The organism is Salinicoccus sp. RF5 (assembly GCF_020786625.1).
Taxonomy (GTDB): Bacteria; Bacillota; Bacilli; order Staphylococcales; family Salinicoccaceae; genus Salinicoccus.
In genome coordinates, this window is sequence record NZ_JAJGRC010000001.1 from 744,484 (window position 1) to 802,154 (window position 57,671).

Sequence of the window (57,671 nt, forward strand, 5' to 3'; positions counted from 1 at the left end):
TTGGTTCCTGTTTTATTTCTGCCATTTTACAACACTCCCAGCAAGTAAACTATTGTGAAGATGAACACCCACACAACGTCGATGAAGTGCCAGTACAGGGCTGCAGTGTTTACTTTCGCAGCAGTGTATACGGAAAGTCCGCGTTTTGCATTACGGATGATGAGCAGCGTGATCCAGATGAGTCCCACTACAACGTGGAACCCGTGGGTTCCAATCAGGAAGTAGAATGCACTCCCGAATGCGCTGGATCTGAATGTATGTCCAAGGTGGGTATACTCGATGAACTCATAGATCTCGAGCGCCAGGAAGCCAAGGCCGAGAAGGACTGTAATTCCCAGCCATAGCTGCATTTTCGCAAAGTTGTTGTTCCTCATGTGGTAGACTGCGTAGACGCTTGTCAGTGACGATGTCAAAAGGAACATCGTCATGACGAACGCAAGCGGCAGATGGAAAAGGTCCGATGCCAGCAAGTGGTCATCTGATGGTACCGAATCCTTCAATGCAAGATACGTTGCAAAGAGGGAGGCGAAGAGTGCAGTCTCACCTGCAAGGAAGATCCAGAAGCCGACAAACTTGTTCTTCCCTTCCATCGTTGCGGTTTCGGGATGTGCCGGCCATCTTTCACTTGGTACGTTATACTCCATGTGAGCCATTAGTTCTCCCTCCTTTGTTCTTCTTCAAGGTCTCTCAGTACTTCTTCTTTAGTTACATAGTATCCGAGGTCATCCTTGAGTGAACGTGTGATCATTGCACCGAATGTGATCGCAAGACCAAGGATGAGTACCCATAGTGCCCAAGGGTGCTGCGGCAGGTCGGCTACTGCATCGATCGCCCACTCTTTGCCGGATGCGAAGTACAGTGCACCGAAGGCTGCTACGAACAGGCCGAAGGACATTACGAATGGAATGAATGAGTTGTTCGGCATGTGGAAATCTTCCAGTGATTCAGCCGGCATCATCCTGCCATTGTTCGCCTTCTTCTCGATCCAGTAGGCATCCAGGCCACGTACAAGTGGTGTCTGTGCGAAGTTGTAGTAAGGTACCGGGATCGGCAGGGACCATTCAAGCGTACGTCCGTCGCCCCATGGGTCGCGGCCCACTTTCTGGTTCTTCGCAATCGTCATGATGATGTTGACGACAAGTATGATTACTGCGATGGCCATCAGCAGTGCGCCGATCGAAGATATCATATTCGCGGTGTTATAGCCCTGTCCATCAAGGAACGTGAATACACGTCTCGGCATTCCCCAAAGTCCGAGGAAGTGCTGGATCAGGAATGTCGTATGGAAACCGATTACGAATAGGACGAATGTAATTTTTCCGAGCTTCTCGCTGAGCATCGTTCCAAACATCAGTGGCCAGTAGTAGTGCAGGCCTGCCAGGAGGGCAAAAACGACCCCGCCGACGATGACGTAGTGGAAGTGTGCAACGATGAAGTATGAATCATGGTACTGGTAGTCGGCTGGCGCAGCGGCCTGCATGACACCTGTAACCCCGCCCATAGTGAACGATGGGATGAAGGCGAGTGCGTAGAGCATCGGTGTTGTGAACTCGATGCTTCCGCCCCACACGGTGAGTACCCAGTTGAATATCTTGATACCCGTCGGAACGGCGATCGCCATTGTCGCTACTGCGAAGATTGCGTTTGCTGTCGGTCCAAGACCAACTGTAAACATGTGGTGTGCCCATACCATGAATCCGAAGAATCCGATCAGTACGGTCGCAAACACCATTGCTGAGTATCCGAAGAGACGCTTACGTGCAAATGTCGCAAAGATCTCGGAGAAGATACCGAATGCCGGAAGGATCAGGATGTACACTTCCGGGTGACCGAAGATCCAGAACAGGTGCTCCCAGATGATTGTATTACCGCCGGTTTCAACCAGGAAGAAGCTGGAACCGAACATGCGGTCGAACATCAGCAGGAAGATGCCGATTGTAAGCGGCGGGAAGGCGAATACGATGAGTACTGAAGCCACGAGCGTCGTCCATGTCATCAGCGGCATCCTCATGTATGTCATGCCTGGAGCCCTCATATTAATGATCGTTGTTACAAAGTTGATACCTGAAATCAGTGTACCTGCACCACTGATCTGCAGGCCGAGTGCATAAAAGTCGATACCGTGTCCAGCAGATGCGATGGACAGTGAAGCATAGCTTGTCCACCCTGCGTCAGGTGCTCCACCGAGGAACCATGAGAGGTTCAGGAAGATACCACCGAAGATGAAGAGCCAGACCCCCAGTGAGTTCAGAAATGGGAATGCAACGTCCCGTGCCCCGATCTGAAGGGGCACCGTCGCATTCATGAAAGCAAACAGCAGCGGCATGGCTGCCAGGAATATCATCGTCGTACCATGCATCGTGATTACTTCGTTGAACAGTCCTGCAGAGAGGAAGTCATTGTTTGGTACTGCGAGCTGGATCCTGATGAGCATCGCTTCAATACCACCAAGAACGAAGAAGAAACCACCAGCAATCAAGTACAGTATTGCTATCTTCTTATGGTCCACTGTAGTCAGGTATTCCCAGATTACAGAACCGACACCTTGCTTTTTAGCTGTGGATGCCATTACTAGTTACCTCCTTCTTCAGATTCTGAGGATTCCTCTTCAGAACCTTCAGCGCCTTCTTCAGCGCTTTCTCTTAACGTTTCTACATCGCCTGCGCCTTCCTCGACCTTAAGTTCCATCAGGTAGGCTGCGACAGCATCGATTTCCTCATCAGTGAGATCGTATTGGCCTGTCATCTTGTTGTCCGGCTTGTAGGATTCAGGGTCCTTGATCCATTCGACGAGGTTCTCTTCATTATGTTCCATGAAGCCTGCGATCAGGTCGCGGTCCCCGAAGTTCGTGAGGTTCGGTCCCTGCGCTCCAGTACCTGTAGGTGTAACTGCGTGGCAGCCGATACAGGAATTGTTGAAGATTTCCTGACCGTCTGCCGCATCATCAGCAGAAGCCTGTACAGGTTCTTCTATGTTCTTCATGTCTGCGAGCCATTGATCATATTCCTCTTCCGGCAATGCTTTGACCTTGAAGTCCATGAGTGCGTGGGAAGGTCCGCAGAGCTCCGCACACTTACCGTAGAACAGGCGGTTGGAATCCTGTGCCTTGTCTTCATCGAATATAAGGTAGAAGCTGTTGATGCCATCGACGTTTGTATCGAGCTTACCGCCGGCTGCCGGTACCCAGAAGGAGTGTTTTACATCTGCAGCCTTGAGGTTGAAGTATACTTTCTTGTCTGTAGGGACAACGAGTTCCTGGCCTGTGACTACCCCTTCATTCGGATATTCGAATTCCCACCAGTACTGGTTGGCTGTAACATTGATTACTGTTTCTTCGCTGTTTACTCCGCCATCTTCGTTTTCCATCGCCTGTGTATCCGCCTGCTTGAATGTCAGGTAGACGGTAGGTACAGCAAGGATGATAAGTAAAAGAATCGGAATCGCAGTCCAGATTACTTCCAATGTATGGTTTCCGGCTACATCCTTGGGTTCGAAATCTTCACCCAGGTTCTTTCTGCGGCTTTTGACCACTGCTATCGTAAATACAACGGTGACTACTGCAACCACCAGCAGCATTATGATGATGGAGAGCAGCATCAGATTGAACTGTTCCTGCCCAACTTCACCTGCCGGCTTCAAAGTGCTGAGATGATTCTTGCCACAGCCTGAAGCAAATACAGCCAGGAGGGTGATGAGTCCAAGCCATTTGGCATTCATCCAACGATTTTTCATTTAAATAGACCTCTCTTTCATTCTTAAGCTTTAGAAATTCCCTAGTAAGCCAGCAACAATAATCATTACAAAGAATACAATAATGTAATTCAGCGAGAAGATGAATACCTTGCCGGCATGACGGTTATCATCTTCGACCGGACGAAACCTGTTGAACGAAATGACGAGCCACATTATGTTAAGTGCAGTTGCCATCACTACAAACCACGTTCCAAGTTCCGTCATCATGATCGGGGTAAAGAGAAGCAGTGCCACCCAGAAGATAATCGATCTCCTCGTACGGTGATTTCCTTTCACGGAAGGAAGCATAGGCACTTCTGCCGCGCTGTATTCATCGCTCCTTCTGATTGCCAATGCATAGAAATGCGGCGGCTGCCACAGGAACATTACGACGAACATCGCCCAGGCCAGAAGGTGAAGGTTCGGATCTATCACGGCCCAGCCGATCAGCGGCGGCATCGCTCCGGGAATTGCACCGATGATCGTATTCGACAGCAGATGGCGTTTCGCGAATATCGAGTAGACCACTGCATAGCCGAAAGCGGCAATCAGTCCCAATGTGCCCGCCGTCGGATTGATTGAAAACAGCAGTATTTCCCCGATGATCAGAAAAGTGTAGCCGATCAGTAGAATGTCACGTCCGGAAAAAGTGCCATCCACACTGGGTCTGGACTGCTTCGATGTCATGACGGAGTCGATATCGCGGTCATAGTAGTTATTCAATGCTGCAACGCCGCCTATGACGAGACCGGTGGCTACAACCATCAGTAGCAGAAGTGGAACATTGTAGAAGAAGGATTGGTTGTGGTACATTACAGCAAGAAAACCTGCGGCAAAAGCCGGAATCAGGTTTGACTTGATGATACCATCCTTGACCAGTGTCTTCACTGCCTTGAAGGTGATTCCCTTACTGTCATGATGCACATCATTCCCATATACATCACTTTGCATCCATACGCCTCCTTTCACCACAAACACATTTACAGATAATAATAAATTAAAAATGACACATTTACTATACATTTCTGAAATAAAATCGTTACATTTTATATTGTTCAAAAATTGTTCATTAATGTGCCACAATCTCATTCCCCATGTGTTCTATACTGGGAATAGTTGTTTGTTGTACATTTAGATTTTACCATATATTCAGGAATTGTTAAGGGTAATACGGCATATTGATGATTGCCTGCACCTGTCCTTTCCTATATATTGGTATTCTGTGGCTACATACAGTATAAGAACTATAGAGGTGTTACCATTGTATAAAAATTTAAAGATACTGGCCGTCATCACCACACTCATGATGATTTTCGTACAGATCGGTGGCGCCCTGGTAACTAAAACCGGCTCAGCCGATGGGTGTGGACAGTCATGGCCGCTGTGCCATGGCCAGATCATCCCAAGCTCATGGCCGATAGAGACGATCATAGAACTTGCCCACCGCGGTGTCTCGGGACTCGCCATCATACTTGTAGGCCTGGTCAGCTGGCTTGCACTCAAGCTGCTCTCCCATAAGAAGGAAACGCGCTTCCTCGTCGCAACCAGCATCGGCTTCATACTCGCACAGGCGCTGATCGGTGCGGCTGCAGTCATGTGGGGACAGAACGACTTCATTCTTGCGGCGCATTTCGGCATTTCCCTGATCAGTTTCGCATCCGTCTTCCTCCTCACGCTGCTCATCTTCGAAGTCGACCAGAAGTTTGAGGCACAGGAACTTGTAATCGGATCCTACCTGAGGTACCACACGATATTCCTGACCATCTACATCTATCTTGTGGTGTACAGTGGCGCCCTCGTCAGACATACCGACTCCTCTCTTGCCTGCCTGGGCTGGCCGCACTGCGGACCAGGCCAGTTGTGGGCGGGGAACTTCTATCAATGGGTGCAGATGAGCCACCGGGTGCTTGCAGGCATCATCGTAATATGGATTTTCATCATACTGATCCATGTCCTGAAGAATTACAGCCAATACAGAATACTCAAATACGGCTGGCTGACCGCCTTCATCCTGGTGCTGCTGCAGGCATTGACGGGAATGCTGAGTGTCCTCACACTCGTCAACATCTTCATCGCCCTGCTCCATGCCCTATTCATCACATTGCTTTTCGGACTGCTGTGCTATTTCATCCTGCTGCTGTCCAGAGCGAAATAAATAAACCCACACCAAGGTGTGGGTTTATTTTTATGCTTTTTCAATGGTCATCATGAGATCCATCGATTGGACTTTGTCACCGGCATCCACAAACACTTCGGATACCTTTCCATCAAATGGTGCTTTGACTGAATTCTCCATTTTCATGGCTTCGGTTATGATGATGACTTCACCTTTCTTGAAGGACTCACCCGCCTTGTACTTCACAGTGCTCACCGTGCCCGGCATCTGTGCACCGATATCTCCGATTGCAGTCGGGTCCGCTTTCTTCAGACGGGCTGTTGCTGACTCGACGCTCTCGTCGTTGATGTAGACCTTCCTCGGGAAGCCGTTCAGTTCGAAGTACATCCAACGGAATCCGTCCTCATGGACATGGCCGATGGAGAGGAGATTGACGATCAGCGTCTTGCCTTTGTCGATCTCGATCTCAAGCACTTCATTCTTCCTCATGCCGAATAGGAATGTCGGCGTATCCAGCACTTCAACGTTGCCGAACTTGTTGTTCGTAGTGATGAAGTCCTTGAACACTTTCGGATAGAGCGCATAGGACAGTACGTCCTTGTCAGTGACATTGTCGCAGAATGCAGAAATCTCCTCTTTGAGCGCGTCGAAATCGATCGGCTCCAGCACCTTGCCCGCACGTTCCTTCAGCGGTTCTGCACCTTTTAGGACGACCTTCTGCAATTCTGTATTGAAGCCGTTGGCCGGCTTGCCGATCTCACCCTTGAAGAAGCTGACGACGGAATCCGGGAAGTCCAGGTGTTCACCGCGTTTGATGACGCTCTCTTCATCAAGGTCGTTCTGCACCATGAACAGGGCCATATCCCCGACAACTTTTGAGGACGGCGTCACCTTTACGATGTCGCCGAACAGCATGTTCACCTTCTGGTACATCCGCTTCACTTCACCATAACGGTCTCCAAGACCCAGTGATTTGGCCTGGCTGAACAGGTTGGAATACTGTCCACCCGGCATTTCATGCCTGTAGATTTCGGTGTTCGGGCTCTTGATGTCACTTTCGAAGTCAGTGTAGTACTTCCTGACATCTTCCCAGTACTCGCTGAGACGCTCGAGACCGTCTATGTCGGCGCGGATCTGGCGCTTCTGGCCGCTCTGCGCATAGTAGAGGCTGTTGGCACTTGGCTGGGATGTCAGGCCGCTCATTGCGCCGAGTGCGGTATCCACCACATCGACGCCCGCTTCGATGGCCTTATGGTACATCAGAACGCCGTTTCCACTCGTGTCATGTGTGTGGAGGTGGATCGGGATGTCCACTGTGGCCTTCAGCTCGCCGATCAGTTCATATGCTGCCTGCGGCTTGAGGAGTCCAGCCATATCCTTTATCGCAAGGATGTGTACACCTTCCGCCTCAAGTGCCTTCGCCATCTTCTTGTAGTATTCGATCGTGTAGACGTCAGAGCGTTTCGGGTCGAGGACATCCCCAGTGTAGCAGATGGCACCTTCGGCCACCTTGCCGGTCTTCAGTACCGCTTCAATCGGCTGTTTCATCGCTTCCATCCAGTTGAGGGAATCGAATATCCTGAATACATCGATGCCTGAGTCCGCACTTTCCTGCACGAACTTCTCGACGACATTGTCCGGATAATTCTTGTAGCCCACTGCATTGGATGCACGAAGCAGCATCTGGAAGAGTACATTCGGGATCTCCCTGCGCAGAGTCTCGAGCCTTCTCCACGGATCCTCCTTCAGGAAGTTATAGGCCACATCAAATGTCGCCCCGCCCCACATTTCAAGGGAGAAGGCATCCTTGAGGTCATGCGCCGTATATGGTGCAATCTTCTTCATGTCGTACGTACGGACACGTGTCGTCAGCAAGGACTGGTGCGCGTCGCGCATCGTCGTATCCGTAATCAGTGCGTCATCCTGGGCCTTCAGCCATTTCGCCAGCCCTTCCGGTCCTTCACGGTCCAGTATCTGCTTCGTACCGTCTTCTATGACTGGTTCATAGTCGGGCATCCTTGGCGGATCGAAGTGCGGCTTCTGGCGCTTCTCGACACCCGGGAATCCGTTTACGGTAATCGTAGAGATGTATTCCAGAGTCTTCGTCCCTCTGTCCTTCGGCTTTTCGAATTCGAAGAGGGATGGTGTCGTATCGATGAATTTCGTCGAATAGTCGCCTTTCTGGAAGTCCTCGTTGCTGATTACATTCGTCAGGAACTGAAGGTTCGTCTTGATTCCGCGGATCCGCATTTCCTTCAGGCTGCGGATCATCTTCTCATTCGCATCCTTGTATGTCAGACCATGGGTCGACAGCTTCACAAGCAGGGAATCGTAATATGGCGAGATGACCGCGCCCTGGAAGCCGTCTCCAGCATCCAGACGGACGCCGAAGCCGCCGCTTGAACGATAGGCCATGATTTCACCCGTGTCCGGCATGAAGTCGTTCAAAGGATCCTCGGTCGTGATGCGGCACTGTACCGCAAATCCCATCAGAGGGACATCCTCCTGCTTCGGAAGGTTGATGACTTCGCCGAAGAGTGTGTTGCCGTCAGCAATCTGGATCTGCGTCTTGACGATATCCACACCAGTGACCATTTCGGTGATCGTGTGCTCGACCTGCACGCGCGGATTGACTTCGATGAAGTAGTATTCGCCATCTGCCACGAGGAACTCGACGGTTCCTGCATTGACATAGCCGACCTGTTGGGCCATATCCTTGGCGGCTTCACAGATTTCCAGACGCAGTTCATCGGTGAGGCCTACTGAAGGTGCCACCTCGACCACTTTCTGGTGGCGTCTCTGCACTGAACAGTCACGCTCATACAGGTGAAGGATGTTGCCTTCCGTATCTCCAAGGACCTGTACTTCTATATGTTTCGGGCGGTCGATGAACTTCTCGAGATAGACCTCGCTGTTGCCGAAGGACTTCGATGCCTCACTTTTCGCACGATCATAGCTGTCCCTCACATCATCGTCTTCATCCACGATGCGCATGCCTTTGCCGCCACCGCCGGAAATCGCCTTGATGATGATCGGGAATCCGTGCTTTTCAATGAATGCTTCAACTTCCTCGAAGGACTGCACTGCCCCGTCCGTCCCGGGAATGACCGGGAGGCCTGTAGAGAGTGCCGTCTCGCGTGCCTTGACCTTGTCACCGAACATATCCAGGTGACGCAGTTCAGGGCCTACGAAAATGATGCCCTCCTCTGCACAGCGTCTTGCGAATTCCTTATTCTCACTCAGGAAACCATAGCCCGGGTGGATCGCATCCACACCGGCATTCTTCGCGACCTTGATGATCGCTTCTATATTAAGATAGCTTTCCGTCGGTGAAAGGTCTTCCCCGACAAGATAGGCTTCATCTGCTTTATATCTATGTAAAGCACCTTTATCTTCATTACTATAGATCGCCACAGTCGTAATATCGAGCTCTGTACACGCCCGGAAAATGCGGATTGCTATTTCTCCCCTGTTGGCGACGAGCAACTTATTGATCTTATTCATAGTGTTCCTCCTTTGCTATAATTATCAATTATAATAAATATTCAAAAAATATACAATAATATTAATAGTTTAAGTGTGTATTCCTATATTATACAGGAATATGAAAGCGATTTCCGTATATTATGAAGGGTGAAAAATAAATTGGTCATACATAAAGAACCGGGTATCATAGATACCCGGTTCACGTATGGCCCAATGCTTTTGATTTTTTGACGTGCTTGGCTGCGATGATCAGCAGCCCGACGGCAATCGAAATGCTCAGGAATGAGGAGCCGCCATAGCTGAGCAGCGGCAATGGCACACCTGTAAGTGGAATCAGCTTCGAAATGCCGCCCAGATTTATGAAGAGCTGGAACGAGATGTATATGGCCACACCAATGCAGATCAGCCGATAGAACATATCCTGTGACACTGCTGCATACCTGAGTGCCTTGATGACGATGATGAGGTACAGGCACAGTATGAAAATCACACCGATCAGCCCCAGTTCTTCGGCAACGACGGCAAAGATGAAGTCGGTATGCGGCTCCGGCAGATAGCCGAGCTTCATGACCCCGTCCCCGAGTCCGTTTCCGAATATGCCCCCGTGCGAAATCGAGACCAGCGCATTGGTCAGCTGATACCCTGTCCCCGTCGGATCGTTGAAGGGGTGCAGGAATGTATCGATGCGCGCCTGCTGGTGCGGGGAGAGGATGCTCCCCTTGACCATATAGATGATGACGCCCACTGCACCGGCGGCAACTGCAAGCGCCCCGCCGACCTTGGCGAGGAAGCGGATCGAAATGCCGGAATAGATGAATATGCCGGCGATGATTCCCGTGATGACCAAGCCTGTACCGAAGTCATTGGAAATGACGATCATCGTACAGAAGCCGATGAAGGCGAGCGGGACGAGATGCCCCCCTTCAAGCTGCTTCAGACGATCCTTCTTGCGGTCGTATATATACGCCAGATAAAGGATGGTCACGATCTTGAAGAACTCCGAGGTCTGGAAATTGAACCCTGCCAGGCGGATCCAGTTCCGCTCCCCGTTCACTTCTGTCCCGAAGAATGCAGTGAAGACAAGGAGGATGAATATCCCGACCGTCGCCGCAATCTGGAAGTACTTGTTCCTCAGAAATTCCCCTGACATGAAATAGGCCATGATGAATACGACAGTGAAACCGAGTAATATGGAAATCAGCTGGCGTATGTAGAAATGCTCGGGATTCCCTCCGGTGATTCCGGGTGTTCTTGATGCCATCACCATGCTGGCGCTGTAGATCATGACGAGTCCAATCAGACTGAGCAGTACATATGTAATGACTATGGTGAAATCGACATACCTTGAGTATGTCCTTACGTAATTAAAGAAATCTTTTATGAATGACAAAGAACCGCCTCATTTAAAAAAAGCCTAAAGATCACATTTCTTTAGACTCGAATTTTTCATCTTCCATATATGCATCGTGTACTTTGGATACTTCCTTCTCGAGTTTCTCCAGAAGTGCACGCCCATCTTCCGGGTCGATCAGGCCGAGCCTGGCAGCAAAATGAACTTCTTTAGAAAGCCCAAACATCTGTGTGTCCAATACTTCTTCATAGACTGGGCATTGGGGCATCGTCAAATTGTCCATCTGCACTTCGATCAGCTGGACAATCTTTTCTGCATCTTTCTCCAGCTGTTCATAAGCCTGTTTACTCAATTCATCTAATGTGGACACGAAATAACCCCTTTCTATAAACTCTCTATAAAATTTTATATCACAGACCATAAAAAAGCAAGCAAAGACGAGTGCGTGAAAACAGCAAAGAGGATTTATTTATAACATGCAAGTCTGTTATAATTACGGGGTAAGGAGAGAATGAATATGATTATACAGATTATGGGCAATGTACGTTTTCAAATCACACTCGATCCATCCACCTGGATCTTCGATGACCGCAAGGAGGAACTCGACAAGGTCCTCGCCAACGATGCCGACGAGGAGCAGATCGAGTTTTCCGATTCCAGGGAGTGGAGCCGGCAGATCATAGAGGGTACGACGAAGCCGCCTACGCTGAAGTCGGAAAAGAAATTCAAGAAGCAGGAGCTGCTCGATGGCACTTTCGTCATATGCCTCAAGCCATTCCTCGAATATACGGAACCTGAGCGGGGGGAAGATGCGATGATCACCTTCACCCATGACGACAGCACGACGATCCTTCCATACAACCAGCGCCATAAGTTCTATGCACACTTCAGCAAGGACGGAAAGCGGCTGTATGATGATGGATTCATCGATATACTCGTCATCGATGGTGGAAAAATAGAAAACCGCCTCGAGCATGTCACCGGCATATCATTTGAATAATCGAAGTTCAAAAAATAAGCTGCTCATCCATATGGACGAGCAGCTTATTTTCTATTTTTCGGAAGTCTTTATATTGCCGGCCTTGCGCTCCTGATGCAGTCTGAACCGATACAGCGCCAGTATGATGGCGGCAACGACGAGGCTCTCTGCCACAGGCAGGAATGCCCCGAAGAATGTCAGCATCACACAGCCGAAAAACATGACGATGTAAATGATCACGTTCTGCCATAGCTTGATTTTACGGGCAAAACCAAGATTGTAGACGATGATGGAAAGGATATATATCGTCAGGAACAGATACCACATCCCCGCCTGGGGGTTGGTATCCAGCCCGAACACCCTGCCAAAAAAGGTCAGGCGTTCCGTAACATTTACACTCATCAGATCAGGGAGAAACAATTAGACTCACTCCGCTTCAAGTTTAAACTTTTCTTTCTTCTGTGACTTTTCCCTTTCACTCTTGCCGAGGATCTTCTTCCTCAGGCGGACGGTTTCAGGTGTCACTTCCACCAGTTCATCTTCATTGATGAATTCCAGTGCCTCTTCAAGTGTCAACGCACGCGGCTTTTTCATCGTAGTGGTCTGTTCCTTCGTTGCGGAACGGATGTTGTTCGCCGCCTTCACCTTGGTGATGTTGACTGTGAGGTCATTTTCCCTGGAGTTTTCTCCAACGATCATGCCCTCGTAGACTTCTGTCCCGGGCTCCATGAAGTTCGTACCACGGCCTTCAAGCTGCAGTATCGAATAGGTGGATGCCGCCCCCTTGTCGATGGAGACGAGCACACCATTGCGTCGGCCGCCGATCCGTTCCCGGATGACGGGTCTGTAGTCCTCGAATGTATGGTTCAGTATACCATATCCCCTTGTCATTGACATGAACTCTGTACGGTAGCCGATCAGACCCCGTGCCGGCACATGGAAGATGATGCGCGTCTGGCCATTGCCGGTATTCGACATGTCGACCATTTCACCTTTCCGCTGGCCGAGGGATTCGATGATGCTGCCTGTATGCTCTTCAGGCACATCGATCTGAACGCGCTCGAATGGTTCACACTTCACGCCGTCGACTTCCTTGACGATGACTTCAGGTTTCGATACCTGGAGTTCGAATCCTTCACGCCTCAAGTTTTCGATCAGTATCGAAAGGTGGAGTTCGCCCCTGCCTGATACCTTCCAGGCATCCGGCTGGTCCGTCGGCTCCACTTTCAATGAAACGTCCGTTTCAAGCTGCTGGTCGAGCCGCTCTTCTATTTTGCGCGCAGTGACATATTTGCCTTCCTTGCCCGCAAACGGTGAATTGTTCACAGAGAAGGTCATCTGCAGCGTCGGCTCATCGATGTGGAGGATCGGCAGGGCTTCCGGTGTATCCACTGGTGTGACCGTCTCGCCCACGTTGATGTCCTCCATACCGCTCAATGCGATGAGGTCGCCTGCTTTGGCATAGTCGATTTCAACACGGTTGAGGCCGAAATAGCCGAACATCTTCGTCACCCTGAAGTTCTTGATTGTGCCATCCGTCTTGATAAGGGAAACCTGGTCCCCCACTTTCATCTCGCCCCTGAAGACACGGCCGACGCCGATCCTTCCGACATAGTCATTGTAGTCGAGGAGTGCCACCTGGAACTGGAGCGGTTCACTGCTGTTGTCGACTGGTGCCGGTACATGGTCGATGACCATTTCGAAGATGGACTCCATGTTCTCATCCTGCTGGTCCATTTCAAGGCTAGCTGTACCATTGATGGCAGAAGCGTATGCAACCGGGAATTCCAGCTGTTCGTCATTGGCATCAAGTTCGATGAAGAGTTCCAGCACTTCGTCGATGACCGCTTCCGGACGTGCTGTATCCTTGTCGATCTTATTGACGACGACAAGCGGCTTCAAGTCCTGTTCCAACGCCTTCTTCAATACGAAGCGCGTCTGCGGCATCGTCCCCTCATATGCATCCACGACGAGGATGACACCATCCACCATCTTCATGATGCGCTCGACTTCACCACCGAAGTCGGCATGTCCTGGAGTGTCCAGGATGTTGATTCTTGTATCTTTATAGGCAAGGGCTGTATTTTTTGCGAGGATTGTAATCCCGCGTTCACGTTCAATATCGTTCGAGTCCATTGCACGTTCTGCAACCTGTTCATTCTCCCTGAACATGCCGGATTGCTTGAGCAGCTCATCCACCAATGTGGTTTTCCCGTGGTCGACGTGCGCAATGATTGCGATATTACGGATATCATTTCTTAAATTCATCAAGACTTTCCCTTCGTTTTTAGAATCGCTATTTCACAACTAGTTTATTATAGCATGAAACCCGTGTGTTTTTCCACTATGTATTGCATGGGCCGGATGTAATGGCACACGGTTTATGATATAATGGTCCAAACATGACTTTGGAAAGGATCGTAGCCCATGGAACCAAGAAAATCTAAAGCCATATTTGCTGTACTTGCAGTGCTTGCGGTAATGATGATGATTGCATTTTCCGTCTTCATCGCTGAAGCGATGCCTCTGATGGCAGTGGCCTCCGTCCTCATATTCATCGCAATATTCGGGACCGGCTTCACCCTGAAGAAGAAATACCGGGAAAATGGCTGGCTATAGGACAGCAGATTTTGAGTTTCCGTCCAACCAAAGCAGGATGAATGGGAATCGGCCCTCCGATTCAGCCATTTATCCTGTTTTTTTATGCCATTTTAAGGTTTCGGCGCTTTGACATCCAGCTTCCGATGCCAGACAATGAAGCCATCAAAGCAAAGGGAGATGTGCCATGAGACAGAAACCCGACCGATTGAAAGTATATGAGTTCCTTTATAACAGACTGCCTTTTTCGGATAACGAAACCAGCGAATATGAAGCGATGCAGAGGATGGAGAAGCTGGAAGAGAAATTCGAACACCATCTGATGAAGGTAAATACAACAAACATGCGGATTCACTGGCATGCTGAAGTTCTGGTCGACAGGCAGGTGGAAATAGTGAACGTACTGATCGTGACCGATTACTGCTACTATCTGTTCATACTCCACGACCTTGAAGGCGAGCACTACATCAATCCGTTCAATATCCTGTGCAGCAGCACGCATGAAGCGGTCCTCGACCTGAACCGCAGCAGGCGGATATTCGAAATGTTCCGCAACCAGCTGATAGATGCCGGTACATATCAGCGGCCCGTCATACTGAAATATGTGCTGATGAACGATGCCTTCCAATTGAAGGGAAAGCGCTCGGACATCTTCCTGGAGGAGCAGAACCTCCCCTACTATCTGAAGGCCATCGAACATTCCGCTGTGGTCAGAAAAAAGAACCATCGCCCCGCCTCGACTTGATGCTCGGGGCGCGGGCGCCGCTTCCGATCGGTACCGGAAACTTCCGTCGGGGCATAAAATGCAGAAGGTGCCATGCCTTCGGATGGGAGGCGATCGGCGGGAAGATCGGAAAATGCTGCATGTGCGGCCAGGTCGAATCGGTACAGGTCATCGCGAGGGACTATTTCACGCAGTTCGACCGCCTGTTTCCCCATGAGACCTACAAGCGCCGGGACATCATCGACCATCTGCGCATATCGGTATCTGAATACACCCTGCAGAAAATAATACGGTCCAACTTCAAGAAGCTGGACCATAAGGAAAGAATCTATTATTTTTCGCCATGTGTGCGTCTATGGGATTCGATGAAAGATGCATCGGAGTCGAAATAGCTTACAAGCTCTCCGTGGATCGCCTGGTTGCCTGCCAATATGCTGTCTTTTTTCAGAATATCTATCTCTTCACCAAGCAGATTCGTCGTCCTGCCCCCAACCTCCGAAATGATGATCATTCCGGCAGAATAGTCCCAGGGGTGCAGGCGGTAGAACAATGTTGCACTTACTATCCCTGTTGCGGTGAATGCCATATCAAGTGCAGCAGAGCCGTATGAGCGCGTACTGCGCGCTTCCCTGACCACTTTCGTGAAAGCCTGGCCGATGCCTTCCCTGACCACCCAGTTCGAATTCAGGCTGACGAGCGAATGGGCAAGGTCCGTATCTTCCAGCGGCGCCAGACGGATGTCATCCTTGAACGCCCCCTCCCCCGCCTTCGCATGATAGAGGTGGTCATTCATCACATCAAGTATCATCCCGCAATGCGGTCTGCCATCAACATACACACCGATCGAAACCGCAAAATTCTGAAGCTGATGCACAAAATTCAATGTGCCATCAATCGGGTCCACTATCCATAGGACCCCTTCAGTATCTTCAATATCGGTTCCATGACCCTCTTCACCGATGATCCGGTGGTCGGGATACCTTTCAAGTATTCGGTCGTATATATATGTTTCAGTCTCGCGATCCACGTCGGTCACGAGATCATTCGGATTCAATTTAGCATCGATACGGAAGTCCTTTTTCATACGCAGCCGGATGAAATCCCCGGCCTCTCTTATCAAGCGTTGTCCAAACTCGTATATTTCCATTGCATCCACCCCAAATAATTGATTGACATCATTACTTATTCTATCATATAAGTAGTCATTTGAAAGGAGTAGTAAAATGTCCAAATACCATTTTACCAAAGATGATTTCAAAGTATTTGAAATCGATGGCCTCGAGCCGCGGATGGATGCGCTCAAGACCACCATACGTCCAAAGCTCGAAAACCTGGGTGAATACTTCAGTGAATACCTGACAGAGATCACCGGGGATGAGCATTTCGCACATGTCGCCAAGCATGCAAGACGCAAAGTCAATCCGCCCGATGACACGTGGGTGAGCTTCAGCACCAACCCGAGAGGCTATAAGATGATGCCGCATTTTCAGATCGGCCTCTTCGGCGACCATGCCTTCTGCATGTATGGCACCATCTATGAATCCCCAGAGAAGGCGGCAACCGCAGAAAGGTTGCTCGACCAGATTGACATCATCCGCTCCATACCTGAGGATTACGTCGTCTCCCTCAACCATATGAGACCGGAAAAGACGGCCCTCAGGGACATGAGCGAGGAAGATCTGGAATCGGCACTTGTAAGGCTCCGGGACGTCAAGAAGGGTGAGTTCCTCGTCGGCAAGAAATACCTCCCTTCAAACAGCGTCCTCAGCCACGATGACATCTTCATCAAGGAGCTCGAAACTGTCCTCCAGGAACTTGTCCGTCTGTACTAGGATGGAACAGAACTTTACATCGGCACGAAACAACCCGTCATCTGGATAGATGACGGGTTGTTTCGTTGATCCCAAGTATGGCTACAATACCACGGTGTTACGGGACCGTTCGGGCTTCAACTGATTTGCGAGCGACTGGACATCACCAATCTTGCCGATGTCGAAGTTGCCGCCGCTGACGATTACTCCACAATGTCTGGAATCTATCTGATCATTATGTGACAATAATCCCGCCAATGCAGCTGCACCAGCGCCTTCGACCAATGTCTTGCCGCGTTGGAGCATAGTCACCATGGCGTTCGCAATTTCGGCTTCGCTCACTGTAATCACATCATCCACATAATGCCGGATGAGCGGAACCGTCTTTTCGCCTGGCTGCTTTACGGCTATGCCCTCTGCGATGGTGGAGACCTTATCCAACTTTTCCACGACGCCCTTGTGGTAGGCGGTGTACATCGCTGCAGCTGATGCTGCCTGGACACCGATCACCTTGATATCCGGATTTACGGATTTGGCTGCGACAGCGATGCCGCTGATCAATCCCCCGCCGCCGATCGGTACGATGATCGTATCGATCCTGCTTTCCTGCTCGAGCATCTCGAGGGCGATTGTTCCCTGTCCGGCCATGATGTCATAATCGTCGAAAGGATGGACGAAGGTCGCACCGCACTTCTTTTGATGCTCAAGTGCTGCTTCATAGGCCTCCTGGAAACTTTCTCCCGTGAGTACGACTTGGGCGCCATAGCCCCTTGTCGCCTCGACTTTCGCTTCAGGTGTCGCCTCAGCCATATAGATCGTCGCCTTCACTCCAAGTTTGTGGGCGGCCAAAGCCAGTCCCTGTGCATGGTTGCCTGCAGACGCGGTGATTACCCCGCATCCCAGCTCTTCATCGGTAAGGCGCATGAGCTTATAGCTTGCCCCCCTGAATTTGAAAGCCCCGGTCTTCTGCTGGTTCTCCATTTTGAAATAGACATTTTTCTCTGTGCGCTGATTCGTTGTAGCTGACGTACGTAACGGTGTGTGATGGACAACATGATCCAAACGCTTCCAGGCGTCATGGACTAATCCACCAGTTAGGAAATCCCCATGTGGTCACACTCCTTGAATGATTTATTTGGATATAATCTATGTTTTTGATTACTCCCTGTTCCAGCGAGGAGTCAGGCTTTCGCAGCCTGCTTCTCCTCATATTCCCTGATCTTGTCGTCGAGCAATAATGTCAATGCGATGTCGTCCCAGCCGTTCAGGAGCTTCTCCTTATGGTAGGATGGAATATCGAACGGGAGCTGCTTCGTTCCGTCCGAAATGGTCTGCTCTTCAAGGTCGACATTAAGATGGAACGTGCCTTCCTTCGCCTGCTCCATCCATTCATCCACTTGGCTTTCATCCGCCTTGATGAGGATGATGCCGTTCTTGAATGCATTGTTGTAGAATATATCCGCAAAACTTGGTGCAATGATGACCTTGAATCCGAAATCGAGCAGCGCCCAGGGTGCATGCTCCCTTGAAGAGCCGCATCCGAAGTTCTCTCCAGCTATGAGGACCGATGCATCCTTATAGCGCGGACTGTCCAGTTCGAAATCCGGTTTCGGATTTCCATCATCATCAAACCGCCAGTTGTGGAAGACGAACTGGCCGAAACCTGTCCGTTCCACACGCTTCAGGAATTGTTTGGGTATGATCTGGTCCGTGTCCACATTGCTGCGGTTGAGCGGAAAGACCTTCCCTTCATGTTCTTTGATCGCTTCCATCCGTTCCCCCTCCTAACTCGGCACTCCAGCCTGGAATTTTCTTACGTCTGTAAAGTTGCCTTCGATTGCAGCTACGGCTGCCATCTCCGGACTGACGAGGTGTGTACGTGCACCGCTGCCCTGCCGTCCCTCGAAGTTCCGGTTGGAAGTGGAGGCACAGCGTCCACCGGCAGGTACGACATCATCATTCATTGCAAGACACATGCTGCATCCTGATTCACGCCATTCGAAACCGGCTTCCTTGAATATTTCATCGATGCCCAGTTCCTCCGCCTGCAGTTTGACACTGAAGGAGCCTGGAACGACAATCGCCCTGACACCATCCTTCACTTTGTGCCCTTTGATGATGTTCGCAGCGTTCACCAGATCCGGAAGCCTTGAATTTGTGCAGGAACCGATGAATACGTGATCGACTTCGATGGAAGTGATCGGCTGGTTCTCCTCGAGTCCCATGTACTCCAGTGCACGGCTGACTTCATCCTTGTTGTCGACTGCATCGACCGAAGGGGTCATCCCGCTGATTGGAACGACCATGCTCGGGTTCGTGCCCCATGAAACTTGCGGTTCAACTTCCTGAGCGTCGATTTCAAGCGTCTTATCATATTCTGCGTCTTCGTCTGAAGCAAGTTCGAGCCACTCGGCCGCCTTGCGTTCGAATGCTTCGCCTTCCGGCACATATTCCCGGCCGCGCAAATATTCCACGGTCGTTTCATCCGGGCTGATCAGCCCTGCACGTGCACCGCCTTCAATCGACATGTTGCAGACCGTCATCCGGCCTTCCATCGACAGGTTGCGGATTGCATCTCCAGTGTATTCAATGACGTGGCCCGTACCGAATTTGACGCCGAATTTTGCTATGATGGCAAGGATGAGGTCCTTTGCTGTCACGCCCGCCGGCAGGTCACCATTGACTTTGACGTTCATCGTCTTTGGACGGCTCTGCATCAAAGTCTGGGTAGCCAATACATGTTCCACTTCACTTGTACCGATGCCGAAGGCGAGTGCACCGAAGGCACCGTGGGTGGATGTATGGCTGTCTCCGCAGACGATCGTCTTTCCTGGCTGGGTCAGACCAAGCTGAGGACCGATGACATGCACGATGCCCTGGTCCGGGTGGAACATATCGGCAAGCTTGATGCCGAACTCCTCACAGTTCCTTCTCAACGTTTCCATCTGGGTCTTGGAGATTTCATCTTTGACGACTTCCCTGTTCTTTGTCGGAACATTATGGTCCATCGTGGCATATGTCAGATCCGGACGACGCACTTTCCTGTTTTTGAGCCTGAGTCCTTCAAACGCCTGCGGAGAAGTCACTTCATGCACCAGATGCTGATCGATATAGATCAGGTCCGGCTTTTCCTCCTGGCTGTGGACCACATGAGTTTCCCAGATTTTTTCAATTACTGTTTTTCCTTTTCCCATATCCGACACACCTTTTCCTTACATATAAGAACTGCAGATTGCATTAGAAATACTTTTCGTGGATAGATTCTCGACGACCCGCTTGATCATTTCATCCGTACCGACGACCTTGCCGCCTTGCACATCCAGATCGCGCGTATGATATCCGTCTTCGAGGCATTCCTTGACGGCCCGCTCTATCTCCGCCGCTTCCTCTTCCATGCCGAATGAATACTTGAGCATCATTGCAGTGGAGAGGATCATGCCAAGTGGATTGACGACTCCTTCACCGGCAATGTCCGGCGCCGATCCATGGACCGGTTCGTAGAGGCCGACACCATCTGCCCGCAGACTCGCTGAAGGGAGCATTCCGAGGGAACCGGTGAGTACGGAAGCCTCATCACTGAGTATGTCGCCAAAGAGGTTTTCCGTGACGATGACATCAAACTGCTTCGGGTTCGTAATCAGTTTCATCGCTGCAGAATCGACGAGCTGGTGTTCCACCGTCACATCCGGATAGTCCTTTGCCTTTTCCTCAACGACTTCCCTCCACACCCGGCTGGACTCGAGCACATTCGCCTTGTCGACGGATGTCAGTTTGCCGCTCCGCACTTGTGCCGCTTCGAAACCTTTCTCTACAATCCGTTCAATCTCCTTACGGGTGTAGCGGAGTGTATCGACCACTTCTTCACCGTCAGCGCTGCGTCCGCTCGGCTTCCCGAAATAGAGGCCGCCGGTCAGCTCACGGACGATGAGTATATCGCAGCCGTCGACAAGCTCCGTTTTGAGTGGAGAGGCATGGACAAGTGGTCCGAACCCCTGCACCGGACGCAGGTTTGCGAAAAGTCCAAGGGACTTGCGGATGCCGAGCAGACCTTTTTCAGGTCGTTTGCCGGCAGGTATGCCGTCCCACTTCGGACCGCCCACAGCCCCAAGAAGTATCGCGTCGGCATTTTCGCATGCTTTCACCGTCTGTTCCGGTAAAGGTGTATCATATCGGTCGATGGCATCTCCACCGATTGCATGTTCATGGACAATGAATTCATGGTTGTATTCGCCTGCTATGGTATTCAGTACTGCTTTTGCACCTTCCATGATTTCCCGACCGACTCCGTCACCGGGCAATAGGATCACTTGTTTTCTCATTTTGTACCCCTCCATCTCACTTTATCTGTTGGCTACTTCCTCTTTCTCCACCTGCATCTTCAGGATATACCTGTTGACTGCGTTGATGTATGCATTTGCCGATGCTTCAATGACATCCTGTGCCGTACCGCGTCCGTTGACCGTTTCCCCTTCAACAGCCAACTGCACATGTGATTCCGCAAGGGCATCCTTCCCGCCGCCGACCGAATTGATCTGATAGTCGAGCAGCTTCTGATCGTAGTCGATCAGTTCGGAAATCGTGCGGTACAGTGCTTCGACACTGCCATTCCCTGTAGCAGCGGTCTGGACCGTCTCCCCTTCCGGAGTATTGAGCGCCACTGTCGCAGTAGTGATGTTCTGTGTGCCATAATTGACCTGGAATGTTTCAAGCGTGTATTTGTTCATCGCAGACTGGTCGGTCTTGACTTCCATGATCAGCGTATAGATGTCGTCGTCAGTCACTTCCCGTTTGTGGTCGGTAAGCGTCTTGAAGTTCTTGAACGCCGCCTTGATTTCATCATCCGTCATTTCTACGCCGAAGGCCTTGACCTTATCCTTGAAGGCGTGACGTCCGGAGTGTTTGCCCATGAACAGTGTATTGGATGAAACACCCACGAGTTCCGGCGTAATGATTTCATATGTTTCCGCATTCTTCAGGACGCCATCCTGATGGATCCCGGATTCATGTGCGTAGGCATTACGGCCGACGATCGCCTTGTTCGCCTGCACGTACATGCCGGTCAGTTTCGCAACAAGATCGCTGGAACGTTTGATCTCATTGAGTTTGAGTCCCGTTTCGTAACTGTAGCGGTCATTGCGTATCTTCAATGCGATGGCCACTTCCTCAAGTGCCACGTTGCCTGCACGTTCGCCGATGCCGTTGATTGTGCCTTCAACCTGGGTCGCACCATTTTCAATGGCTGCGATCGTATTGGCTGCTGCCATCCCAAGGTCGTTGTGGCAGTGGCATGAGAGGTCGACACGATCGATGTTCGGAACACTTTCCTTCATATACTTGAACATGTTTCCATATTCATCAGGCGTCGTATAGCCGACCGTATCGGGAAGGTTCACGACTGTTGCTCCGGCTTCGATGACCTGTTCGATCACCTGGGCCAGGAAAGGCCACTCGGAACGTGTCGCATCTTCTGCGGACCATTCCACTTCCTCGAACTTTTCCTTGGCGTACTTCACCATATCCACCGACTGCTGGATTACCTGTTCCGGCGTCATCTTCAGCTTGTATGTCATATGGATCGGGGAAGTTGCCAGGAATATATGGATTCTTGGGTGCGGTGTATTCTTCAAAGCCTCATAGGCACGATCGATATCCTCTACTCTCGTCCGGGCAAGTGCTGTTACTGAAACATCCTTGATAGTGTCCGCAATCAGCTTGACTGCCTGGAAGTCACCTTCGGAGGCGGCTGGAAAGCCTGCCTCCATGACATCCACGCCAAGACGTTCAAGCTGCTTTGCGATTTCAAGTTTCTCCATCTTATTCAGATTCACGCCTGGGGACTGCTCCCCATCCCGAAGGGTCGTATCAAATATCCTAATTCGTGACATGGACTTTCCCTTCTTTCTTTTTATCATTGACAGGCTGCTTGACGAATGGCATCAGATCACGCAGATCCTGTCCGACTTTTGTAATCGGGTGGTTGTATTCGTTGTTGTTGATTGCATTGAATTGTGGACGTCCAGCCTGGTTTTCAAGGATCCATCCTTTGGCGAACTGGCCATTCTGGATTTCAGTCAGTACATCTTTCATGCGTGCTTTCGTTTCATCATTTACAACGCGTGGTCCGGATACGAAGTCACCCCACTGTGCAGTGTCGGAGATGGAATATCTCATGTTCTCCATGCCGCCTTCATACATGAGATCTACGATGAGCTTCATTTCATGCAGGCACTCGAAGTATGCCACTTCCGGCTGATAGCCTGCTTCAGTCAATGTTTCGAAACCTGCTTTCACCAGGCTTGTCAGTCCGCCGCACAATACAGCCTGCTCTCCGAAGAGGTCCGTTTCCGTCTCTTCCTGGAATGAAGTCTCAAGCACGCCTGCCCTTGCAGCACCGATGCCTGCAGCATAGGCCATCGCCACATCGGTCGCTTTGCCGGTGACATCCTGGAAGACGCCATATAGTGCAGGTACGCCGGCTTCCTCTTCGTATGTTCTCCTTACGAGGTGGCCAGGTCCTTTTGGAGCGACGAGGAATACATCGACGTCTTCCCTAGGCACCACCTGGTTGAAGTGGATGTTGAATCCGTGGGCGAAAGCTAAGGCGCTGTTCGGCTTCATGTTGTCCTTGATGCTTTCTTCATATACTTTCGGCTGGTTCTCATCCGGCAGCAGTACCATCGTGACATCTGCTTCTGCAACTGCATCGGCAACTGCCTTCACTTCGAAACCATCCTCTTTGGCCTTGTCCTGGGATTTGCCTGGTCTGAGTCCGACTACGACCTCGTATCCGCTGTCGCGCAGGTTCTGCGCATGTGCGTGGCCCTGGGAACCATAGCCGACGATTGCGATTTTCTTTCCTTGGAGCGCCTCTTTGTTGATGTCTTTGTCATAGAATACTTTAGTCATTATAATCTTCCTCTCATTTGTGTGAATTGGTTTTTTTGGTTTTTGATGCTAAACGCTTAGTGTAAACTCCTGAATCTGCCTGGGCTGCTTTCCTCTTGGGAAAGCAGTCACTCCTGTCCGTGTCATGTCTTTGATGCCGTAGGGCTGGAGCAGATCGATAAGTGCCTCGATCTTATCCGGCTTCCCTGTCACTTCTATTACCAGGCTGTCCCTCGATACATCGAGGACTCGGGCCCTGAAGGGCTCGATGACCCCCTGGATTTCCGCCCGGGAAGCGCTTGTACTGCCCACTTTGATCAGTGCAAGCTCCCTCTGGACGATCGCCTTTTCGGTGATATCATTCACCTTCAGCACATCGATCTGCTTGTTCAGCTGTTTTGTCAGCTGTTCGATCTTGTTCTCATCAGGTATCTCAACTACGAATGTCATTTTGGATATGCCTTCTATTTCAGTTGTACCGACTGTGATGCTTTCTATATTGAAAGCCCGTTTCGACAGCATGCCGGTGATCCTGTTCAACACGCCGCTCGAATTCTGGACGGTGGCTGTAATTATTCTTCGCATCGTTTCACCCCTATCATTTCATGGTTTCCCTTGCCCGGAGCAACCATCGGGTATACTTTGTCGAGCTTCTGTACTCTGGCATCCACAAGCACCGGGCCGTCATGCTGGAAGACTTCCTTGATTACGGAAGGGACATCGGTCTCCTTTGAAACCCGGATGCCCTTGACCCCGAAGCCTTCGGCAAGTTTGATGAAATCCGGATTCTCGGTCAGCAGTGAAGCGGAGTAGCGTTCCTCATAGAAACTTTCCTGCCACTGCCTCACCATGCCAAGTGCTTCGTTGTTGACGATGATGACTTTGATCGGGAGGTTGTGCTGCTTGATGACCGCCATCTCCTGCATGGTCATCTGGAAGCCGCCGTCCCCGACGATGGCCACCACCGTCTCTTCCGGCCGGCCGAGCTGTGCACCGATTGCTGCCGGAAGGCCGAAGCCCATCGTACCGAGTCCCCCGGATGTCACCCATTTGTGCGGAGAATTGAACTGATAGAACTGGGCTGCCCACATCTGATGCTGGCCGACGTCCGTGGTGACGATCGCATGGCCATCCGTTTCACGGTGGACCGATTCGATCAGCCACTGGGGTGAAATCAGGTCATCGGAACGTTCGAACCAGAATGGGTATTCCTTCTTATTGCGCATCGCATTTTCACTCCAGCTGGAGTGGTCGGTGCATTCGATGTCGATATCGAGCAGTGCATTCAACGCTTCCTTTGCATCCCCGACGACCGGAATCTTCGTTTCGATGTTCTTGCCGATCTCGGCAGGGTCTATATCGATGTGTGCGACTGTTGCTTCCGGTGCAAAGTGCTGGATGGCTCCTGTGAGCCGATCATCGAATCTTGCCCCGATATTGATCAGCAGGTCCGCTTCATAGAGGGCCATGTTCGCACTGTAGGAGCCGTGCATCCCGGCCATCCCGAGTGCCTGTTCATGTCCTCCCGGGAAGCTGCCGAGTCCAAGCAATGTCGTCGTGACCGGCAGTTCGAACCTTTCCGCGAAAGCCTTGAGCTCAACTGAAGCATCTGCAAAATGGACACCAGCGCCGGCAAGAAGTACCGGTTTCTTCGCCTGTGCAAGTGCTTCAGCAAGCCTTCTGATCTGCAGCGGGTTCGGCTTGATCGTCGGCTGGTACCCTGGGAGATGGAAGGATGTATCGAATGTCTTATCCGTGATCTCCTGGGCGATGTTCTTTGGAATGTCGACGACCACCGGCCCCGGCCGGCCCGTCGTAGCAATGTGGAATGCTTCCTTCGTTATCCTTGGAAGGTCCTTGATGTCCGTAACCTGATAGTTATGCTTTGTTATTGGAGTTGTCAGGCCGATTACATCCGCTTCCTGGAAAGCATCGGAACCGATGACTGCTGTGGATACCTGGCCGGTGAAGATGACGACCGGCAGTGAATCCATCATTGCATCAGTGATGCCCGTAATCAGGTTGGTTGCACCCGGTCCTGAAGTGGCAATGACGACACCCGGTTTGCCCGTCACCCTTGCGTAGCCTTCCGCAGCGTGGATGAGACCCTGTTCGTGTCTGCATAGTATATGCTGAAACGGTGCTTCCGCCCGGTATAGTGCATCGTAGATCGGCAGCACGGCACCGCCAGGGTAGCCGAATACTGTTTCAACATTCTCTTCAACAAGTGACTGGACGAAAAGGTCAGCCCCAGTTCGCAGTTTCTGTTCAACTGGTTGTGTGTGCATTTCAGTTTGTGTTTTCATTACCACTTACCTCCTTATGGATCTTGAGCAAGATACGCTTCATTTACTTTTGTTATAAAAAAATAGCCCCTTCTTCCCACGTTCTGCTCCCAGTCGGACTGCGAGCATGTCATGGGGCGAAAAGAGCTATTTCACGGTACCACCCAGTTTTGCATCCTTCTCACGAAGAATGCCTTATGGACTTGTAGAAGTCCGTTTTGGTAACGGGTGGCATGCACCCGGCCGAGCCTACTCAACTTTTCAGTCCGGCACTCAGGGTCGAGATAGAAGAAAGTGTCAATCCCGGTTTCCAGCATCCCGGGTCTCTGGTGATCGACTTGCCTTTCCTCTACGTTCCCATCGTCGTTTTTCATTGATTTATATTTATCTGACATTTCTGATATGTGATATTGAAAGTAATCTTATAACGTTTGGAGGAAGAAATCAACCACCTGTCGGTAAATAATTTTAAATTATCAAACATTTCAGAATATGTAACCGTTTACAATGGCTACATGAGGGGATTCCATGTTTCTGATTTTTTTCTGATTTTTTTGATTTAATCTTCCATATCCGTCCAAATGAAAAATGCACGGCATGGATATGCCGTGCATGCATGTTCTATTTGGTCAGGTAATCTGTCACTGCACCTTCGGAGGAGCATGTGACATTATGTGCATATTTGCCGAGCACACCTTTTTTGTAGAGCGGTGGCGCTTCCCACGCGCTGCGGCGCCTGTCCATCTCCTCTTCCGATACTTCACAGGAGATTTCCTTCTTCGTTGAATCGATCGTCACCATATCCCCCTCCTGGAGGAAGGCAATTGGTCCCCCGCTTTGTGCTTCAGGCGAGATGTGACCGACGACAAGCCCATGTGTACCGCCTGAGAAACGGCCATCCGTGAGCAGCGCCACCTTCTCACCGAGGCCCTTGCCGACGAGCAGGCTCGAGATGGAGAGCATTTCCGGCATGCCCGGTCCGCCTTTCGGTCCGACATAGCGGATCACGAGGACATCGCCCTCATTGATCTCGTTGGCCAGTACGGCATCGGATGCTTCCTTCTCATTGTCGAATACCCTCGCTGGCCCCACGTGACGGGCGACCTTCACTCCGGAAACTTTCGCTACTGCGCCTGTCGGTGACAGGTTTCCTTTCAGGACGATAAGTGGACCATCTGCACGTTTCGGGTTATCGAATGGCATGATCACATCCTGACCTTCCACAAGGTCATCCACTTCTTCAAGGTTTTCTGCTACCGTCTTGCCCGTTACCGTCATGCAGTCCCCATGGAGGTAGCCTTCCCTGTGCAACATCTTCATTACGCCCTGAACGCCTCCGGCCTTATACAGGTCCTGCATGACATAGCGTCCGCTTGGTTTCAGGTCCGCCAGATGCGGGACCTTCTCCTGGATGCGGTTGAAGTCGTCGATGGTGAGATCCACTTCAGCCGCGTGCGCGATGGCAAGGAGGTGCAGGATGGCGTTTGTCGATCCACCCAGCGCCATGACGACAGTGATCGCATTTTCAAATGCCTTCTCCGTCATGATGTCCTTCGGATAGATACCCGCCTCGAGCAGTTTGTAGACAGCTTCGCCTGCAGCTTTGACGTCTTCCGCCTTCTCCTTCGATTCAGCCGGGTTGGATGCACTGCCGGGCAGGCTCAGTCCAAGCGCCTCCATCGCCGATGCCATGGTGTTCGCAGTATACATGCCGCCGCACGCTCCTGCCCCAGGACATGCATTGCATTCGATCTGATTCAGTTCCTTCTCATCGATCTCTCCGGCATTCAGTTTGCCGACGCCTTCAAACACACTGACAAGATCGATGTCACGACCTCTGTGCTGTCCGGGTGCAATTGTGCCGCCATAGACGAATACTGCCGGAACTTCTGCATTCGCAATCGCGATGGCACAGCCCGGGATGTTCTTGTCACATGCACCGATCGCTACAAGTCCATCCAGGTTCTCGGCCCCTACGACCGTTTCGATGGAGTCTGCGATGAGATCGCGTGACGGCAGGGAATAGCGCATGCCCTGTGTACCCATGGAGATCCCGTCGGATACTGTGATCGTATTGAACTGGAGCGGCACGCCGCCCGCTTCCCTCGCTCCGGCCTTCGCTTCCAGAGCAAGGTCGTTCAGGTGGATGTTGCATGGTGTCACCTCAGCCCAAGTGCTGGCGATTCCGATCTGCGGCTTTGTGAAACTTTCATCCGTCAGTCCGACCGCACGGAGCATTGCTCTGTTCGGCGCCTTTACATCACTTTCCGTATATACTTTACTCTTGATTCTTAGATCCTTTTCAGTTTTTCCTTCTGTTGACATTTTAAAACCACCCTTCATGATTATGACCCATTATACACGTACTTCTTCATTTTTGACCGATTCCGCTTCTGTTTCATCTCCATGGTATTTGCTCATCCACGTAGCAGCCATAGATCCGGAAATATTATGCCAAACGCTGAACAATGCAGCAGGCACGGCGGAGAGTGGAGAAAAATGCGCTGCAGACAAGGCTGCTGCAAGCCCTGAATTCTGCATTCCTACTTCAATTGATACCGCCTTCTGGTCGGCAAGGTCGAACCTCAGCACTTTGGCCAGGCCGAATCCGATGAGGTAACCGAGCACATTGTGCAGTATGACCACACCGAATATCAGCAGGCCGGACTGCATGATCGCTTCCGTATTGTTCGATACGACCGCTGCGACAACGCCGACGATGCCCACCACTGAGATGAGCGGCAGTATGGTGATGCCCTTCTCGACATGGTCACCGAGCAGCATCCGCACAGCCAGACCAAGTGCGATCGGAACCAGGACGATCTGTATGATCGAGATGAAGAGGTCCATGAAAGAAACCGGCAGCCACGCACTTGCAAGCAGCAGCGTAAGCGCAGGCGTCAGGATTGGAGCCAGGACCGTCGAAACGGCTGTTGCGGTTACGGACAGTGCCGTATTCCCTTTTGCCAGGAAAGTCATGACGTTGGATGACGTCCCTCCTGGTGTGCACCCGACCAGGATGACACCGACCGCAATTTCAGGTGGCAGCTGGAACAGTACGACCAGCCCGAGTGCCAGAAGCGGCATGATGGTGTACTGTGACAGCACTACGATGAATACCATCTTCGGTGCTTTCAGTACCCTTTTGAAGTCCGTAAGCTTGAGCGTCAGGCCCATGCCGAACATGATGATGCCGAGCAGCAGGTTTATGTATGGTGCAATCCATGTAAATCCTCCCGGGAGTACAAAGGACAAGATCGCAAAAATGATGACCCATATACCGAACGTACTTCCGATGAATTGACTCAGCCTTGCCAAAGCATTCATTGAAAATCCCCTCCTTATTGGATAAAGCTTGAAACTATAGAAAGTATCTTAACAGATAAAAGTGCAATATCCTAGAGTTTTTATTAAAATTTTTAGAATCTTTGAAATTATATTTTCACCCTATAATGCTGCATCCGTTGATGCATTTGAATGAAAACGATTACACATTTTGACATGAAACAGCCCCCGGCTCAAAAAGCCGGAGGCATGTATTATTCATTCAATTACAGGGTGTCATTATTGCGTCGGTTGACGTTATCCCTGCGTTCTCTCGTTGCATCGTAGCCATAGTCATCCCCGCTCCGGTCAGCGAGATTTCCGTTCCGAGTGTTCCTCTCGACATCGTCCCTTTCGGCTCCGATGCCGCCACGGCGGGCATACTCTTCCTCTGTAACCGGTTCAGTCGCTTCCTGGGAATCTATGTTGCGGTCGACGTAGCGGTCGTCATCCCGTCCAACATACTCGCCTTCCCTGTCCGACTGCGCGTCGCTGGCGACGACACCGGAACGGCCGTCCCTGCCATTATCGTCCAGGCTTCGGAATGTGCGTGTCCGCTCCAGATCATCATCACCGGTACGCTCCCGCTCATCGATTTCGTCTGCGTAGCGCTGTTTTTGCCGATCATCTTCATATCTTCCTACAGGATCGTCTCCACGGCGGTTCACCTGATTGTCTTCCAGGTCCCTCTCCATGTCGCGACGTCGATCATATGCTGCATCATCATCTGATGCCCTGCGCCTGTCCTCCTGCACTCCATCTCTTCTACGGGCATCTGCATCCCTTCTGCCTTCAAGTGGTTCCATATCGTCATCATGGGTGATGACACGATCTTTTCTGACGAACAGAAGAATCGCTGCAATGACGAAGAACAGTGGAATCAGTCCAGTGATGACAAATGCAATCATCGGTGCAGTGAGGATACCTGCAATGAGCAGCAGGAATCCCGCGAGTATCCTGCGTCGCATCGTAAGCAGGCCGAAAAGTCCAAGAATTAGTGGAATGGCGAGGTAAAGCGCCAGCATCCAAACGTTATTAAGCCACCCGACGACCATATTCGCAACTTCTCCAGGTGCTGCCCCGAGATCCTGCCCCTGCTGGGCCACATTCTGGAATTCCGTCTCCAACTGCTGTCTTACATCATCTACAAATGCAGGGTCATTCATGGTGACGAGTGAAAAGAATAGAAGTAAAGCGGTAATCGCAAGCAGGCCGAGCCAGGCCAGCCACCCGAAGATCTTTTCAGCAATCCGGCTGACAGGTTCTACTGTTTGTGTGTAATTTTTTCTAGCCATGTTAACCTCCCAGATATTATGTCTTCATTTTGAATAATACCCTACCGTCGATATTTTAATCAACTTTGAATGGTATATATGCCCGGAACAGAATACCGGGACATCCAGAAAAGACAAAAAAGCCTGCCCCGGCGAGGGGCAGACCTGATGGATGGATCTATATTCTGATGACATCGTCATCATCGGCATCCTTGAGCAGCTTGACCGCTGCATATGATTCGAGTCCGCTGTTCGATTTGAATTCCCTGAAGACCGTCTTCTCCTCGGCCTTACCGGGAACGACCGCCTTGAACTTCCGGTACTTTTCTTTAAGCTCCACAGCGGCGATTCCTTCCTCATGGGCTTCTTCCACCGCTTCGAAAAATGCGACGACGTCGATGATTTCATCCGTCGACCAGTCGACATCTATTGGATAGCTGTATTCTTCCATATTCAGACTCCCATCTGGCAATAATGGATAAAGGACGCCCATATGGGCGTCCTTTCATCAATCCTATTACATAGTGTGTATCGGTTTGCCGAGTACAACGTCTGCCGCTTCCATTGGAATCTCTCCAAGTGTCGGGTGGGCATGGATTGTGAGGGCGATATCTTCCGCAGTCATGCCGGTCTCCACTGCAAGACCGAGTTCAGCGATGATGTCGGAAGCACCGGTACCTGCAACCTGGGCACCAAGAAGTAGACCGTCTTCCTTGCGTGAAACCAGTTTGACGAAACCATCTGTTTCATTGAGACCCAGCGCGCGGCCGTTGGCTGCGAATGGGAATTTTCCTGTCTTCACTTCGAATCCGGCTTCTTTGGCATCTGCTTCATTATAGCCTACAGTAGCAAGTTCAGGCTCTGTGAAGCATACTGCCGGCATGCCGAGGTAGTCGACTTCGGATTTCTCTCCAGCAATGGCTTCTGCCGCCACTTTGGCTTCGTAGCTTGCTTTGTGCGCAAGCGGAAGACCAGGGACGATGTCACCGATAGCGAAGATGTTCTTGACGGAAGTCCTGGACTGCTTGTCCACTTCAACGAGGCCTTTGTCAGTCATTTTGATTCCGAGTTCTTCAAGACCGAGCTCATCCGTGTTTGGACGGCGGCCGACTGTGACGAGCACGTAGTCCGCTTCGATCTCCTTCGTCTCGCCTTTGACTTCATAAGTCACCTTGACGCCGTTATCAGTCTCTTCTGCTTCTTTGGCCATCGCCTGCGTTTCGATCTTCACGCCTTTTTTCTTGAGGTTCTTCTTGACAAGCTGCGTCATCTGTTTTTCGAACCCGCCGAGGATGTCTTTTGCACCTTCAAGAATCGTCACTTCAGTACCGAAGTTTGCGTAGGCTGTACCAAGCTCGGAGCCGATGTAGCCGCCGCCGATCACGACGAGCTTTTCAGGTTTCTCTTCAAGCGCAAGTGCACCTGTGGAATCCAGTACGCGCTCGCCGAATTTGAATCCTGGAATTTCGATTGGACGGGAACCTGTAGCGATGATTGCATTTTTGAACTCGTAGGTCTGGGATTGCTTTTCATCCATGACCTTCATTTTGTTCTCATCGACGAAGTATGCTTCCCCTTTGACGATTTCAACCTTGTTTCCTTTGAGCAGGCTTTCTACACCGCCAGTGAGTTTTTTGACTACGCTCTCCTTGAAGGATTGCACTTTTGAGAAATCAAGTTTGACACCTTCCGTGATTACACCCATATCTTCAGAATCCTGGGCCTGATGGAAACGGTGTGAAGAAGAGATCAGAGCCTTGGAAGGAATACATCCAACGTTCAGACATACACCACCAAGAACATCCTTCTCAACGATTGTTACTTTCTGGCCGAGCTGTGCTGCACGGATTGCTGCAACATAGCCCCCTGGGCCTGCGCCAACTACAATTGTGTCAGTTTCGATAGGAAAATCTCCAACTACCATCTGTAATTATCCCTCCATTAATAGTAATTCTGGATTGTTAAGCAAACGTTTAACATGGTTCAGGGCATTCTGTGCTGTCATACCATCAATCTGTCTGTGATCATAGCTGAGTGAAAGTGCAAGCACTGGTGCTGCAACGATTTCTCCATCTCTTACAATGGCCTTCTGTTCGATGCGGCCGATGCCGAGAATTGCAACTTCCGGCTGGTTGATGACAGGAGTGAACCACTGTCCGCCTGCAGAACCGAGGTTGGAGATCGTCATGGACCCGCCCTTCATCTCTTCACCGGACAGCTTGCCATCACGTGCCTTCACAGCAAGATTGTTGATTTCATCGGAGATTTCAAACATGGATTTCTTGTCTGCATGCTTAACGACAGGCACGACAAGTCCGCGTTCTGTATCCGCAGCAATACCAACATTATAGTAATGTTTCTGGATAACTTCAAATGTTTCATTGTCGATTGAAGTGTTGAACTCAGGATATTTCTTGAGCATGGACACGAGTGCCTTCACGACATACGGGAGGAATGTGAGCTTGACGCCCTGCTCCTCTGCCACACCTTTGAACTTCTTCCTGTGGTCCCATAGGGCCTGCACTTCAATTTCATCGAGGTGCGTCACGTGCGGGGATGTCTGCTTGGAGTTCACCATTGCCTTGGCAATCGCTTTTCTCATGCCGCTCATCTTCTCGCGCGTTTCAGGGAACTCGCCTTCAGGCGCAGCCTGTTTCTCCTGCTTGCCTTCAGCCTGCTCTTCCTGTGCTTCGGATGTTTCCGCTTCCTCTTCGGAACCGGCGGATGTCTGATCACCATTCATGAATGCTTCTACATCCTCTTTCAGGACCCGGCCATTCTTGCCGCTGCCTGAAACTTCAGTGATGTCGACATCATTGTCGCGTGCGAACTTGCGTACGGACGGCATCGCGATGACGCGTCCACCGGATTTCTCCTCGCCGGAGTCCTTGTCGTCCGCTTCCTCTTTTGTTTCTTCTTTTTCTTCTTCCTTATCGGAAGATTCCTTTTTCTCTTCTTTCTTGTCTTCTTCCTTCTCCTCTTTTTCCGGTTCTTCTTCACCGGAATCCTCGGAGCCGTCGTCGATCGTCACGATCGTCTCGCCGACGGTCGTCACTGTACCCTCTTCAACGTGCAGTTTCTTGATTGTGCCGTCCACTGGGGATGGGATCTCAACAACCGCCTTGTCGTTCTGCACTTCCGCGAGTACATCGTCTTCCTTGATTTCATCGCCTTCACCTATGAACCACTTGACGATTTCACCTTCATGGATACCTTCACCGATATCCGGCAGTTTGAATTCAAATGCCACAGTATTTCCTCCTCTGCTGATTAAAAGTCCAATACTTGTTTTGCACGCTCGACGATGTCTTCCTTATTCGGAAGCCATACGCCTTCTGCCTGTGTGAATGGATACACTGTATCCGGTGCCGTTACACGCATGACCGGTGCTTCAAGGCTCAGGATCGCACGCTCGGACAGTTCTGCAGCGACATTTGCTGCAACACCCGCCTGACGCTGTGCTTCCTGGATCACTACCGCACGGTTCGTCTTTTCTACGGATTCGACAAGCGTTTCGTAGTCGATTGGAGAAACTGTACGCAGGTCGATGACTTCTGCAGAGATATCTTCTTCTGCAAGTGTATCCGCAGCCTTGATCGCCTCCTGCACCATCGCACCGTAGGCGATCAGCGTGATGTCATTACCCTCGCGCTTCACATCAGCTTTGCCGATTTCCACCGTATAGTCCTCTTCAGGCACTTCTTCACGGAATGAACGGTAGAGCTTCATGTGCTCGAGGAAGATGACCGGATCGTTCGAACGGATCGCCTGGATGAGCAGCCCCTTAGCGTCCACCGGGTTGGAAGGGATGACCACTTTAAGGCCCGGTGTCTGGGCCATCAGGCCTTCCAGGGAGTCAGCGTGGAGTTCAGGTGTGTGTACGCCGCCGCCGAATGGCGCACGGATAACGACCGGCATTTCCTTGCTTGCCCCTGAACGGTGCCTGTGGCGCGCAATCTGGCCGGCGATGCCGTCCATCGCTTCGAACACGAAGCCGAAAAATTGGATTTCGACGACTGGACGGAATCCTTCAAGTGTGAGGCCAAGCCCCAATGAAGCAAGTCCACTTTCGGCGAGGGGCGTATCGAAGACACGCGCTTCGCCAAATTCTTTCTGCAGGCCTTCTGTTGCACGGAATACCCCACCGTTTACGCCGACGTCTTCACCGAAGACGAGGACGTTCTCATCATTTCTGAGTTCAGTGGCCATCGCATCAGTGATTGCCTGGATCATTGTCATCTGTGCCATTGATTATTTCGACTCCTTTTCTTTGTAGACTTCATACTGCTCTTCCAGATTGGATGGCATTTCGTCATACATGATTTCCATCAGTTGTGTAACTGTCTGCTTCTCAGTATTGTCTGCTTCTTTTATCGCTTTCTTGACGTCTTCCTTAGCCTGCTCCATCACTTCGTTCTCCTTCTCTTCGTTCCAGAGATCCTTCTCTTCAAGGAACTTGCGGAAGCGCACGAGGGGATCCTTCTTCTCCCAGTCGGAATCCTCATCGGAAGTCCTGTAGCGGGTCGGGTCGTCTCCAGCCATCGTGTGTGGTCCGAAGCGGTAGCAGAGCGTTTCGATGACCGTCGGTCCGTCTCCAGCCACTGCACGGTCACGCGCATCCTTCGTCACCTTATAGACAGCGAGCGGGTCCATGCCGTCAACAAGCACACTCGGTACACCTGAAGCCACACCCTTTTGTGCCAGTGTCTTCGCAGCCGTCTGCAGTTCCCTCGGAGTGGAGATTGCATAGTTGTTGTTCTGGATGACGAAGATCGCCGGCGCCTTGTAGGCACTTGCAAAGTTGATGCCTTCATAGAAGTCACCCTGGGATGTGCCGCCGTCACCTGTGTATGTGATCGCTACAGCGTCCTTGCCGCGCTTCTTGATTCCGAGCGCCACACCAGCCGTCTGTACATACTGCGCACCGATGATGATCTGAGGGCTGAGGGCGTTGACGCCTTCAGGGAACTGGTTCCCCTTGAAATGCCCTCTCGAGAAGAGGAACGCCTGAGTAAGCGGAAGACCATGCCAGATCAGCTGAGGTACATCACGGTAACCCGGCAGGATGTAGTCCTCTCCTTCAAGTGCGTATTGGCTTGCAAGCTGTGAAGCTTCCTGCCCCGCCGTCGGCGCGTAGAATCCGAGGCGGCCCTGACGGTTGAGGGAGATTGAACGCTGGTCGAGCACCCGGGTCCAAATCATGCGCTCCATCAGTTCGACGAGATCTTCGTCCGACAGGTCAGGCATGTAGTCTTCATTCACTATCTTGCCGTCCTGGTCCAAAATCTGAAACATTTCAAATTTGCTTTCGATCTCTTCAAGTGTCTTGACTGGATCGAAGCTCTTTTTCTTCGGTGCCATAAACAGTTCACCATACCTTTCAAATTTTCATTTATCATCAGTTATCTTACCACATGCTGTTATAATAGTAAATAAAACCGGACTGTAACAGAGGGGTAGAAACCCTTTTAAATCAACGTTCACTGTACTAAAACAGCAATATCTGTTATATAATACAGCGCTTCCATCATTTACGACTCGATCAGCGATTCGATCTCCTGTTTGATCTGGTTCACATTCTCCGTCTGCTCGCTGAATGTCTGTGCATCCTCCTGGACCTGCTGGTACTCTTCGTCCAGGTTGTTCAACCTTTCGTCGACTTCATCCTGGGAGATGTCCTCATCGCCAAGATATTCGAATATATCCCTTTCACTTTCAAGGACCGTCTTGTAGCTGCCGATCATGTCTCCATGTTCATTGTATCTCTGATCCATCGCGTCCACCAGAGACTGTGCCTTCTCGCGGTTGGACTCATTTGATATCTCGCTGATGTACTGTTCCGATGCTTCCATGCGGCTCCGGCTTTCACCCATGATGGCTACTTCCTCATCGAGCTGGGCAATTCTGGCATCAGCATTTTCGACCAGCTCTCCGCTGATTTCAGTCAGCTCATCCCTGGTGGCGGATTCTAGGGACTGCTGGAGTTCCGCCTTTTCGGCTTCCAGCTCGTCAAACGTCGCTGTCACATCCTCTATCTCCTTTTCCACCTCGACGGTCTCTTGAAACGCATTATAAAAATCCAACAGCTCATCTTCGTCCGATGAGCATCCAGCAATCACTACTGAAAAGATCAGCAGGCTCCCTAGCATTTTCTTCATTTCCCTACCTCCGATAATTTTTTGAGTCTATATGTTTGAGAAATTCACGTTCCCCTGAGTATTATAGTATAATAAATAATAGTATAGATAAAACAGGAGGGTTTATTTTGTTGACAATGAAAGATATCGTACGGGACCCCGATCCGATGCTCCGGACGAAAGTCGCGGAAGTCATAGATATAGATGAAGAGACGGTCTCGGAGCTCAAGGAGATGAGGGAGTATCTCGTCAATTCACAGGATCCCGAAACCTCTGAAAAGTATGGCCTCCGTCCCGGCGTCGGCCTTGCAGCACCACAGGTCGGCCTCAATAAGCGCATGCTCGCCGTCTATATGGAAGGTGACGAGGGGGAGGTCCTCCATGACTACATGCTGATCAACCCGAAGGTGAAGAGCCATTCGGTGACCGAGACCTATCTCCCGGGCGGTGAAGGCTGCCTCAGCGTCGATGGGGAGATTCCGGGTCTCGTGCACCGCTACCAGAGGATCAGGGTCACTGCCACAGACATCCACGGCGAACCGGTGGAAGTGAAGGCGAAGGGCATGCTTGCAGTCGTGCTGCAGCACGAACTCGACCACCTCGATGGCATCATGTTCTATGACCGCATCGACGACGAACTGCCGATGGAGCCGAAGAATGGAGCCACTCCTGTAGAATAGAGATGAAGCGGCTCGATCGAGCCGCTTCTTTTTTCTGCAGTGGATGCGGTCAGATGAAATCATCACGCCTCTCCCTGAATGGTACATTGTTTTCATACAGCTTGTCCTTAAGTCCCGCGAACGTTTCGTGGTCCATGATCTCCGGATCGTGGTCATGGCGCTTCTTGTGCACATCCTCGACCGTTTCATGCGCATCATAGACGTAGTTCATGACCACCATGTCCGGATGGATGTTGAACTCCACCATCGTCATATTCCTATCCTGGCGCTCCATCTCGAGGAGCACCCCTTCCAGTATACGCTTGTCCTTCATCTCTCTCCCCCCATTCCCCACCATTATAAAGTCTTTGCATGTCTTCCGTCTATAATGTAAAATAAACTTAAGCTGATAAGGGATGTGGTCTTATTGCTCAAACGGTTGAGAAAAAGGCTGAAGGAGAGGCTTGGACGCATTCTCGGTAGGAAAGGGTTGCTGAACAACGAATTCATGAAGAGGGACTGACCCACCCTCTTTCCTGTGCTGCTTCTTACAGCGCACATTTTTTAATGGTTTGGAAATCATGCATATAAAAGCAAAAGGAGAATATATTAAATGGCAGTATTCAAAGTTTTTTTCCAGGAAGCACTGGATAGCCGCATCATCCGTGAGGACACCCTCACACGTTATTACGAAGCGGAATCCGAAACGGAAGTCCGCAGCATTCTAAGCGATTCATCATACAATATCGAATTCGTACAGGAATTGAGTCCCTCACACCTGGAATACGAAAAAGAGCATAACGAAGATTTCAAGGTTGAAAACGCCTGATGGGACTTGAAAATGGAGAAGTAGGCGTTTTTGCCCTCGGGGGACTCGGGGAAATCGGCAAGAACACCTATTGTATCGAATATAAAGACGAGATCATCATGATTGACGCAGGCATCAAATTTCCGGATGATGAACAGCTTGGCATCGACTATGTCATTCCGGACTACACCTACCTCAAGGAGAACAAGGAACGGATCAGCGCACTGATCATCACCCACGGCCATGAGGACCACATCGGCGGCATTCCTTTCCTGCTCAAGGAGATCAATGTTCCCATCTATTCCGGTCCGCTTGCGCTCGGCCTGATCCGCAACAAACTCGAGGAACACCACCTCCTGCGTACTGCAGAGCTCAACCCGATCAAGGAGGACACGGTGCTCAAGTTCAAGCATATGTCCGTCGAGTTCTACCTCACCACCCACTCCATTCCGGAGGCATATGGTGTGATCGTACGAACGCCGGAAGGCAACATCGTCCACACGGGCGACTTCAAATTCGACTTCACACCAGTCGGAGAACCTGCAAACATCGCCAAGATGGCAGCACTCGGGGAAGAGGGCGTACTCTGCCTCCTGTCCGATTCGACGAATGCGACTGTACCGAACTTCACAATCAGTGAAAAGGAAGTCGGCCAGAATGTCGAGGACATATTCAGGAAATGCAGCGGCCGCATCATCTTCGCCACATTCGCCTCAAACATCTATCGTGTGCAGCAGGCGATTGACGCTGCGATAAAATTCGACCGCAAGATCTGCATATTCGGCCGCAGCATGGAAAACAACATCAAGATAGGCCTTGAACTCGGCTACATCAAAGCACCGCCTGAGACATTCATCGAACCGAAGATGATCAACAGCATCGAAAAGCACAAGGTCATGATGCTGTGTACGGGATCCCAGGGCGAGCCGATGGCAGCCCTCTCACGGATTGCCAACGGTACACACCGTCAGATCAGCATCATTCCGGACGACACCGTCGTCTTCAGTTCATCTCCGATTCCGGGCAACACGCTCAGCATCAACCGTACGATCAATGCATTGTACAAGGCCGGCGCAGATGTGATACACGGCAAACTGTCGAACATCCACACATCCGGCCACGGTTCCCAGGAAGAGCAGAAACTGATGCTCCGCCTGATGCGTCCGAAGTACTTCATGCCGATCCACGGCGAGTACCGTATGCTGCACCTCCACAAGGAGCTTGCAGTGAACACCGGAATGGACCCGGACAACATCTTCCTCATGGAGATCGGTGATGTGCTGGCACTGAAGCGTGACAGCGCAAGGCACAGCCATAGGGTGCCTGCCGGCACCGTCTTCGTCGACGGCATCGGCATCGGCGATATCGGCAACATCGTCCTCCGGGACAGGAAGGACCTCTCCGAGGAAGGTCTTGCGATCGTCGTCGTTTCCATCGACTTCGAGACGAAGACACTGCTCAGTGGTCCTGACATCATATCGCGCGGGTTCGTATACATGCGTGAATCCTACGGTCTCATCCGCAGTGCGGAGAAGAAGATCAAGGGAGATGTCATCAACCTCCTGAATACGAAGGAAAATGTAGAATGGTACCACGTAAAACAGCTCATCATCGAAGAGCTGAGCAACCACCTATACCGCAAGACACACAGGAAACCAATGATCCTACCGACGATCATGAGAGTCGATCAGCAGAAATAAAAAAAGAACATCCGGCGCTGCCGGATGTTCTTTTTTTATCGGGTCAATGACTTTTCAAAGCGTGTCAGATCATCATCGTTGCCGATCATGATGAGTATATCCTCCTTCTGGATGTTGACCGTCGGATCGGGGCTGACGATGATGTCCTCACCCCGTTTGATCGCAATGACGCTGACACCGTACTCTGCCCGTATATCGAGGTCGAGCAGCGACTGGTCCGAGAGCTTCTCCTCGGCCATGATCTCGACGATCGAATGTTCATCGGACAGTTCCAGATAATCAAGCACCGAACTCGAGGCGAGCTTATGGGCGACCCTCCGTCCCATATCCCGCTCCGGATGGATGACGACATCGGCGCCGATCTTCTCAAGCACACGTGCATGGTAGTCATTCTGAGCCTTTACGCTTACCTTCTTGACACCAAGGTCCTTGAGCAGCAGTGTCGTCAGTATGCTCGACTGGATGTTGTCGCCGATCGCCACGATGACATTGTCGAAGTTGCCGAGGCCGAGGTCCTTCAGCACCGTTTCGTCAGTCGTATCGCCGATGACCGCCTGGGTTGCGATGTCTATGAACTCATTGACGCGGTTCTCATCAGCGTCGACCGCCAGAACATCCATTTCAAGCACTCTGAGTTCACGGACGATGCTCCCCCCGAACCGGCCGAGCCCGATGACTGCATAATCTTTATTCATCTTATCACCTGTCCATCCTCAATGTTAGTACTTGCTGTTGTCCTTTCCCTGTACATACTCCTTGTCGAACAGGAACAGTCTCATGAGAAGGACAAGACTTGGCACCAATAATAGTAAACCTAAAATGAAGACGACTGTCAAACTGAAAGCCATGCTTTCATTGACGACGGCCGTATTGATGTCCACATACGGATAAAGGATGTAGGGCAGCTTGCTGATGCCATATCCGTAGAAGGCAAAGGCAAACTGCAGCATGATCATGATGAATGCAAGTCCGAATGCGCGCTTCCTCCAGATCAGGAATACTGCAACGCCCATGGAGGCAAGACTCAGTCCGAACAGGTACCAGTAATCCTGGGCACGCAGGAAGTGTTCATAGTTGTGTTCCCGGAGTCCCAGGAAGACGAACTGTGAAATGAACAGCATCGGCAACGTCCATATGAGGAACCATCTGCGCACAAGATGCAGTGCCTGAGAATCCTGAGCCCGCGCTGCATAGAATGTCAGGAAGCCGCTGGAGACATAGAGGACTGTGATGATGGCCAGGAATACGACCGACCACCCATAGGTGCTGAACAGCAGTTCCTCGAGCTGCAGCTGGATGCCGTCCCCCTCCTCCACGATATAGCCCCCCTCCGATATGACAAGGGCCATGGAAAGCGAGGCTGGTATCAGCAGGCCAGTGCCTCCGTAGAGGAATGTCCAGGACAGTTTCGGCTCCTTGTTGTAGGAGTTGAAGGCATAGTAGCTGCCCCGTATCGCAAGCAATATCAGTGCGATGCTTCCGGGAATCAGCAGTGTCGTCCCATAGTAGTAGGCCGTATCCGGATAGAAACCGACGATGCCGACGAAGAAGAAGACGAAGAAGACATTCGTCACTTCCCACACGGGACTCAGGTAGCGCTGGATGATCGGGCTGATGACGTTGTCATCCCCTGTAAGCTTCGAGTAGAAGTTGAAGAAGCCGGCACCGAAGTCGATCGATGCCACGATGATATATCCATAAAGGAATGTCCATAGTACAGTCACTCCGATGATTTCATAATTCATGGCAGCCGACCTCCTTTGTAGTCCTCACCGTACATTTCAAGCCGTTCCGTATCGGCACTCTTGCCCTGGAACATCTTGAGCAGTACATAGATGCATGTGACGCCGAGCACTGCATAGAGCAGTACGAATGCGATGAGTGTCAGACCAAGGCCGTCGGCGTTCGTCACAGCCTCAGACACCCGCATATAGCCGCGCAGAATCCATGGCTGTCGTCCCATCTCTGCCAGGAACCATCCGGATTCTATTGCCGCCATCGACAACGGTCCGGTCAGTACATAGGCGTACAGGAGCGCCGGATGATGTTCATCGAATTTCGAGAACTTCGCCAGGAAGTAAATGAGGGCCACGGTCAGCCCGTACATTCCGAAGAACACCATCATGTCGAAGAAGTAGTGGATGATCAGCGGCGGATGTTCATCCTCCGGTATGTCGTTCAGGCCGGTCACCTCAGTATCGAAGGAGTTTCCGGCGAGAAAACTGAGCACACTCGGTATCTTGATTGCGTAGCTGACTTCCTGGGTCTCCTCATCGAGCACCCCGAAAAGGACCAGATCCGCATTATCTTCGGTCTCAAAGTGCCATTCCATCGCCGCCAGCTTCTCAGGCTGATGCTCATGCAGGAATTTTGCCGAAAGGTCCCCGGCGAGCACTGTCAGGGATGCCATGACCAGTCCGAGCACCATCATGACCTTAAGGCCCTTCTTATGATATTCCCTGTCCTCCTTGAACTTGGAACGCAGCAGCTTGAAGGCACCGATTGAAGCGATGATGAATACCGCCGTCATGTATGCCGTCACTACAACGTGGAATATCCTCACCCAGCTGGAAGGGTTGAACATTGCTGCAAGCGGGTCCACATTGACCAGCGCGCCATCTACAAGATCGAACCCTGCCGGCGTATTCATGAACGAGTTGACTGTCGTGATGAACACGGCGGACAAAGTCGAGCCGATGACGATCGGTATGTTGAGCAGCCAGTGATGCCATGGGTTTTTGAAACGGTCCCATGTATAAAGGAATATGCCGAGGAATATCGCCTCGAAGAAGAAGGCGAATGTTTCCATGAACAGCGGCAGTGCGATGATCTGTCCGCCGAGCCGCATGAAATCCGGCCATATCAGGGACAGTTGGAGCCCGATGATGGTCCCAGTCACGACGCCGACAGCGACAGTCACGGTATAACCTTTCGCTATCCTTCTTGCCATGGTCAAGTACATGGCATCCTTATTACGCAGTCCCAGAAATTCCAGAACCATGAAGACAATCGGTATCCCGACACCGATCGTCGCAAAAATTATATGGAATCCCAGAGTGGATGCAGTCAGTACACGACCAATGATTACCTCATCCATTCGATCACCTCTCAATTAATGTATCCTGAATATACGACGGATTGCCCCTCTATGGCATTCAAGATCATGATGAATTCATGACAATTTTGTGAAATAATTATCATTCTCAATTTATTATTCTATCGTATCATGCCCTGAATTACAATTATTTAAACCGGCGATCGATCCTCCTTGACCTTAAGATGGAACAGTATTCCAATCACGATCATGACGATGAGGCTCGTGATCGCCATGCGGGATGCCAGCACCCCATAATCCGCCAGCATCAGTGTGATAGAGCCATATATGAAGGGGCCTATGACAGCACTCATTTTTGCGCTGAAGGCGAACAGGCCGAAGAACTGCCCTTCTTTTCCTTCAGGGGAAAGCTCTATGATCATCGTCCGGCTCACCACCCAGGTCGATCCCATTGCCACACCGAAGAGCGAAGCTGCGATCCAGAAAGTCCACATCGGCAGCGGTATGGCTGCTATCGCCACCGCAACCGCCAGCAACACGGCGATGATTACGAAAGTGCGCTTCGAACCGAACCCCCTATTGATGAAGCTGAATACGATTGCCCCGATGATGCTGAACAGTGTCGCCACCATGAAGATGATGAGGAATGTGCCGGGAGCGAATCCCACTACCGTCGTGGCATAGGGCTGCATCATCGCAATGGCCGTGGCCAGTGCGTCGTTGACGAAGAAATAGGCGATCATGAAATAGAATATGGATGGATACGCCCGCGCTTCGACGAATGTCCTGTAGATGTCACGGTATCCCTTCAAAAAGGCCTGCTTCGGCTTCTGTTCCGAAGGCGGATCCCTGTTGATGAAGAAAAGCGGCAGCGCGAATACGAGGAAGAGCAGGCCGGACAGCCAGAATGTATGGTGCACCGCCCGATCTCCGATGATCAGGAGGACCGAGAAGATGCCGAACAGGGTACCCATATACCCGAGCGCTACCCCATAGCCCGAAATGAGGGGGATTTCCTTTTTGTTCCCCAGTCCTGAGAGCATGGCGTCATAGAAGACGTTGCCCGAGTTGAAGGCGAACTTTGCGGCGACGAAGAACAATATGGTCAGCACAAGCCCGTTCGGCAGTCCGAACCACCTTCCTGTGTCCATGCCGCCGAATATCCCCATGCCTACAGAAGCGGTGACGCACAGCAGCGTAAATATGATGACATACCGCCTGCGCCTGCCCGTCCGGTCCATCGTCACCCCGTACAGGGGGGCAAATGCAATCAGCAGTATCGCCGCAACGGCATTCGCATAGGCGATGATGGTGGATGCTATCTGTTCGAGCCGCGGGTTGGTCCCCACCATCTCGGTAATATACTGGGGGAAGAACAGGGTGACGATGTTGGCGCTGAATATGGTGTTGGCAAAATCATAGAGTGCGAAAGCAAGAATCGGCAGCGTAAGATAGAGTTCCATCGGACGGCGCACAGTTTCCTTCATCATCTGATCCTCCTCAGCCCTTTTCTGCAATCATGACGGCAAAAAACACGCACGGATGCATCCGTGCGTGTGATGTTTCTATATCTTGCCTGTATATTCCTCAACCAGTGCAAGCACTTCTTCCGAATCCTTGCATTCGATTGCGGATGCGGCCAGACGTTCCATATCCGTCTTCTTGAGTTGGGAAATCTGCTTACGCGCCTTGAGTACTGAAGATGCGCTCATGGAGAACTCATCGAGTCCGAGCCCAAGAAGCAGTGGCACAGCCTGTTCATCGCCGGCCATCTCTCCGCACATGCCGGCCCATTTGCCTTCCTTGTGAGCTGCATCAATGACCATCTTGATGAGTCTGAGAAGTGCAGGATGGTGCGGCTGGTACAGATAGCTTACGGACTCGTTCATCCGGTCTGCAGCCATAGTGTACTGGATCAGGTCATTCGTTCCGATGGAGAAGAAGTCCACCACTTTCGCAAACTGGTCTGCGAGGATTGCCGCTGAAGGGATTTCGACCATGATACCGACTTCGATATCCTCTTTGATCTTCTCACCTTCATCGACGAGCTTGTCCTTCTCTTCGATCAGCAGTGCCTTCGCACGGTTGAATTCATCTATGGTAGCAATCATCGGGAACATGATCTTCAGGTTGCCATGCTGGCTCGCACGGAGCAGTGCACGCAGCTGTGTCCTGAACAGATCCGGATTATCTAGCGTCATGCGCACGGCGCGGTGGCCGAGGAAAGGATTCATTTCCTTCGGCAGATCCAGGTAAGGCAGTTCCTTGTCTCCGCCGACATCCAGTGTACGTACGACGACCGGCTTGTCATCCATGTCCTCGAGCACCTTCTTGTAGGCTTCGTACTGTTCCTCTTCAGTCGGCAGCTCATTCCGGCCCATATAGAGGAACTCGGTACGGTAGAGGCCGATGCCTTCGGCGCCGTTCGATTTCACGCCGTCCAGGTCGTCCGGCGTACCGATGTTCGCAGCGAGCTCCACAGCGATGCCGTCCATCGTTTCGGATGGTTCATCTACAAGCTTCTGCAGTTCCGCCTTCTCTTCCTGTACACGTGCTTCCTTGTCCTTATAGACCAGGACTTCCTCTTCAGTCGGATTGACGATGACTTCCCCTGCGCTGCCATCCACGATGATATCATCGCCGACTTTCGCAACAGCCGTTATCTCCTTCGTTCCGACGACAGCCGGTATCTCGAGGGAACGGGACATGATTGCAGAGTGGGACGTACGTCCGCCCACATTCGTCACAAAACCTTTGACGAAATTCTTATCCAGCTGGGCTGTGTCCGAAGGCGTCAGATCTTCTGCAACAATCACAACAGGTGTATCGATCTTACTCGGGTCAGGCAGTTCCTTTCCGAGCATATGGGCGAGGACGCGCTTGGATACATCTTTGATATCCGCCGCCCGTTCCTTCATGTATTCATTCTCCATATTCTCGAAGATTGCAACGAACTGGTCCCGCGTTTCCAGAAGTGCCTGAGGCGCACTCTTCTGGTCGTTGCGGATATGGGCTTCAATCGGTCCGAGGAACTCCGGATCATCGAGCACAAGCAGGTGTGCATCGAATATCGCAGCATGCTCCGGGCCGACAGCCTCTTCCGCATGATTCCTGATTTTGGTGATTTCTACTTTGGATTGGTTGAAAGCAGCCTTGAAACGTTCAACCTCGGCATCTTCCTGGCCGGGTTCAATCTGTTTACCTTCAAATGTCAGGTCAGGCTCTTCCAGGGAGTATACAGGTGCAATCGCTACACCGTCACTCGCACCAATTCCTTTCAGGATGTTTGACATCAGTCGGTCAGTCCTTCTTTGGAAAGAGTTTCAGTAATCGCTTCAATTGCCTCAGTTTCATCTTTGCCTTCCGCATACACGGAAACTTCGGAATCCTTGCCTACACCGAGTGACATGACGCCCATGATGGATTTGAGATTCACTTTCTTGCTGTTGTATTCAAGCTGGATGTCGGAATCGAATTTGGATGCTGTCTGTACCAGAATTGTAGCTGGTCTTGCGTGAATTCCTGTTTCGTCTGTAATGAGATAAGATTTTTGTTCCATTGCGTTAGTCTCCTTTAGAATGCGTTATAAGTTTACATGATAGACATACATGGTTAGCTTCATTGTACCACGTATAATTGCGATATTCTAATATACCACCATCGTTGCAGGCGTAAACTTTTCACTTTTTGTCCCACATGGGTCAAAAATTATATTCGTACTCCAGACCGTGCCCAAATAAAAAAAGCCTTCTTCGGGAATTTTCCCCGAAGAAGGAGCATAAGCCTGTCAGACCGTCTGGCTTTTGGCCATTTCAACACATTTATCGACATAGTCGTTGCCAAGTTTCTGCATCACTTTATAGCTTACTGCAGCACCGATGACCCTGCTGAGGAGCGGGATGACCCCAAACTTTGTGAGCTTGGAATTCTTGGACCCCCTCTTCAGCAGCATCTTGGTTGTCTGGCTGCCTATGAATTCGCTCCCGATGCTGGTCGCCATCACGGCAGCACGGTTCATCAGATCGTCGGAAATGTCATTGACCTGCTTGTGGTCGAAGCCGAAGATCTCTTCTGCCTCCTGTCTGATGTCCTTCATCAGCTTCATATCCGTACCGACGTCGAGCAATGGTATCGGCAGGGCTGCTGCGATGGAGGAGTACAGGGATTTCTGATGAACCATTTCACGGGCTTCCTGCTCTTTTTCCTCTATCTGCTGTTCAGTGAGCGGTTGGGCGCACATATTCAAAACTCCTTTGTACATTATTTTGATCATCGTCGTTTTGAATATACCCATTTCAGTCCACTGATAACCAATCTACTTGTTGATCTGCACCGTGACCACCTTGAGGTACTTGCCATTCTTGTATCCCTTCACAGTCGGGTAGTCCTTGGGCAGCCCCTTGACATCGACAAGCGTATAGGAATAGCCGGCATCTGTCAGCGTCCTGTCGATCTGGCGCTTGAACTGGTTAAGCGTGAATGACTCGAGGTTCTGGCTGAGTATCAGATGGCCCCCTGGCTTCAGTACCTTGAGCGCTTCCCTGATGAGCTTCGGGAAATCCCGCTCCACTTTGAACACCTTTTTGCCGAAGCGTGAGAAGCTTGGCGGATCGATCAGTATCGCATCAAAGCGCTGGCGGTTCCGCTCCGCATATTTCAAGTATTCGAAAGCTTCCATTATATAGATGCTCTGGCCGTCGAGCGACATGTTGTTGGCATTGAAGTTTTCCGTGATCAGTTCACGGCTCCGCTTCGCCAGGTCGACGCTCGTCGTCATCATTCCACCCTCTCTCGCAGCGATTGAAAATGTCCCGCTGTAGCTGAAGAGGTTGAGGAACGATTTCGCGTTGAACGGGTTGTGGATCAGCGTCTTGCGTGTCTCACGCTGATCCAGGAACAGCCGCGTCATCGGTCCTTCATCGAGATGTACACTGTAGATCATCCCGGATTCCTTTACCGTAATGGGAAATTCGACATTGCCCATGACACGTCGGTTTACCGTCTCCATCTTCCCCTGATCGCTGAAACGCGTCTGCTCCGTTATGGAGTCCGGTTTCAGCTCCACCATCAATGTCTTGATGATCAGGTCCCGGATTTTGTAGATGCCCCGGGAATAGAAGGTGATGAGGAGATGATTGTCATAGTTGTCGACGGTGAAGCCGCCGATGCCGTCCCCGATTTCATTGAAGAGGCGGAATGCCGTCGTATCCTCCTGGTTGTAGAGGGGGGCGCGCTTCTCCAGCGCTTCCCTGATCCGCCGCCCAATGAAGGCATCATCTATCGCCTCCTGCTCATCGCGCGTCAGCACCCAGCCCTGGGCCTTCTGCTCGAAACTGATCATGGCGATGCCGACCAGCCTGCCATAGGTATCTTCAAGCTTGACGATTTCACCATCCTTCAGGAATGTGTCGTCGCTCAGGTCTTCCCTGTCTATGTTCAGCTGCCCATTCATATAGGCACGTTCGTGTCCTCTTTTCAGCTGTATCGTATTCATCAAAATGTCTCCCTTTCTGTCATGAAGGTGTGGAATAGACTTGCGGCCAGACTGCTTGTCCGGTCATCGGTATCAAGGGCCGGGGCCACTTCACTGATGTCGAAGCTTACAAGATTGGAAAGCTTGGCAAGTTGTGCTACCATACCATGAATTTCCTGCGCCGTATAGCCATTCTGGGCAGGCATGCTTGTGCCGGGTGCCACACTCTGCTGCACAGAGTCCATGCAGAGCGTCCCGAACACCACATCATATTCCGACAGCTTGGAGAGGGTGTGTGCGTATGCGTCTGCGGACCGCACTTCATCCATCATTGCATAATGCACGCCGAATGCATCCGCCGTATCGAACAGTGTCTTGGTATTGCCGGAAGACTGGATTCCGAGGACATGATAGTCGATGTCCTCATCCTCTGAGAGGATCTGGTGGAACATCGTGCCGGAAGACGGCCTTTCATCCCGCAGGTCGAAATGGGCATCGAAGTTCACAACCGCAATCCGCTTGTCCGGATAGGCCTTACGCACACCGAGGTAATGCCCGTAGAGGGTCTCGTGGCCGCCGCCGATGATGAGCGGGAACTGGTCCCGGGCGAGCACTTCCCCCACACATTCGCCGAGCGCCTCCTGGGAAGCTTCCAGATCCTCATCCCCCACGACACTGCCGTAGTCGTATACAGGCTCCGTATAGGGCAGTGATGCCATCTTCTGCCGGACTTTCACAGGACCATCGAATGCACCGGTGCGCCCCTTGTTGCGCCGCACCCCTTCATCAGAGCGGAAACCGATGAATACCGGTACGCTGGCAGGCGTCTCTTCACTCCACTGGCTGATGACCTGATGCACACGTTCCTTCACATCCGGATTGTCTGTTCTCCCTGTAAAAGTATGATGTTCAATATGCTTCATCTGTTATCTCCCCTTTTCATGAAATTCCTTGAATATGCTTATGATGAGCAGCGGTGTTGTCAATAGGACGAGCAGGATGTTGAATGGCAGTATGAACAGCGACAGTTCCACATCCCTGAAGAGGGTGATGAACAGGCTGACCGTCACTTTCAGCCAGAGGGCGGTGATGATGATCATCTGACGGTGATAGTACTTGTTCTGCGTCATGTTGAAGAATGTTGTGAACAGGTACGCCACTGCCAGCGCGAGGGCGATGAACAGGTTGACCCATTCATATATATACTGCATGTCGGATATTCTGAAATAGCCTTCCGTGAAGACCCCATGCCGATTATTGAATTCAATCAGGATGAAGATCAGCACAAGCGTTCCGAGCAGCAGTTCCAAATAATTCGGCTTGAGCCAGGATGGAAACTCGATTTCCATGAACGTCTTCACCCTGTGCAACAGGCCGTTGCGCATGTCATACAGCTGTTTTGAGAATCCCAGATATTCGTCCGGGTGCAGCCTCCGCTTTCTGTTCTTCCGGGATAATGTCGCCTGGTCCCCCTTCTTCGGCTTCTTGAGGAGGTTCTTCGACTTCGACAGGAAGACCCCCACCCAGAGTGCCATGAGCGACAGCACCCAGAGGGTGCCGAAAAATGTATTGATCGATAGGACATCCGTCGGGGACAGCGTCGTATCGATATTCGAATAGACGGCAGTCTGTGTAAAGAAATAGGCCAGTCCATAGAAGGACAATATGACCATATAGTGCTCCTTGCGGTGCCTCGGGTCCAGCTGCTCATTGAAGATGTTGTAGAGCATATGGACGATGAACGCCAAAAGGAACAGCAGAGCAAACCATCCGTAGACCTGGAACATCAGCAATGTCGTCAGCAGGAACAGAAAGAACGAGAGCCCGATGAAGAAGAAGGACAACTCTGTATCATACTCCGTCGTTTTGCGAATGAGCTGGGCGATCTTGAACATCCCAAGACCGAACAGGATCGACAGGATGCCCGCGATGATCGGGAACCCGCCGATCACCATCCCCAATATATTCAGAACCTCGACAAAAAAAGCATCGAACAGATCGAAAAACGTATCTATCTGCGGCGTCTCCACAGCTTCTCCATCGCTTCTGATCCTGCCTGTATTGAACAATATGAACAGTCCCAGAACGACGAAGAAGACCCCCAGGAGGACGCTGATTATCACTTCACTTTGTTGCTTCAACCACTTCATTTGATTTCACCTCAATATCCCTTCCCATTATAGAGGAATTCCTTTCTGAATGCATCGAATGACCCATCATCAGAAAAAGAAATATTAAAATTTTTGTTTAGGAAATCTCAGCCATGGGTATACCTCAACTAACAGCAGATAAGTAATTAATATATATGATATCAACCCAAACCAAGTATCCCTAGGAGTGATTTCAATGGACTTTAAAGATAAAGATAAGAAATCCGAAATCGAAGATGCAGCACAGGAAGCCCGCACCAAGGAAAACCCATCGGAAGAGATGGATACCGAGGCAGACAGAAAAGTGGATAAGGGGAAAGACCTTGAACGGGACGAATCCGGTTCTGAAAGGACAGAAGACGAGATTCAGGATTCATTCGAATAGGAAAAAGGCGTTGCCATTACACGGACGGTGTTCTGGCGACGCCTTTTTTGTGGATTTTTATTTTTGAATGGGCCAATTGTCGTTCGTGGCCTTCACCAATGATAATTGGAGGCCCAACTGTCACTCGCGATCCTCACCAATGACAATTGGAGGCCTAACTGTCACTCGCGGTCTTCACCAATGACAATTGGAGGCCCAACTGTCACTCGCGGTCCTCACCAATGACAATTGGAGGCCCAACTGTCACTCGTTAAATGCATCTATGGTAACAGAAACCGATCATTCCCGGTTCAATGCCCTTTTGGCGATATCCCTTCTCAGGAAAAGGCCCCCCTCGTCAAATTTCACTTTGCCCACATTGGAATATGCATCTTCTACGGCAGCTTCGATCGAGGCACCTTCGCCGGTGACGAGAAGCACACGGCCGCCGTTGGTGTGCCATCCATCATCCACCTGTTCAAGGCCGCTTACATAACACGCATCGCGCACCGCATCAAAATCGATGGTGTGCCCTTTTTCATATGCCATCGGGTAGCCCGCACTTGCGAGCATGACCCCGACCTTGTATGCCGGCGAGAAGGTCAGCTCAAACGGCGCCTTCTTTTCCACCTTTTCAAGCACATCAATGAAGTCATCCTCCATCAGCGAAAGGAGGATCTGCGCTTCGGGGTCGCCGAAGCGGGCATTGAATTCAATGACTTTGACGCCATCCTCCGTCACGATGGCCCCGAGGTAGAGGACACCGAAGTAGTCGAGCCCTTCCGCCACCATCGCATGCGCCATCGGTTCGACGATCTGTTCGACTGCTGCCCGCCTCACCGGCTCTTTGATGTGTTCCACCGGCGCATAGGCGCCCATGCCGCCGGTATTCGGTCCTTCGTCACCATCGAATGCGCGCTTATGATCCTGGGCGATGATTTCGAAGGAATGCGTGTACTCGCCGTTGACGAGCACCATCAGGGAGAACTCCTCCCCTTCCAGGAACTCTTCTATGACGACCGGCGCATCCGAATCTTCCATCAGTACATCCAGACCCGCCAGCGCCTCGTCCATATCCCTAGCGACGACGACGCCTTTGCCTGCGGCAAGCCCATCCTTTTTCAGGACGATCGGCGCCCCCACCGATTCTATGTATCGATAGGCAGCATCATAGTCAGTGAAGGATTCATACTTCGCTGTCGGAATCCCGTGACGCTCCATGATGTCCTTGGCGAATGCCTTGGAGGACTCGACTTTGGATTCTTCCTTCCTGGGTCCGAACACTTTGATGCCCTTCCCTTCCAGAAAATCCGCCACGCCGCCGCTTAACGGTGCTTCCGGACCGACGATCACCCACTCCACCACATTACTTGTGCAAAGATCCGCCATCGCTTCGAAGTCGGTCTCCCCGATTTCCGGATGCACTTCTGCAACATCCCGCATGCCATCGTTCCCCGGCATGACGAAGACTTTATCCACACGCTCCGAATCGGAAAGCTTCCTTGCGAGTGCGTGCTCCCTGCCTCCGCCACCGATTACAGCCACATTCATAAAACCGCCCCTTCCGATATTAAAACAGCCGGACGCATCCGGCTGTATCCATTGATCAATGCTTGAAATGCCTCATACCCGTGAAGACCATCGCCATGTCATGCGCGTTGCAGAAATCGATGGATTCCTGGTCGCGTTTGGAGCCGCCCGGCTGGATGACCGAGCGGATGCCATGCGCATGCGCCAGTTCGACAGTATCCGGCATCGGGAAGAAGCCGTCACTTGCCATCACGACATTGTCACCGAGTTCAAGTGCCCGGTCGATGGCGATTTTGAGCGCACCGACACGGTTCATCTGTCCGGCACCGATGCCGACGGTCTGCTTTTCATTCGCCAGGACGATCGCATTGCTTTTGACATGCTTGGAAACTTCCCAGGCCAGCGCCATCGCCGTCATCTGTTCACGCGTCGGCTTGTTTTCCGTAACCACCTTGATTTCGTTCTCCTGGAGTGCACCCGTATCCTGGGACTGGACGAGATAGCCGCCGGACACGCTGACGAACTCCTCTGCATGCTCATCCTCACGGAAGTCGGCCTCGAGCAGCCTGACGTTCTTCTTCTGGGTGAGCACTTCAAGTGCCGCCTCATCGAAATTCGGCGCAATGATGACTTCAAGGAAGATGGAATGGAGCTGTTCCGCCGTCTCCCGGTCGACCGTCTTGTTGAGCGCAACGATGCCGCCGAAGATCGACTGGCTGTCCGCTTCATGGGCGTTCCTGAATGCTTCCGCAATCGTTTCGCCAGTGCCTACACCGCAAGGGTTCATGTGCTTGACGGCGACCGCCACCGGCATCGTGAACTTCTTGGCCAGCTGGAACGCGGCATCGGCATCACGCAGGTTGTTGTAGGACAGCGCCTTGCCATGGAGCACATCGGCATTGAGGATCGTATTCCGGTCCTCCGTCGTCCTGACAAGACGGGCCGACTGGTGCGGATTCTCGCCATAGCGGAGCGTCTCCTCAGCTTGGCTGAAGTGGTTGACGATCGCCTGGTCGTAGTCGTTCGTATGGCGGAACACTTTGATCATGAGGGAGCGGCGGTATGTCTCATCGAGCGTATCCGATTCGATACGCTGGATGACTTCACCATAGTCTTCCGGCGAGACAACCGTTGTGACATGCTTGAAGTTCTTGGCAGCGGCACGCAGCATGGTCGGTCCACCGATGTCGATGTTCTCGACCGCGTCATGTTCAGTCACATCCGCCTGCGCCACCGTCTCCTTGAACGGATAGAGGTTCACCGCCACCAGATCGATCGGTGCAATGCCCTCCGATTCGAGTGCCGCCATGTGCGACTTGTTGTCGCGGTCTGCAAGTATTCCTCCATGGACGGCCGGATGGAGCGTCTTCACACGTCCGTCCAGTATTTCTTCGAAGCCTGTCAGCGTGCTGACGTTCTCGACCGGGACTCCGAAGGATTCTATCTCCTTCAGTGTGCCCCCTGTGGAATAGATTTCATAGTCATTGCGCGCAAGACCGCGCACGAATGGTTCGAGTCCCCTCTTATCGGAAACGCTAATGAGTGCTTTCTTCATCGTCTCTCTCCTTTAGAACTTTTTTGATGGCTTTTGGATAGAGTGCATACTCCGTCTCATGGATTTTGCGTGCGACCGCTTCAAGCGTGTCCCCCGCTTCGATCATCACCGGCATCTGGTCGATGATCTCCCCCGTGTCGATGCCGGCATCGACGAAGTGTACGGTCACACCGGTCACCTTCACACCGTATTCATAGGCATCTCGGATGCCGTCCCTGCCCTTGAAGCTCGGCAGCAGGGAAGGATGGACATTGATGATGCGGCGTTCGAACCGCTCAATGAAGGGGGCCGACAGAATCCGCATGTATCCGGCGAGCAGTATATAAGAAATGTCGTATGCCCCGAGTGTCTTCATGATGGCCGATTCATGCGCCGCTTTCGACGGATGATCCCCCCGTGCGTGGACCACGCAGGGGATGCCCAGCCGTTCCGCGCGGGTGACGGCAAACGCATCCTTGTTATCGGTGATCAAGACGGCGATCTCCATGCCGATGTTCCCGGCACGGTGTGCAAGGTTTTCAAAGTTCGTGCCTCCTCCGGAAGCGAGGACCGCAACCCTAGTAGCCATGGATCGTCAAGCCGCTTCCTTCGGTCACTTCCCCGATCACAACGGGCGCCTCACCGGCGGCTTCCAGGATCCCGAGCGTACGGTCGGCTTCGTCCCGGCCGACACAGAGTATGAATCCAATACCCATGTTAAACACATTATACGCTTCTTTCCTGTCCATTTCCCCCAAGGAGATGAGCCAGTCGATGATTTTAGGCACTGCAATTTTCGAGGCGTCGATGTCGATTCCCGCATCTTCAGGGAAGGCACGCGGTATGTTTTCGATGAATCCGCCGCCCGTAATATGGCTCATCGCCCTCACCTCGACCTGTTCCAATACAGCAAGCACACTTTTCACATAGATGCGTGTCGGCTCAAGCAGCAGGTCGATGATCGGTGTACCGTCCAGTGTATCGTCTACATCCACCGAATAGTCAGCGAGCCATTTCCTGACGAGGCTGTAGCCGTTGGAATGGATGCCGCTTGAAGGGAGGCCGATGATCTGGTCGCCCGGCTCTGCATTCGAGCCGTCGATGTATTTCGTCTTCTCCACCGCGCCGACGCTGAATCCGGCGATGTCATATTCGCCTTCTCCATACATGTCGCCCATCTCGGCAGTTTCGCCGCCGATGAGTGCACAGCCCGCCATCTGGCAGCCTGCTGACACGCCTTCGACGATCTGCTCGATATGCGTCGGGACCACCTTATTGACCGCGATGTAATCGAGGAAATAGAGCGGTTCTGCGCCTGTCGTCAGGATGTCGTTGACGCACATCGCCACGGCGTCGATGCCGATGGTGTTATGGCGGCCATGATCGATCGCAAGCTTGAGTTTCGTGCCGACCCCGTCCGTTCCGGAAACGAGGACTGGGGATTTCATGTTCAGGCTGGACAGGTCGAAAGCCGCACCGAAGCCACCGAGTCCGCCGATGACCTCCTTGCGCATCGTCCGTTTGACATGGGATTTGATCTGGTTGACTGCCTGGTATCCGGCCGTGATGTCCACGCCGGCATCTCTATACTGTTCTGACATGTCAGACCCCTTTCGTTTTCAGATCCTTCTCCTGAGGCAGGAGGCGATCGATGATTTCAATAGGATAATTGCCTGTGAAGCAGGCGTCACACTGGCCTTTGGAGCCATAGGAATAGTATACATCATGCATCGCATCGACCGACAGGTACGTCAGCGAATCGGCACCGATTTCATCCCGGATCTCCTCCGTGGATTTCTGGGATGCGATGATTTCCGCATGCGTCGAAACATCGATGCCATAGAAGCATGGATTCTTGAGCGGCGGGGAGGATACACCCATGTGCACTTCCTTCGCCCCGGCCTTCTTCAGTGCCTTGACGATGAAGCGGCTTGTCGTCCCCCGTACGATGGAGTCATCAATGACGATGATGCTTTTTCCCTCGACGACATCCCTTACAGGGGAAAGCTTCATGCGCACTGCACGTTCGCGCGCTTCCTGCCCTTTCGAAATGAACGTCCGGCCGACATAGCGGTTTTTGAGGAGCCCCTGCTCCTGCGGGATGCCGGATGCTTCCGAGAATCCTTTTGCCGCTGCCAGACTCGAGTCAGGTACACCAACGACGATGTCCGCATCAACATCCATTTCCCTGGCGAGCTCACGCCCGAGCGATTTGCGGATGGTATATGTCGAAGTATTGCGGAATTCTGAATCTGCACGTGCAAAATAGATGTATTCCATCGAGCACATGTTGGGATGGCGTGAATCCGTGTAGTAGTCGTACTCGATGCCCTTGCCACTCAGTGTGATCAGTTCCCCCGGTTCGATATCCCGGATGTACTCTGCACCGATGGCCGTGAATGCGCATGTTTCACTCGCCACGCAGTAGGCCCCGTCCACCATGCCGAGCATGAGCGGACGCACACCGTGGTCATCCAGTGCGATCGTCAGTGAATCCTCATCCAGGATGACGAACGCGAACGCCCCCTTCAGCTGGCGCAGCGCCGTCTTGATGCGCTGCTTTTTGTCCGTGCTCTTATTTTTGCGGATCAGGTGCGCCAGCACTTCGGAATCGGAGGACGTCTGAAAGATCGCCCCGTCGTCCTCAAGCGCCTCACGCACACTGATGGCGTTGACGAGGTTGCCGTTGTGGGCAAGCCCGAGGTCGCCCTTGTGGCTTTTGAACAGGAATGGCTGGACATTCGATATCTCACTGCCGCCCGTCGTAGCATAGCGGACATGTCCGATGGCATGCGGAAACGTTTCAAGAGACATCAGCTGCTCCCTCGACAGTGCTTCCGTCAGAAGCCCCATGCCGCGGGCGCCGAAAAGGTATTCCCCGTTCGAACAGACGATGCCTGCACCCTCCTGGCCCCTGTGCTGCAGGCTGTGGAGTGCCATATACGTCAGTTCGCTCGCCTGCGGGTGGTTGAATACGCCGAATACGCCGCATTCTTCATTCAGTCCATGGATGTCATACATTGCGGGATTGCCCCCTCCCAAGTATTTGAAATCGCTTCGATGCTCCGGTCGATGGTCAGGTCACGGGTACCGATATGGAATCCTTCGTCCGTCAGTCTGCCGATTTCTTTGCCGTCCCTGATGTCGAGGCCGGCGGGTGCAATCACAATGTAGCGGGAAGCATTCTCTGCGAAGAGGTCCTCCCCGTCAAGGTCGATCTCCACATCCATGCCGAGATGATGGAATGCTGAAAGCTGGGCCAGTTTGATGGCGATGCCACCGCGGCCGACCGGCGCTATTTTCTTCACTTCACCATTGATGAGGCGTCCACGGAGATCCATGCCGCGTGCATACTCGAGTTCCAGATCGATGTCGCGTGTCTGCTTCCTGATGTCATTGTCGATCAGTTTTTCGATCTGGCTGCCGGCGAATGATTTCGTCGTCTCACCGACGAGGTAGACTGCATCACCAGCTGAAATTTCTATACCGGCCATGAAGTTGACATCTTCGATCAGCCCGACCATGCCGATGACCGGTGTCGGGAGGATGGTGCCCTTGGATTCGTTGTACAGGCTGACATTGCCGGATACGACAGGCGTCGACAGCTTTTCACATGCTTCCGCCATGCCGCGTGTGGAAGCTTCAAGCTGGTGGTAGATCTCAGGCTTTTCCGGGCTGCCGTAGTTCAGGCAGTCC

General features: G+C 51.7%; 55 protein-coding genes (2 of these 55 only partly in view). 10 read left to right on the forward strand and 45 right to left on the reverse strand.

Annotation, left to right across the window (positions count from 1 at the left end; genetic code table 11):
- The 5 genes in view from LLU09_RS03960 to cyoE are tightly spaced (at most 30 nt apart) and all read right to left on the reverse strand, a layout consistent with a single transcriptional unit that may run on beyond the window.
- Positions 1 to 25, reverse strand: partial view of a cytochrome C oxidase subunit IV family protein gene (locus tag LLU09_RS03960; RefSeq protein WP_040105726.1) — the 5' end (the start) only. Its footprint begins 317 nt before the window's first position; only the first 25 of its 342 coding nucleotides appear in the window; the start codon lies at positions 23 to 25; its stop codon lies off the left edge, out of view.
- Position 26: 1 nt separating this feature from the next.
- The gene (locus LLU09_RS03965) at positions 27 to 653 is read right to left on the reverse strand and encodes a cytochrome (ubi)quinol oxidase subunit III (RefSeq protein WP_228310553.1); all 627 of its coding nucleotides are present in this window, start codon (positions 651 to 653) and stop codon (positions 27 to 29) included.
- On the reverse strand, positions 653 to 2,569 hold the full coding sequence (locus LLU09_RS03970; protein ID WP_228310554.1) for a cytochrome c oxidase subunit I: 1,917 nt from the start codon (positions 2,567 to 2,569) through the stop codon (positions 653 to 655). Before LLU09_RS03970 ends, LLU09_RS03965 begins: the two co-directional genes overlap by 1 nt.
- Positions 2,570 to 2,571: 2 nt before the next feature.
- Positions 2,572 to 3,732: a cytochrome c oxidase subunit II gene (gene coxB, locus LLU09_RS03975; protein ID WP_228310555.1), complete on the reverse strand. Its 1,161-nt coding sequence runs from the start codon at positions 3,730 to 3,732 to the stop codon at positions 2,572 to 2,574.
- Positions 3,733 to 3,762: 30 nt separating this feature from the next.
- Positions 3,763 to 4,683 carry a heme o synthase gene (gene cyoE / locus LLU09_RS03980; RefSeq protein ID WP_228310556.1) on the reverse strand — a complete coding sequence of 307 codons (921 nt, stop codon included), beginning with the start codon at positions 4,681 to 4,683 and terminating at the stop codon, positions 3,763 to 3,765.
- 310 nt (positions 4,684 to 4,993) lie between these two features.
- On the opposite strand from cyoE, the gene LLU09_RS03985 reads away from it, so the two are divergent.
- On the forward strand, positions 4,994 to 5,887 hold the full coding sequence (locus LLU09_RS03985; RefSeq protein ID WP_228310557.1) for a COX15/CtaA family protein: 894 nt from the start codon (positions 4,994 to 4,996) through the stop codon (positions 5,885 to 5,887).
- Positions 5,888 to 5,917: 30 nt separating this feature from the next.
- On the opposite strand, the gene LLU09_RS03990 is transcribed toward LLU09_RS03985, so the two are convergent.
- The 3 genes from LLU09_RS03990 to LLU09_RS04000 all read right to left on the reverse strand — a co-directional run bounded on the left by LLU09_RS03990 (position 5,918) and on the right by LLU09_RS04000 (position 11,055).
- Positions 5,918 to 9,352: a pyruvate carboxylase gene (locus tag LLU09_RS03990; RefSeq protein WP_228310558.1), complete on the reverse strand. Its 3,435-nt coding sequence runs from the start codon at positions 9,350 to 9,352 to the stop codon at positions 5,918 to 5,920.
- A gap of 181 nt (positions 9,353 to 9,533) precedes the next feature.
- Entirely contained in the window at positions 9,534 to 10,724 is a 1,191-nt protein-coding gene (locus LLU09_RS03995) for an FtsW/RodA/SpoVE family cell cycle protein (RefSeq protein WP_228310559.1), read from the reverse strand.
- Positions 10,725 to 10,755: 31 nt separating this feature from the next.
- Positions 10,756 to 11,055 (reverse strand): Fpa/YlaN family protein, encoded by a 300-nt coding sequence (locus tag LLU09_RS04000; protein WP_040107022.1) that lies wholly within the window; start codon positions 11,053 to 11,055, stop codon positions 10,756 to 10,758.
- Positions 11,056 to 11,202: 147 nt separating this feature from the next.
- Between LLU09_RS04000 and LLU09_RS04005 the strand changes: the two genes are divergently transcribed.
- On the forward strand, positions 11,203 to 11,685 hold the full coding sequence (locus LLU09_RS04005) for a hypothetical protein (protein ID WP_222998778.1): 483 nt from the start codon (positions 11,203 to 11,205) through the stop codon (positions 11,683 to 11,685).
- A 51-nt stretch (positions 11,686 to 11,736) separates the two neighbouring features.
- Here LLU09_RS04005 and LLU09_RS04010 read toward each other — a convergent pair whose 3' ends face one another.
- Together LLU09_RS04010 and typA are read right to left on the reverse strand one after the other, a co-directional pair.
- The gene (locus tag LLU09_RS04010; protein WP_228310560.1) at positions 11,737 to 12,066 is read right to left on the reverse strand and encodes a YlaH-like family protein; all 330 of its coding nucleotides are present in this window, start codon (positions 12,064 to 12,066) and stop codon (positions 11,737 to 11,739) included.
- Between the two features lie 24 nt (positions 12,067 to 12,090).
- Positions 12,091 to 13,935, reverse strand: coding sequence for a translational GTPase TypA (typA, locus tag LLU09_RS04015; RefSeq protein WP_228310561.1), 1,845 nt, complete (start codon positions 13,933 to 13,935; stop codon positions 12,091 to 12,093).
- A gap of 156 nt (positions 13,936 to 14,091) precedes the next feature.
- On the opposite strand from typA, the gene LLU09_RS04020 reads away from it, so the two are divergent.
- From LLU09_RS04020 to LLU09_RS04030, 3 genes are all read left to right on the forward strand, one after another.
- Entirely contained in the window at positions 14,092 to 14,283 is a 192-nt protein-coding gene (locus LLU09_RS04020; protein ID WP_040107020.1) for a DUF5325 family protein, read from the forward strand.
- 166 nt (positions 14,284 to 14,449) lie between these two features.
- On the forward strand, positions 14,450 to 15,007 hold the full coding sequence (locus LLU09_RS04025) for a hypothetical protein (RefSeq protein ID WP_228310562.1): 558 nt from the start codon (positions 14,450 to 14,452) through the stop codon (positions 15,005 to 15,007).
- Positions 15,007 to 15,378, forward strand: coding sequence for a hypothetical protein (locus tag LLU09_RS04030; RefSeq protein WP_228310563.1), 372 nt, complete (start codon positions 15,007 to 15,009; stop codon positions 15,376 to 15,378). Before LLU09_RS04025 ends, LLU09_RS04030 begins: the two co-directional genes overlap by 1 nt.
- On the opposite strand, the gene LLU09_RS04035 is transcribed toward LLU09_RS04030, so the two are convergent.
- Positions 15,318 to 16,133 carry an inositol monophosphatase family protein gene (locus LLU09_RS04035; protein ID WP_228310564.1) on the reverse strand — a complete coding sequence of 272 codons (816 nt, stop codon included), beginning with the start codon at positions 16,131 to 16,133 and terminating at the stop codon, positions 15,318 to 15,320. The genes LLU09_RS04030 and LLU09_RS04035 overlap by 61 nt on opposite strands.
- A gap of 76 nt (positions 16,134 to 16,209) precedes the next feature.
- Here LLU09_RS04035 and LLU09_RS04040 point away from each other — a divergent pair, with 76 nt between their 5' ends.
- Positions 16,210 to 16,818 (forward strand): YktB family protein, encoded by a 609-nt coding sequence (locus LLU09_RS04040; RefSeq protein WP_040107016.1) that lies wholly within the window; start codon positions 16,210 to 16,212, stop codon positions 16,816 to 16,818.
- An 81-nt stretch (positions 16,819 to 16,899) separates the two neighbouring features.
- On the opposite strand, the gene ilvA is transcribed toward LLU09_RS04040, so the two are convergent.
- The 17 genes from ilvA to LLU09_RS04125 form a co-directional block, all read right to left on the reverse strand.
- Positions 16,900 to 17,859 (reverse strand): threonine ammonia-lyase, encoded by a 960-nt coding sequence (ilvA, locus tag LLU09_RS04045; RefSeq protein ID WP_228310565.1) that lies wholly within the window; start codon positions 17,857 to 17,859, stop codon positions 16,900 to 16,902.
- Positions 17,860 to 17,978: 119 nt separating this feature from the next.
- Positions 17,979 to 18,569: a 3-isopropylmalate dehydratase small subunit gene (leuD, locus tag LLU09_RS04050; RefSeq protein WP_228310566.1), complete on the reverse strand. Its 591-nt coding sequence runs from the start codon at positions 18,567 to 18,569 to the stop codon at positions 17,979 to 17,981.
- Between the two features lie 12 nt (positions 18,570 to 18,581).
- Positions 18,582 to 19,991 carry a 3-isopropylmalate dehydratase large subunit gene (gene leuC / locus LLU09_RS04055; protein ID WP_228310567.1) on the reverse strand — a complete coding sequence of 470 codons (1,410 nt, stop codon included), beginning with the start codon at positions 19,989 to 19,991 and terminating at the stop codon, positions 18,582 to 18,584.
- 18 nt (positions 19,992 to 20,009) lie between these two features.
- A complete protein-coding gene (gene leuB, locus LLU09_RS04060; RefSeq protein ID WP_228310568.1) occupies positions 20,010 to 21,116 on the reverse strand; it encodes a 3-isopropylmalate dehydrogenase in 1,107 nt (368 codons plus the stop codon).
- 21 nt (positions 21,117 to 21,137) lie between these two features.
- A complete protein-coding gene (locus LLU09_RS04065) occupies positions 21,138 to 22,682 on the reverse strand; it encodes a 2-isopropylmalate synthase (RefSeq protein WP_228310569.1) in 1,545 nt (514 codons plus the stop codon).
- The gene (gene ilvC, locus LLU09_RS04070) at positions 22,669 to 23,703 is read right to left on the reverse strand and encodes a ketol-acid reductoisomerase (protein ID WP_175287778.1); all 1,035 of its coding nucleotides are present in this window, start codon (positions 23,701 to 23,703) and stop codon (positions 22,669 to 22,671) included. The genes LLU09_RS04065 and ilvC overlap by 14 nt, the downstream gene beginning before the upstream one ends.
- Positions 23,704 to 23,751: 48 nt before the next feature.
- The gene (gene ilvN / locus LLU09_RS04075; RefSeq protein ID WP_040107009.1) at positions 23,752 to 24,267 is read right to left on the reverse strand and encodes an acetolactate synthase small subunit; all 516 of its coding nucleotides are present in this window, start codon (positions 24,265 to 24,267) and stop codon (positions 23,752 to 23,754) included.
- Positions 24,255 to 25,988, reverse strand: a complete 1,734-nt coding sequence (gene ilvB, locus LLU09_RS04080; RefSeq protein ID WP_228310570.1) for a biosynthetic-type acetolactate synthase large subunit — start codon at positions 25,986 to 25,988, stop codon at positions 24,255 to 24,257. The genes ilvN and ilvB overlap by 13 nt, the downstream gene beginning before the upstream one ends.
- Positions 25,989 to 26,588: 600 nt before the next feature.
- The gene (ilvD, locus tag LLU09_RS04085) at positions 26,589 to 28,292 is read right to left on the reverse strand and encodes a dihydroxy-acid dehydratase (RefSeq protein WP_228310571.1); all 1,704 of its coding nucleotides are present in this window, start codon (positions 28,290 to 28,292) and stop codon (positions 26,589 to 26,591) included.
- 30 nt (positions 28,293 to 28,322) lie between these two features.
- A complete protein-coding gene (locus tag LLU09_RS04090; RefSeq protein ID WP_228310572.1) occupies positions 28,323 to 29,294 on the reverse strand; it encodes a bile acid:sodium symporter family protein in 972 nt (323 codons plus the stop codon).
- A 224-nt stretch (positions 29,295 to 29,518) separates the two neighbouring features.
- Positions 29,519 to 30,586 carry a DUF4064 domain-containing protein gene (locus tag LLU09_RS04095; protein ID WP_228310573.1) on the reverse strand — a complete coding sequence of 356 codons (1,068 nt, stop codon included), beginning with the start codon at positions 30,584 to 30,586 and terminating at the stop codon, positions 29,519 to 29,521.
- Between the two features lie 157 nt (positions 30,587 to 30,743).
- The gene (locus LLU09_RS04100; protein WP_228310574.1) at positions 30,744 to 31,016 is read right to left on the reverse strand and encodes a UPF0223 family protein; all 273 of its coding nucleotides are present in this window, start codon (positions 31,014 to 31,016) and stop codon (positions 30,744 to 30,746) included.
- A gap of 66 nt (positions 31,017 to 31,082) precedes the next feature.
- Positions 31,083 to 32,489 carry a dihydrolipoyl dehydrogenase gene (gene lpdA, locus LLU09_RS04105; protein WP_228310575.1) on the reverse strand — a complete coding sequence of 469 codons (1,407 nt, stop codon included), beginning with the start codon at positions 32,487 to 32,489 and terminating at the stop codon, positions 31,083 to 31,085.
- A gap of 6 nt (positions 32,490 to 32,495) precedes the next feature.
- The gene (locus LLU09_RS04110) at positions 32,496 to 33,815 is read right to left on the reverse strand and encodes a dihydrolipoamide acetyltransferase family protein (protein WP_228310576.1); all 1,320 of its coding nucleotides are present in this window, start codon (positions 33,813 to 33,815) and stop codon (positions 32,496 to 32,498) included.
- 20 nt (positions 33,816 to 33,835) lie between these two features.
- Entirely contained in the window at positions 33,836 to 34,813 is a 978-nt protein-coding gene (locus LLU09_RS04115) for an alpha-ketoacid dehydrogenase subunit beta (protein WP_228310577.1), read from the reverse strand.
- Positions 34,814 to 34,816: 3 nt separating this feature from the next.
- On the reverse strand, positions 34,817 to 35,926 hold the full coding sequence (gene pdhA, locus LLU09_RS04120; RefSeq protein ID WP_228310578.1) for a pyruvate dehydrogenase (acetyl-transferring) E1 component subunit alpha: 1,110 nt from the start codon (positions 35,924 to 35,926) through the stop codon (positions 34,817 to 34,819).
- Between the two features lie 170 nt (positions 35,927 to 36,096).
- Entirely contained in the window at positions 36,097 to 36,723 is a 627-nt protein-coding gene (locus LLU09_RS04125) for a YkyA family protein (RefSeq protein WP_228310579.1), read from the reverse strand.
- Between the two features lie 107 nt (positions 36,724 to 36,830).
- Here LLU09_RS04125 and def point away from each other — a divergent pair, with 107 nt between their 5' ends.
- Positions 36,831 to 37,382: a peptide deformylase gene (gene def / locus LLU09_RS04130; protein ID WP_228310580.1), complete on the forward strand. Its 552-nt coding sequence runs from the start codon at positions 36,831 to 36,833 to the stop codon at positions 37,380 to 37,382.
- Between the two features lie 49 nt (positions 37,383 to 37,431).
- On the opposite strand, the gene LLU09_RS04135 is transcribed toward def, so the two are convergent.
- Entirely contained in the window at positions 37,432 to 37,695 is a 264-nt protein-coding gene (locus LLU09_RS04135; protein ID WP_228310581.1) for a hypothetical protein, read from the reverse strand.
- Between the two features lie 279 nt (positions 37,696 to 37,974).
- Between LLU09_RS04135 and LLU09_RS04140 the strand changes: the two genes are divergently transcribed.
- Complete coding sequence (locus LLU09_RS04140) at positions 37,975 to 38,190, forward strand: DNA-dependent RNA polymerase subunit epsilon (protein ID WP_040106996.1); 216 nt, start codon at positions 37,975 to 37,977, stop codon at positions 38,188 to 38,190.
- Positions 38,190 to 39,869 (forward strand): ribonuclease J1, encoded by a 1,680-nt coding sequence (gene rnjA, locus LLU09_RS04145; RefSeq protein WP_040106995.1) that lies wholly within the window; start codon positions 38,190 to 38,192, stop codon positions 39,867 to 39,869. The genes LLU09_RS04140 and rnjA overlap by 1 nt, the downstream gene beginning before the upstream one ends.
- Positions 39,870 to 39,904: 35 nt before the next feature.
- Here the strand turns inward: rnjA and LLU09_RS04150 are convergent, their stop codons facing one another.
- The 10 genes from LLU09_RS04150 to auxA all read right to left on the reverse strand — a co-directional run bounded on the left by LLU09_RS04150 (position 39,905) and on the right by auxA (position 50,547).
- Positions 39,905 to 40,564, reverse strand: coding sequence for a potassium channel family protein (locus tag LLU09_RS04150; RefSeq protein WP_228310582.1), 660 nt, complete (start codon positions 40,562 to 40,564; stop codon positions 39,905 to 39,907).
- A 24-nt stretch (positions 40,565 to 40,588) separates the two neighbouring features.
- Positions 40,589 to 41,614, reverse strand: coding sequence for a cytochrome d ubiquinol oxidase subunit II (locus LLU09_RS04155; protein ID WP_228310584.1), 1,026 nt, complete (start codon positions 41,612 to 41,614; stop codon positions 40,589 to 40,591).
- Complete coding sequence (locus tag LLU09_RS04160; protein ID WP_228310585.1) at positions 41,611 to 42,966, reverse strand: cytochrome ubiquinol oxidase subunit I; 1,356 nt, start codon at positions 42,964 to 42,966, stop codon at positions 41,611 to 41,613. Before LLU09_RS04160 ends, LLU09_RS04155 begins: the two co-directional genes overlap by 4 nt.
- A 149-nt stretch (positions 42,967 to 43,115) precedes the next feature.
- Positions 43,116 to 44,411 carry an MFS transporter gene (locus LLU09_RS04165; protein WP_228310586.1) on the reverse strand — a complete coding sequence of 432 codons (1,296 nt, stop codon included), beginning with the start codon at positions 44,409 to 44,411 and terminating at the stop codon, positions 43,116 to 43,118.
- Positions 44,412 to 44,489: 78 nt separating this feature from the next.
- Positions 44,490 to 46,217 carry a phosphoenolpyruvate--protein phosphotransferase gene (gene ptsP / locus LLU09_RS04170; protein ID WP_228310587.1) on the reverse strand — a complete coding sequence of 576 codons (1,728 nt, stop codon included), beginning with the start codon at positions 46,215 to 46,217 and terminating at the stop codon, positions 44,490 to 44,492.
- Positions 46,217 to 46,483, reverse strand: coding sequence for a phosphocarrier protein HPr (locus LLU09_RS04175; protein WP_031548319.1), 267 nt, complete (start codon positions 46,481 to 46,483; stop codon positions 46,217 to 46,219). Before LLU09_RS04175 ends, ptsP begins: the two co-directional genes overlap by 1 nt.
- A 228-nt stretch (positions 46,484 to 46,711) precedes the next feature.
- Entirely contained in the window at positions 46,712 to 47,164 is a 453-nt protein-coding gene (locus LLU09_RS04180; RefSeq protein ID WP_228310588.1) for a hypothetical protein, read from the reverse strand.
- Between the two features lie 75 nt (positions 47,165 to 47,239).
- Positions 47,240 to 48,418: a class I SAM-dependent rRNA methyltransferase gene (locus tag LLU09_RS04185; RefSeq protein WP_228310590.1), complete on the reverse strand. Its 1,179-nt coding sequence runs from the start codon at positions 48,416 to 48,418 to the stop codon at positions 47,240 to 47,242.
- Positions 48,418 to 49,320, reverse strand: a complete 903-nt coding sequence (gene hutG, locus LLU09_RS04190; RefSeq protein ID WP_228310591.1) for a formimidoylglutamase — start codon at positions 49,318 to 49,320, stop codon at positions 48,418 to 48,420. Before hutG ends, LLU09_RS04185 begins: the two co-directional genes overlap by 1 nt.
- A gap of 3 nt (positions 49,321 to 49,323) precedes the next feature.
- A complete protein-coding gene (gene auxA, locus LLU09_RS04195) occupies positions 49,324 to 50,547 on the reverse strand; it encodes a lipoteichoic acid stability factor AuxA (protein WP_228310592.1) in 1,224 nt (407 codons plus the stop codon).
- Between the two features lie 196 nt (positions 50,548 to 50,743).
- Between auxA and LLU09_RS04200 the strand changes: the two genes are divergently transcribed.
- Entirely contained in the window at positions 50,744 to 50,932 is a 189-nt protein-coding gene (locus LLU09_RS04200; RefSeq protein WP_228310593.1) for a hypothetical protein, read from the forward strand.
- A gap of 279 nt (positions 50,933 to 51,211) precedes the next feature.
- On the opposite strand, the gene purD is transcribed toward LLU09_RS04200, so the two are convergent.
- The 6 genes in view from purD to purL are tightly spaced (at most 55 nt apart) and all read right to left on the reverse strand, a layout consistent with a single transcriptional unit that may run on beyond the window.
- Entirely contained in the window at positions 51,212 to 52,462 is a 1,251-nt protein-coding gene (gene purD / locus LLU09_RS04205; RefSeq protein ID WP_228310594.1) for a phosphoribosylamine--glycine ligase, read from the reverse strand.
- Between the two features lie 55 nt (positions 52,463 to 52,517).
- Entirely contained in the window at positions 52,518 to 53,996 is a 1,479-nt protein-coding gene (purH, locus tag LLU09_RS04210) for a bifunctional phosphoribosylaminoimidazolecarboxamide formyltransferase/IMP cyclohydrolase (protein WP_228310595.1), read from the reverse strand.
- Positions 53,977 to 54,564 carry a phosphoribosylglycinamide formyltransferase gene (purN, locus tag LLU09_RS04215; RefSeq protein ID WP_228310596.1) on the reverse strand — a complete coding sequence of 196 codons (588 nt, stop codon included), beginning with the start codon at positions 54,562 to 54,564 and terminating at the stop codon, positions 53,977 to 53,979. Before purN ends, purH begins: the two co-directional genes overlap by 20 nt.
- On the reverse strand, positions 54,554 to 55,576 hold the full coding sequence (purM, locus tag LLU09_RS04220) for a phosphoribosylformylglycinamidine cyclo-ligase (RefSeq protein WP_228310597.1): 1,023 nt from the start codon (positions 55,574 to 55,576) through the stop codon (positions 54,554 to 54,556). Before purM ends, purN begins: the two co-directional genes overlap by 11 nt.
- A 1-nt stretch (position 55,577) precedes the next feature.
- Positions 55,578 to 56,996: an amidophosphoribosyltransferase gene (gene purF, locus LLU09_RS04225; RefSeq protein ID WP_228310598.1), complete on the reverse strand. Its 1,419-nt coding sequence runs from the start codon at positions 56,994 to 56,996 to the stop codon at positions 55,578 to 55,580.
- Positions 56,975 to 57,671, reverse strand: partial view of a phosphoribosylformylglycinamidine synthase subunit PurL gene (gene purL / locus LLU09_RS04230; RefSeq protein ID WP_228310599.1) — the 3' portion only. 1,481 nt of this gene lie beyond the right edge of the window; only the last 697 of its 2,178 coding nucleotides appear in the window; its start codon lies off the right edge, out of view; the stop codon is at positions 56,975 to 56,977. The genes purF and purL overlap by 22 nt, the downstream gene beginning before the upstream one ends.

Bases quoted from the DNA above. Each gene is read 5' to 3' on its own strand.
- ilvC (WP_175287778.1), bottom strand. From the start codon at position 23,703: ATGACTAAAGTATTCTATGACAAAGACATCAACAAAGAGGCGCTCCAA.
- LLU09_RS04025 (WP_228310562.1), top strand. From the start codon at position 14,450: ATGAGACAGAAACCCGACCGATTGAAAGTATATGAGTTCCTTTATAAC.
- LLU09_RS04005 (WP_222998778.1), top strand. From the start codon at position 11,203: ATGATTATACAGATTATGGGCAATGTACGTTTTCAAATCACACTCGAT.
- LLU09_RS04150 (WP_228310582.1), bottom strand. From the start codon at position 40,564: ATGAATAAAGATTATGCAGTCATCGGGCTCGGCCGGTTCGGGGGGAGC.
- LLU09_RS04030 (WP_228310563.1), top strand. From the start codon at position 15,007: ATGCTCGGGGCGCGGGCGCCGCTTCCGATCGGTACCGGAAACTTCCGT.
- LLU09_RS04010 (WP_228310560.1), bottom strand. From the start codon at position 12,066: ATGAGTGTAAATGTTACGGAACGCCTGACCTTTTTTGGCAGGGTGTTC.
- LLU09_RS04185 (WP_228310590.1), bottom strand. From the start codon at position 48,418: ATGAATACGATACAGCTGAAAAGAGGACACGAACGTGCCTATATGAAT.
- LLU09_RS04035 (WP_228310564.1), bottom strand. From the start codon at position 16,133: ATGGAAATATACGAGTTTGGACAACGCTTGATAAGAGAGGCCGGGGAT.
- LLU09_RS04125 (WP_228310579.1), bottom strand. From the start codon at position 36,723: ATGAAGAAAATGCTAGGGAGCCTGCTGATCTTTTCAGTAGTGATTGCT.
- ptsP (WP_228310587.1), bottom strand. From the start codon at position 46,217: ATGTCAAACATCCTGAAAGGAATTGGTGCGAGTGACGGTGTAGCGATT.
- ilvB (WP_228310570.1), bottom strand. From the start codon at position 25,988: ATGAAAACACAAACTGAAATGCACACACAACCAGTTGAACAGAAACTG.
- ilvN (WP_040107009.1), bottom strand. From the start codon at position 24,267: ATGCGAAGAATAATTACAGCCACCGTCCAGAATTCGAGCGGCGTGTTG.
- LLU09_RS04065 (WP_228310569.1), bottom strand. From the start codon at position 22,682: ATGTCACGAATTAGGATATTTGATACGACCCTTCGGGATGGGGAGCAG.
- leuD (WP_228310566.1), bottom strand. From the start codon at position 18,569: ATGGAAGCGATCAAAGAACATGAAGGGAAGGTCTTTCCGCTCAACCGC.
- cyoE (WP_228310556.1), bottom strand. From the start codon at position 4,683: ATGCAAAGTGATGTATATGGGAATGATGTGCATCATGACAGTAAGGGA.
- LLU09_RS04180 (WP_228310588.1), bottom strand. From the start codon at position 47,164: ATGTGCGCCCAACCGCTCACTGAACAGCAGATAGAGGAAAAAGAGCAG.
- purN (WP_228310596.1), bottom strand. From the start codon at position 54,564: ATGGCTACTAGGGTTGCGGTCCTCGCTTCCGGAGGAGGCACGAACTTT.
- purD (WP_228310594.1), bottom strand. From the start codon at position 52,462: ATGAATGTGGCTGTAATCGGTGGCGGAGGCAGGGAGCACGCACTCGCA.
- LLU09_RS03990 (WP_228310558.1), bottom strand. From the start codon at position 9,352: ATGAATAAGATCAATAAGTTGCTCGTCGCCAACAGGGGAGAAATAGCA.
- LLU09_RS04200 (WP_228310593.1), top strand. From the start codon at position 50,744: ATGGACTTTAAAGATAAAGATAAGAAATCCGAAATCGAAGATGCAGCA.
- LLU09_RS04165 (WP_228310586.1), bottom strand. From the start codon at position 44,411: ATGAAGGAAACTGTGCGCCGTCCGATGGAACTCTATCTTACGCTGCCG.
- LLU09_RS04100 (WP_228310574.1), bottom strand. From the start codon at position 31,016: ATGGAAGAATACAGCTATCCAATAGATGTCGACTGGTCGACGGATGAA.
- LLU09_RS04160 (WP_228310585.1), bottom strand. From the start codon at position 42,966: ATGGATGAGGTAATCATTGGTCGTGTACTGACTGCATCCACTCTGGGA.
- LLU09_RS04090 (WP_228310572.1), bottom strand. From the start codon at position 29,294: ATGAATGCTTTGGCAAGGCTGAGTCAATTCATCGGAAGTACGTTCGGT.
- leuC (WP_228310567.1), bottom strand. From the start codon at position 19,991: ATGGGAAAAGGAAAAACAGTAATTGAAAAAATCTGGGAAACTCATGTG.
- rnjA (WP_040106995.1), top strand. From the start codon at position 38,190: ATGGGACTTGAAAATGGAGAAGTAGGCGTTTTTGCCCTCGGGGGACTC.
- coxB (WP_228310555.1), bottom strand. From the start codon at position 3,732: ATGAAAAATCGTTGGATGAATGCCAAATGGCTTGGACTCATCACCCTC.
- ilvD (WP_228310571.1), bottom strand. From the start codon at position 28,292: ATGTCAACAGAAGGAAAAACTGAAAAGGATCTAAGAATCAAGAGTAAA.
- LLU09_RS03970 (WP_228310554.1), bottom strand. From the start codon at position 2,569: ATGGCATCCACAGCTAAAAAGCAAGGTGTCGGTTCTGTAATCTGGGAA.
- purH (WP_228310595.1), bottom strand. From the start codon at position 53,996: ATGAAGAAAGCACTCATTAGCGTTTCCGATAAGAGGGGACTCGAACCA.
- purM (WP_228310597.1), bottom strand. From the start codon at position 55,576: ATGTCAGAACAGTATAGAGATGCCGGCGTGGACATCACGGCCGGATAC.
- LLU09_RS04140 (WP_040106996.1), top strand. From the start codon at position 37,975: ATGGCAGTATTCAAAGTTTTTTTCCAGGAAGCACTGGATAGCCGCATC.
- auxA (WP_228310592.1), bottom strand. From the start codon at position 50,547: ATGAAGTGGTTGAAGCAACAAAGTGAAGTGATAATCAGCGTCCTCCTG.
- LLU09_RS04115 (WP_228310577.1), bottom strand. From the start codon at position 34,813: ATGGCACAGATGACAATGATCCAGGCAATCACTGATGCGATGGCCACT.
- hutG (WP_228310591.1), bottom strand. From the start codon at position 49,320: ATGAAGCATATTGAACATCATACTTTTACAGGGAGAACAGACAATCCG.
- LLU09_RS04155 (WP_228310584.1), bottom strand. From the start codon at position 41,614: ATGAATTATGAAATCATCGGAGTGACTGTACTATGGACATTCCTTTAT.
- purF (WP_228310598.1), bottom strand. From the start codon at position 56,996: ATGTATGACATCCATGGACTGAATGAAGAATGCGGCGTATTCGGCGTA.
- pdhA (WP_228310578.1), bottom strand. From the start codon at position 35,926: ATGGCACCGAAGAAAAAGAGCTTCGATCCAGTCAAGACACTTGAAGAG.
- LLU09_RS04095 (WP_228310573.1), bottom strand. From the start codon at position 30,586: ATGGCTAGAAAAAATTACACACAAACAGTAGAACCTGTCAGCCGGATT.
- LLU09_RS04175 (WP_031548319.1), bottom strand. From the start codon at position 46,483: ATGGAACAAAAATCTTATCTCATTACAGACGAAACAGGAATTCACGCA.
- LLU09_RS03965 (WP_228310553.1), bottom strand. From the start codon at position 653: ATGGCTCACATGGAGTATAACGTACCAAGTGAAAGATGGCCGGCACAT.
- LLU09_RS04040 (WP_040107016.1), top strand. From the start codon at position 16,210: ATGTCCAAATACCATTTTACCAAAGATGATTTCAAAGTATTTGAAATC.
- LLU09_RS04020 (WP_040107020.1), top strand. From the start codon at position 14,092: ATGGAACCAAGAAAATCTAAAGCCATATTTGCTGTACTTGCAGTGCTT.
- LLU09_RS04135 (WP_228310581.1), bottom strand. From the start codon at position 37,695: ATGAAGGACAAGCGTATACTGGAAGGGGTGCTCCTCGAGATGGAGCGC.
- leuB (WP_228310568.1), bottom strand. From the start codon at position 21,116: ATGAGAAAACAAGTGATCCTATTGCCCGGTGACGGAGTCGGTCGGGAA.
- lpdA (WP_228310575.1), bottom strand. From the start codon at position 32,489: ATGGTAGTTGGAGATTTTCCTATCGAAACTGACACAATTGTAGTTGGC.